Genomic DNA, 57,671 nt, shown 5'->3' on the forward strand with positions numbered 1-57,671 from the left:
CGACTACGAAAACGAGTACCGTCAGCAGTGCTCGGCAGCCACCTCCGATCGCGAGGTGGCTTGAACCAGGTCTCCATCAGATCCAGGACGGTTCAATCATTACCAATACAGCCCCCCACGCGCCCACGAAGGGGAGAGCGATCAGGGCAGCCACTGCCGCCGCAATCGACCCGAGTATGAGGAATTTTCGCCCGAACCTGGCGACCAAGCGCGTCAGCCCGAACCGGCTCACGACCGAGACGAGCGCGCGCAGTGCAAGCAACAACCCGACCATAGTGGGATTGACGTCCTGTTCGATGGCCCACAGCGGCACGAACGTGTACATGAGGTCGACCGAGACGAGAACCGCGCCACTGACCACCAGCGAACGCCACAAGTCGGGGGTTTTCAGCAGTGCCCACGTGCCAGTGGGTTGGGACTCCGATGGAGGGAGGGCTGTCAGACTGCGGTCGGTTCGATGGAGAGGGATATGGGAGGGGAGCGCGAAAGCAACGAGAACGACACAGACGATCAGCCCAGCTGTGGTGTTCGGTCCAGGCTCGTCGCTGGATGCGGTCAAGGATGCGACGGCGGTGACCAGCGGAGGGCCGACGAGTTGTCCGATCGAGGCTGCGGCTGTCAGCGTGCCGAAGGCTGCGTCACTGCTGCCTGAGGCGCTGACATTGGCGACGAAGGTTTGCTGGCCCACCATTATCAGCATGTGCCCGAGGCCGATACACGATGCCGCGGCGAGCACAGTCCATTGGTGGGCAAACGCGAAGGCTCCGAGGGTGCCGACCGCCGCGGCGATCATGCCTGCCAAAGCAACGACAGGGCCACCGATTCGGTCCGACAGCCGTCCGGCAGCGAGCGCACAGAGGAAGGCAGGCAAGGCGAAGCACGAGGCCAGCAGTCCGAGGAACAGCGGATCTGCACCGAGCGCGAGCGCGCGGTAGCCGACCATCAAACGGACTCCCGACCAGGATGCCTGCACCAGAATGGTCTGATACGACAACACGATTCGCCAGCCGGGCCCGTTCACTGAATTCTCCTGACAGATAGCGGCCGATGGCCGTGGGTTTTCGACAGACCATGCTCGGACGATCGGCTGTACACGTGCTGGGCCGCTACATGCTGCGTCTAAGGGGCGTACGTTCTCGCAGCGGCTGGATGACGGCAATTCCACCGACGACGGCGGCCAGGCCCCCGAGCAACAGGGCATACCGGGCGCCTAGAAGTTCACCTATCGCACCCACCAGCGGCGCGCCGAATGCTCCGGAACCAATCCACGCCAGGGCCCACAGCGCCATCACCCGTCCTCTCATATCGGGGCTGGCTTGCAGTTGCAGAACTGTCTTCGTATTGGAGTTGAAGCTCACCGAGCCGTAACCGACGAAGAACAGCAGGAAGTACATCACCGGCAGCGACGGCGACAACGCCGCGGCACAGATCGCGATACCCCAGGCCACTGCGGACAACCACAATGAGCGGTTGCTCGGGGGAGGTCGCGAAGCGCCCACGATTCCCGAGAGCACCGCGCCAGCTCCCATGCTGGCAGTCATGCATGCATACACTGCTGCGTCTCCTTCGAATACGTACTCGGCCATGAGCGGCAGTGTGACCGGAAACTCCAAAGTGAGTGCACCGTTCACCGCCACCAGCGACATCGGTATCACCAACAGACGCGTCCGGTACACGTGGCGGAGCGCCTGTCTGATTTGGCCGGGTTGCCGGTCGACGCTGGTCGAGTGATCTGAAGCGCTGGTTTGCATGACTGCAGTGACAACGACTACTGCTCCGAACGACATTGCGTTGAGAACGAAGCACCAACCTAGATCCCACCGTGTGATGACGACGGCCGCCAGAAGGGGACCGATGATGCGGGCGATGCTGATCAATGTGGAGTTGAGTCGCACGGCACTGTGCAGCAGCGCATCGGTGACGAGCTCGGACAACCATGCTTGACGTGCTGGATTGTCGAAGGCGTTGGCTGCACCCATGAGGGCACATATCGCCATGACAAGCGGGATGGAGACAGAGGACAGCAGGACACAGATTCCTAGGGTCGTCGCAAGCATCCCGTTGGCAGTGGATGCTGCGATGATGATGCGACGCTTAGGCAACCGATCGGCGATGACCCCACCCCAGAGGCTCAGCAGCAGCACCGGGGCATAGCGGCACGCGATGACCAGGCCCAGCCAGGCGCCGGACTCTGAGATTTGCAGTACCAGTAGCGCGATGGCCACTGTCTGCATCCAGGTCCCCGATACGGATACTGTCTGTCCGATGAAATACAACTGAAAATTGCGGACAGCCAGGACTGACCGTAGCGGTCCTCGTTCGCGTCGAGGTGGTGAGAGAGATATGTCGGCGTGTACGAGATTTCGGCGACGCCGTCTCGGCACTCGCACTCCCTTCGCAGGTCGGGCAGATGCAACGGTCCGGCGAAAGGAGCGAAGCAACGACGCCCTGCTTCACCCCTTCGCCTCCGGATGTGTTCAACCGTCACGACTGTGCGGCTCGGGCCTCATGTAGGGGCAGAAACATATCGGCGCGTGGTGTGATGCGCACGCGGGGAGACAGCAGGTATTTGTCGCTCACCTTGATCAGCGGCAGCATCGGAACCTGTTCGCTGTAGAACGTTCGCCATAGTTGCTCCAGCGCAGTGGTTCTTGCTTGGCCGGTAAGAGCTTTGGCCGCATCGAGTTGCGTTTCGAAGTCCTCGTTGCAGTACACGGAGAATCGGCCGTCGCATTCCAAAATGCTTCCCGCGGGCTGGGACAGGTCGAACAATTCCGAGGAGGTACGGGCCAGGAACAGCCATCCACGGTCCTGCGGGATGTCCTCGATGGTCTTTCCTCCGAACGTCTGGCGGTACTGGTCCAAGCCCTCGGTTTCGCTTTCGGCACCGACCGCGGCGTTCAGACCGACGGCGTTGAGGTTGGTCACGATTGTCTGAGCGATGTCATCGACATCGGGGAACATCCCGACGCGGTACTTGACAGTCAGGGGGATCGATATGTCCACGCCGTCACCGGCGGCCTGTTCGACCAGTTGAGAGGCCTTGTCTTGGTCGTGTTCGAAGCCTACATCGGTGGCATATCCGGACATTGCCGGTGGCCCGGGGTTGTCGGCAACTTCGGTCTGCTCGGTCATGAAGGTGGTGGCGATGCCTGCTCGGTCTATCGCGTAGGCGATGGCTTGTCGGATGCGCGGATCCGCGAGCATCGTCTGGTGGTGTTGATCGATGCGCAGGTAGCGAATTCCATTGGAGGTGACGTCGATGCAGGTTGCGCCGTCGACTGCGCTGGTTCGGCATTGTTGATCGCTGGTTCCCAGTGCGATGTCGGCCTCACCGGTTTGGACTTTCTGCGCCCGAACCTGGTTCTCCTGCAGGAAAACCCACTCGACTGTGTCGAACATGCCCGGTTCGGCGAGCCAGGACTCCGGGTAGAGCTCGAGTCGAACGTCCCGCCCCGGGTTCCATGAGACGAACTGGTAGGGGCCTGTGCCGATCGGCTGTGTGGCCAGCGACTCGGGCCGTTCGGCGATCTGAGTCGGTGAGGCCAGGGGCAGGACAGCCATCCGCGCCTCGAACAGCGGATCGAACTGGCCGAGTTCTACTTTCAGCGTTCGGTCGTCGAGAGCGGTGAACGTAGCGGCCCCGTCGACGTAGTTGCTCGAGTACGTCAGTTCGGGATCCCAGATGTAGGTCAAAGACCTCGCCGCGTTCTCGGCAGTGAATGGAGTGCCGTCGTGCCATGTAACGCCGTCGCGGAGGGTGAACGTCCAATGGCGGTCGTCGTCTGCGCGCCACTCGGTGGCAAGCAATGGCTCGATCTCACTGGTTTCGGTGTTTCTGGTAAGCAATGGCTGAAAGACGTTGCGCATCACCGGGATCGCGTGACTCGCAGCGCCGGCCTCACTGGGTTCGAGGCTGGTCAGCTCGGTGGTTCCTGCGATCGCGATGTTTCCTCCACCGCCGGGTGGGCCGTCAGAGGGCCAGTCGAAGCTCTGTGTTGCCGATGGAGCAATCTGGCAGCTGCTGAGGAAAGCCGCTGCGACTGTTGCCGCCAGGATTTTCGTGATGTGCGATCGCGTTGTCATCAACTACTCCACGGTGAATAGGCCCTCGGTTGCCGACAGTTGGGGTGGTTTGCCGATCACAGAACGGAACCAGTCCGCTGTGCGTGCGTTGGGCGAGTCCTCGCACGCACAGCAGACTGAACCGCTGGAACAAGCAGCAGGTGGTGTGCAGGCCGAGAAGTCGCCTGCACACCAACCTGGGGCTCAGTCGGTGAACTCGAAGGAAAACACCTTGGCGATGTGCAGATGGAACCGTAGCTGAATTGTGGTGCCCGCCAGGTCAGCCAACGTTCCTCCCTTCCACGTCACGTCGGCATCGAGTTCGTCGCCTGACAGGAGCGGTGCGTCGGCGAGCGTGAAGCCGGGCAACGCACGTCCTTTGCCGTCGAGAACTTCGATTCGGATCGACCCGGCGGAGCCTCGTGTCTTGTAGTTCAGCTTCAGCTTGGGTTGTGTCACGACCAGCGGATGAGTCGTGAACAGACCTCGGTCGTCGGCGATGACGGCCGACACGCGGTGCCTCTTCCAGGTGGCATAGCCTGGCACTCCCAGCGGGGGCCTGCCGAAGCGCGGGTACTTGTAGGGCTTCTCATACCCGACCACCGGTAGACCGATCAGATCCCCGGGCAGATCGACCAAGCCGTATCCGGCCTCGAGGTCGTCGTACTCGAACTCGCTCGTGCCGTGCTGCGGCGACACGATTCTTTCGCCGGGCGACCAGTGCCAGTACAGACCATCCGAGCTGACAGCAAGAGCGACGTCACGATTGTTGGTGTTGATGTTGAACATCGTGGCGTACATCAGGTACACGTCGTTGGTACCGGGGTATTTGAGCACCGGGCAGTGCATGATGTCGGTGGTGGGATGGTCGGTCAAGGACGCTTCCAGGACGGGGTAGGGCGTCGACCACGTCTCGAAGTCCGAGGTCTCGGTACGTCCGGCCGATCGCCTTCCTGCCCGCTGCATCCGAAAGTAGCTGACGTACTTGTTGATTCGGTCATCCCAGAAGGCGGTGTTCATCTGGTCCGAGCAGTACATCACCAGTGGTTCGGTCAAGGGCTTCCAGTGGATGCCGTCTGCCGACACAGCGCCCGCTGTCGTTGCGAAGGTTCCTTCCTTTCCCGGTTTGCCAGCGACGGATTTCGGATCCATGTCTTCGCCGAATCGCTGCTTCTGACGGGCCAGGAACGCCTCGGGGTCTTCGTATTTCTCCTCCGCGCGGTAGATGAGCTTGAACCGCTCCTCGGGCGGTGCGGTTTCGTCGATGACGACAGCACCGCTGGCGAAGTGGTTCGGGCTCAGTTCGCGTCCGTAGACCCAGTTCGTGGGCTGCCCCTTGTAGTCCTGTAGTCCGAGTTCGGGTTTCGTCCAGTTCAGGCCATCCTCGGACTCGGCATAGCACAGCACCCATCCAACGTCCCAATGCCATTTCAGGTCGGGGGTGTCGTAGTGGTCGGGCGGTACGACGGTGTACCACATCTTGTACTTGCCGTCGTGAAACAAGACGTTGTTGACGTACATCAGGTAGGCCTGCTCCCACGGCTTGTCGCGGGGGAAGATCGGCCCGATGACGTGGGCCGGTTCGGCCTGCAGACGAATACCGTAGGGGGTATCGGCCAGCGCCACCGGTTCCGGATGTGCGGGTCCCCATTGGGACATCTTCGTTGGCTTTTCGTCGGTGCCAACGGTGGCAGGATCGACCCAGCTCACGTCGCCGGTGGCGATCAGACGCCAATCGACGAACAACTGCGGTCCCTGCGGTTTGAGTGGGAGCTTCTGTTCCGGGGTGATGAGCAGCATGAGAATCCTTCGTCGGAGTTTTCAGCCAGATCAGTTGTTGTGTACTGGTTTTTCGGTGATGACGATGCCGTCGGCGTCGGCGTATATCCAGTCGCCGTCGGTGATCGAGGTGCCAAGGATGTCGATGGTGCCCCCGGTTCGTCCCGAATGTAGGTTGCGTTCGGTCTTGCGAGGCACCAACCCGAGTGCACGGAGGCCGACTGGTGTGGATGCCAGTTCAGCGGCGTCCCGTACGCATCCGTAGACGACGAGTCCTGCCCACCCGTTGTCGGCGGCACGTTTCGCGATATTGCCTCCGAGCAGCGAGGCCCGTACAGAGCCGGCACCGTCGACGGCCAACACTCGACCTTCTCCGGGGGTGACGACCAACTCTCGGATAGGAGCGTTGTCCTCGAAGACCTTGACCGTCAGAGCTGGGCCGGCGAACACAGACGTGCCGCCGAAGTCGCGCAGTGTCAACGGATCGAGTATTCGGACGTCATCGTGAGCGTCGCAGATGTCGCACGTGCTGAAGTCCACAGAACTCATAGCTTGATCCTCGGATAGATTTTGAGAGCGTTTCCGGACAAGATCTTCTCTTTGTCCTCAGCACTCAGGTTGTCGTTGGTTGTGATGAAATCGGTTGTGTCGTCGAAGGTTCGGCCAGTAAGCGGATCGATGTGCTTCGACGTACCGAACGGCTCGGTGGCGAACAGTAGATTGTCGATCGGTGCCTTGCGGATCAACATGTCCACCGAGTCGCGGTCGTAGATCGCAGTGTCGATGTAGATGTTCTTGATGGCCTCCTCGAACGGCTTCCGGTTCGTTCCGACGTGCAGCGACCGGTGACGGTTGAAGTGGAACGGCCACGAACCACCTCCGTGCGGAACGATCAGCTTCAGATCTGGGTAGCGATCGAACAGGTCCGACCACGCTAGTTCGAAGAAGACCATCGAATCGTGGTTGGTGTAGTGCGAGCCGTTGAGGTGCAGGGCCGGGTTCACGCACGAGGTAGCATGCATCAGACCGGGCACTTGCAATTCGATCATGGCTTCCCACAACGGGTTCCACCATTGGTCGCTGAGCTTCGGCGTGAAAGGTTGACCGCCGCCCGCGATGTCGGCGTTGATGTTGCAACCGACGAAACCCAGCTCGATAACCACTCGTTCGAGCTCGCCGATCCACTGGTCGGGGTCCACGCCGGGAGATTGCGGCAGTTGGGCTGCACCGATGAACTTGTCGGGGAACATCTGACAGACTCGCGCGATCAGATCGTTGTTCGTCTGAGCCCAGTACAGGCTCATCTTGAAATCGCCGACCTCGTGGCCCATCCCGGAAGCGCGGGGGGAGAAGATCATACGGTCCACCCCTTGACTTTCCATGCGGTCGAGGTGGCCTTGCAGTGAGTCGGCAAGCTGCTGATCGGAGATCTTCAGCGAGCGGCCTTTTGTCGGTCGATTCCGTTGAGACAGTTGACGTCCCCGGTAGGCATCAAGTGCCTGCGGCGCGGTCGTGAAATGCGCGTGCGACTCGATGATCATGGTCGATTTCCCTTTCGTTCGGTGGTAACGGTCGGAGTTATTCAGCCAGTTGCCATTTCGCGCCGTTGATGTCGACGAAGTTGCTCACCGTTCGCCCTGTGGGAGTGGGGTGGTGCTCGCGGCTGAACGTTCCGCCGGCCGCTTTGATCTTGGCGATCGCGGCGTCGGGGTCATCGACGCTGAACGCGATGTGATCGATCTTGCTGCCCTCGATCTTGTCGTCTTGGCGGATTTCGAACATCACCTGGTGTTCACCCGGCAGCGCCACTTCCGCTGAGCCTCGCTCTTCCATCCTGCGGAGTACTTCGAATCCCAAAGAGGTGAAGAACTCGAGGGTGGCTCCGAGGTCAGCCACTCTCAGGTCGATGTGATCAAGGCGGACCAACATGAGGAATCTCCTTCGTGGGGGTCATGAAACGCGGCGGTACGACCCGCGTGGAACGGGGCGCAGAGCGGACTTCCGTGAATCCACTGTGTATGCGTCCCCGCCGATGACTCTGGCAGAGCGTCCTGCAGGATGTCAACGTTTTTGCAAGTTCAAGGTTTTCAAAAGTTGGTAGCCATGTCGTTTCAAGTCGGCATTTATAATTTTCAAAGTGTGACGTACTTGACATTGAGATGATTAAGATTGCAGACTGACGGCCAGCCTGCAAGGTCTCGATCTTCTGGGATGTTGCATCGGCCGCGTACTCGACTTATGGAGCAAGAGATGCGATTTCGTGATGCGTTGCAGGCCAATTCTGGAAGCTTGACCGATGCGGACCGTCGCGTCGCCAACGCGATCTTGACTACCCGGATCGGCATAGCCGAGTTGACCGCTGCGCAACTGGCCTCGAACGCGAGCGTGCACGAATCCACAGTCGTGCGGTTCGCTCAGAAGGTGGGCTATGACGGCTACCCGCAGCTGCGAGTCGCGCTGACCACTGAATTCGACAATCGTCTGCGCCCGTCCATCGACACCCACCCAAGGTTGACGACGGACCGCAACCCTGCGCTGGCCGCCGTCGTCGATGCCCATGTCGAACTCATAACCGAGCTGCCGCGCATGATTCCGCAGTCGGCCATCGACGAGGCCGCGGACATCTTCGCGTCCGCCGGCCAGGTGCTGGTCATTGGTCGCGGACTGATGACAGCACCAGCCACGTTCATGGCGCGCAAGCTGACTTTGCTCGGTGTCTTGGCTGTTCATTCCGATCAGGGCGGGGACGAGGCCGTCGAACGAGCTGCCTTGCTCAGGCCGGGAGACGCGGTACTGATTTTTGCCTTCAACGACGAATACGCGGGTTTCTCATCGCTGGTCTCGACGCTGGCCGCCCGTGGTGTGCGAGGTGTTCTGGTAGCGGATCACGCAGCCCTTCTGGAACGCGTGCTTCCCGACGTGGTACTTCCCGTGCCGCGACGCAACACCGACTACGGCGTGATGGGCGCGATCATGGTGGCCTGCTACGCCATCGAGTACGCGATGACCGCCGGTATTCCCGAAGCAGCGCAGCAGGCCAGAAGTGACATCGCAGCTCTGGCCGGCCCGAGTCACGCAACTGCTCGGTACGAGCAAATTCTGGACCCCTCAATGCATTCCGTTACAACTGACAACCGGATCGGAGAGCCCCCGCAATGAAGTTGGCGAAACTCATCGGCGCCTGTGCCGTCGCATCGCTCGCGCTTACAGCATGTGGCACTGGTGGTATCGACGCTGCCGCATTCGACTGGCCTGAGGAAGGCCAGCCCGGTGGTGGCGGAAACGTGACCATCGTGAGCAACACAGAACTGTCCAGCCTCGAACCCGGCGAAGCCGGCACGGCCGGCCAAGCCTTTCCAGTTCTGAAAAATGTTGTTCAAAGCCTGCTTACGCGCAACACCGAGACCAACGAGGTCGAACCGCTTCTGGCCACTGAATGGGAGTCCGTCGACCCGCTGCACTGGACCTTCACTTTGCGGAACGATGTCACGTGGCATGACGGCACTCCGTTCGACGCAGAGAACGCAGCACGCGCGCTGACATACGTCTGGGATAAGTCAATTCCGTACGCGGGCAACTTCGTCGGCGATCCGGTCGCCTTCTCGGCGATCGATCAGTACACGCTCGGTATCGAATTGACGACCCCAGATCCACTCGTTCCGGCCAAGATGACGATGATGCCGTTGGCCTCCCCGACTCAGATCCAGAATGCGCCCCAGACACTGTCCACCACGCTGATCGGCACTGGGCCGTACAAGTTCGTCTCGTACGAACCTCGCGCCAAGCTCGAGCTCGAGCTCAACCCTGACTATTTCGATCTTCATCCGGGAATGTTCGACACGGTCTCGTGGATCTTCCGCGCGGAGAATCAGGTTCGAGCTCAGCTCGTGCAGGCCGGCGAGGCCGACATTGCAATGGATGTGACCGGCGAACAATGCCAAGCATCAGTCTCGGCCACCGCGCGATGCATCGAGAACACCCGCAATGGATTCCGCTTTCTACGACCCGACTTCTACAACCAGACAGTGCTGTCGGATCCCAGGATCAGGCAGGCCGTCGCGCATGCAGTCGACCGCAGTGGGATCACCTCAGCGTTCATCGCGAGTAGTGGGGTTCCGGTCGATAACCCGGGTCCTGAAGGGATGGTGGGCTACTCCGAGGATGTTGCCACCTACGAGTACGACGTGGACAAGGCCAAACAACTGGTCGCCGACGCGAAAGCCGACGGCATCAACACCGATCTGCCACTGACCATCAAGTACCGCACCGGATTCTTCCCCAACATCGATGACATCGCTCAATCCGTAGCCACCAATCTCAACGCCGCCGGTCTCAACGCCAAGGTCGAGGCGCTGCCTGACGCCGAGGGCCTCGCACAGTACCGCCAGAACTTCGAAGCGAACTCGATCGAGAACATCGCCCCCGATCGAGGGTGGATTTTCCTTGCCACAACATCGAACGACCTGTACGACTTCTCCCAGCTAGGGGACACCCTGCTCAGCTGCGACGGCAAGTTCTCGGTGTACTGCAACCCCGATTTCCAAGCCAAGTACGACGCAGCCAGCGCCCAGCAGGGCGAGGCCCGCCAAGATGAATTCGCGAGCCTCTGGGACGCCCAGTACGCCGCAGATGCGCCGATCGTTCCGATTGCCGCACCCACGGACTCCTGGGTGGTGTCGAACAGGGTTTCGGTGGAGTTCCGGTCCGACCTGTTCATCCCCCTGACAGAAGCCCGCGGTGCACAGGCCGGCCCGAGTTAACCAGCGCCACGAGGAACAGAGCAACGACCACTTGTCCCGGCAGACGAAAAGGACATCATGTTCGGCTACATCGTCAAACGACTCGCCTCCGCCGGCGTCGTCATCTTCCTGGTACTGACCGCCATCTTCTTCGTAACTCAACTTCTCGGCGACCCTGTCCAACTCGTGTTGGGGGACACCGCCAACACCGAACAGATCGCAGCTGTCCGGGAACGACTCGGCCTGGATCAACCGATCCTGCAACAGTATTTCAACTTCGTCTCCAACGCTTTTCACGGAACCTTCGGAGACTCGTTCTGGCAACAACAACCCGCACTCGGCCTGGTGCTCTCGCGGCTTCCGGCCACATTCCTTCTTGCACTGGCCACGATCGCCATCATCGTGCCGATCGGTATCACGCTCGGCGTGCTCGCCGCTTACAGGCAGGGCAGTGTCATCGAAAGAATCATCAACGTCTTCTCCGTGATGGGCAGCTCGTTGGTCTCGTTCTGGTTGGCGCTGATGCTGATCCTCTTGTTCGCCGTGACCTTGCGAGTGCTCCCAACCTCCGGGTCTGGATCATTCGCCCACATCATCCTTCCCGCAACGACATTGGCGATCCTACAGATCGGTACGCTCGCGCAGGTAACTCGCGTCGGTGTAGCCGAGCAGTTGACATCGAGCTACGTCTCGGCAGCCCGTGCTCGAGGATTGTCACCGAGTCGAGTGATGACGCGTTACGCCTTGCGTAATGCACTGATCCCCATCTTCACGGTCTCGTCGAGCATGGTCATCGTCTTGGTCAACGGTGCGGTGATTGCCGAAGTCGTGTTCGGTTGGCCTGGAATCGGGCTGCTGACCCTTCAGGCGATCCAGCAAGGCGACCTTCCACTGATCCAGGCAGCCGTGTTCGTCACTGCATCATCGATCGTGCTTCTGACGCTTCTGGTCGACCTGACCTATCCCTGGATCAATCCCCGAGTGAGGTTGCAATGACACCGCCCGCCACATCACCAACGCATCCCACCAAATCCCGCACGGACTCCACTGCGCGCCTACTGTTCCGCTCGGCGATTCGTGATCCCCTGGTTCTGATCAGCATCGCCTGGATAGCTGCTGTAGCGATCGCGATAGTCTTTCGCCCGTGGCTGTTGCCCGCGCAATATCAAGATGCCGTACTGGCCAATCGACTCCTCCCGCCATTGTCCGCCGATCCGAGCGGCGGGTATCACCTGCTCGGCACTGATGCCCTCGGCCGGGACTACCTGACCCAGCTCATTGCAGGAACGAGCGCGACGGTACTACCCGCTCTCACTGCAGCAGTCATAGGGCTTGCGATTGGAATCGTAATCGGTTCGGTAGCAGGCTATTTCGGTGGCCGAGTCGACGCTCTGTTGTTGCGCGTCATCGAGTTTCAGATGGCGTTTCCGAGTTTGCTTCTGGCCCTGCTGATCCTGGCCAGCATGGGCCCGAGCATCACTGTACTCGTGATCGTCCTCGCCCTCGGCGCATGGACCGGTCTGGCGCGGGTGGCCAGGGCTCTCGCTCTGGAACTACGCGAGCTCGCCTACATCGATTCGGCCAAAGTGCTCGGCGGATCGCAACTCCGCATCATCGTCAGTCACATCGCACCTAATCTGTTCACTCCCGTCATGGTGCTGGGCACACTCGAGGTTGCCTCCCTCATGCTCAGCGCCGCAGGCCTCGACTTTCTCGGACTCGGAGTCCAGCCGCCCGAAACATCCTGGGGCCAACAGGTTTCCAAGGGACGAGAAACACTGACCACAGCGTGGTGGCTGGTAGTCATTCCCGGGCTGGCAATCTTCATGACGACGTTGGCAGTCAACCTGGTCGCTGTATGGATCCGTAACTCGGTCGACCTCGACCAGCGCGCACTGCGCCTCGCACAAACCGCACCTAAGCGTCCATCGGTCGAGTTCGACCCCGATGAAGCCCCGGAAGCACCTCGACCAGGGGTGGCCCACGGTTCCAACAGCACCCCCGACGCAGTGCTCGAGGTTCGCGATCTATGGGTGGACTTCGCCACCGAACGCGGCGTGGCAAAAGCCGTTCGCGGAGTCTCCTGGGGAGTTGGTCGCGGAGAAGTGCTGGCAATCGTCGGCGAATCCGGCTCCGGGAAAAGCGTCACGGCACGAGCGATCATGGGCATCCTCGAACGCCCGCAGGCACGTGTACGTCGCGGAGCCATCGAATACGACGGTACGGACCTACTCACCCTCCCGCCGAAGCAACGACGGGCGATCTATGGCAACGACATCGCCATGGTGCAGCAGGACGCACTCGCTGCGCTGAACCCGTCGGCGACCATAGCCGTCCACCTCATCGAGGTCATCCGCGCGCATCAGCCGGAAGTCTCGAAGGCGGACGCGCGCACTCGCGCCGGTGAACTGCTGGCTCAAGTGGGGATCCCAGACCCGGCCGCCCGTCTCGACGACTTCCCACATCAATTCTCCGGGGGCATGCGGCAGCGAGTGCTCATTGCCATGGCAATCGCGAACTCACCCGCTGTCCTCATTGCCGACGAGCCCACCACCGCCTTGGACGTCACGGTGCAGGCCCAGATCGTCGAACTCCTGCTCGAGCTACGGCGAACCACAGGCATGAGCATCGTTCTGATCACTCACGATCTGTCCCTGGTGGCCGAGGCTGCGGACCGCGTTGTAGTGATGTATGCAGGGCGCGTCATGGAATGCGGCAACACCGCAGAGGTGATCGCCCATTCGGCCCACCCTTACACCAGGCAACTGCTGGCAGCCACCCCTGATGTCATGGTGGCAACAGAACACTTGCGACCCATCCCCGGAGCACCGCCGAGTCCGATCCGAGTGCCGAGCGGTTGCCCCTTTCATCCTCGCTGCACGTGGGCTCGCGACATCTGCAAAGACACTCGGCCCGAACAGATTCACCTGTCCGCCACTCGATCGAGTACCTGCCACTTCGCCGAGGAGGTCGTCGCCCCATGAGCGTCGCCACGCCAGCACGAAACGCCATCCTTCAGATACAGGATGTGAGCAAGACCTACCGCGTCAAGGCCACCAAGACCTCACGAAGCACCGAGGTCAGAGCAGTCAATGACGTATGCCTGGCAGTGCGTCCCGGCGCCGCGCTCGGAATCGTCGGTGAATCTGGTTGCGGAAAAAGCACCCTGGCGCGCTTACTTGCGGGCTTGGAGTCTCCGACCGGTGGCAGTGGCACGCTTGCCGACCGCGACGTCTTCTCGACACGGCGGGAGCAGAGACTCGCCCGAGCCCGCGAGATCCAAATGGTCTTTCAAGATCCGTACACTTCCCTCGATCCTCGCATGACCATCTTCGAACTCATCAGTGAGCCATGGGCTATTCATCGCGGATACCTCGACAAGGCCAAGTGGCGTGACCGGGTTCGCGACCTACTGGAAGTGGTGGGATTGGACCCGGCCCTCGCGGCCTCCACCGTACGGTCCCTCTCAGGAGGACAACGCCAACGAATCGGCCTCGCACGTGCCCTGGCACTCGAACCCAACATCCTCATCTTGGACGAACCGGTTTCAGCTCTCGATGTCTCCGTCCAAGCACAAGTCATCGAACTTCTGCGAACCATTCAAAGCACAACCGGAATGGCCATGATCTTCATCGCTCACGACCTCGCGGTCGTCCGATCGCTCACCTCCGAAATCGGCGTGATGTATCTCGGCCGAATCGTAGAAACCGGCCCCACCGAAGACGTCTACGGCAATCCTCAGCATCCCTACACCCAGGCACTCCTCTCGGCGGCACCCAGCTTCAACCAACCAAGCGCACGCAAGAGGCTGGTGCTCGAGGGCGAAGTACCCAGCCCGCGAAACATCCCGGTCGGCTGCCCCTTCCGGACTCGCTGCTGGAAGGCACATGACATCTGCACCGCCGAACGACCCGAATTGTCCTCGCACGGAGGGCACCCCGTTGCGTGCCACTTTCCGGGGGACACCCAGTCCCCGAAACAGAGATAAGGAGCTCGACCATGACACAAGCCCCTACCGCCAACAGCATCGACGTCCCCGAACTCATCGACCGATTCCGCAACATCCCCACGGCCAATGTCGGAGACTCCATGGACAGGCTCGGCTCGATGGCCGGCATCCGGCCGGTGTGGAACGGAGCCCGCGTGATCGGCACCGCGTACACGGTGTGGACGCGCGCTGGAGACAACATCGCAATTCACGACGCCATCAGCTCCGCGCGCGAGGGCGACGTCCTGGTGATCAACGGCGAAGGTGATACCTCCCGGGCTCTGATCGGCGAGATGATGGGCAACAAGGCCAAGAAACAGGGGATACGCGGCTTCGTGATCGACGGTATGGTTCGCGACGCGGAAGGACTCAAAGATCTCGGATTCCCCGTGTTCGCACTCGGCGTCACCCCGGCCGGTCCGTACAAGAACGGCCCCGGTCGATTGGACGAAACCATCGCGTGCGGTCGAGTTGCGGTCGCACCTGGCGACATCATCATCGGCGACGACGACGGCGTCGTCGTCATTCCGCAGGATAGGGCCGAAGAGATCCTGTTGCGCGCAGAAGCGGTCTTCGAGAAGGAAGCCAAGAAGCGAGAGGCTTTCTGATCCTGCATATATGACCTCGACTACCGTCGCCGTTCGCGTTGCCGTCACCCCTGGGCGGCGCGAACGGTGGCGCCAGAAGCAATGATTGTTGTCGTGTCGATGAACGGTCGCGTGTCTACCCTGTCCCGGGGTGGTCTTAGCTCATGAGCCCAGCGTGCTCGGCCGTATTCGTACATTCGTCGAAACCAATTGTGTTGCAGGCACACTGGAACCGCCGACAATCAGAGAGATCAGGGTCGCCGCGCAGCGCCTGCCCAACTCGTGAGGCTGCACGTCCAGCGCGGTTATCGTTCGTTCGGACTCGTTGTCCCCGGTGTCGAGACAGGCTGCTAGTAAAAGGTCAGCGCCTACCTGCCTTCCTGCGGCAGAAGCGAATTCGGCAATTGCCTTCGCGCTCCCGACGGTGGTGGTGATGATTGCGTCCAGCGTGGGATGAGTACGCAACATTTCGTGTCCCGCGGAGATCGAATAGGCCAGGCGGTTGTCGACAGGGGGGATTTCGACGATGACCTTCGTCAGGTCGTGCTGCTCCGCCCAGTGGTTGTAGGTCCGACGAACCTCGATACCCCAGCCGCTGTGGTCACCAGCTGCCAATAGACCGATCGACCGTGCTCCTCTGCTGTAGAGATGGTCGAGTATCTGAGTCAGGCCGCCTTCATGATCGGCCCTCACGGTTGCAGCAGTTTCCAGTCCCGGAGGGCATGCTTCACCGGAGACGACGGTGATGCCGGTGTCGAGCAGGGTCCTTGCTGCAGGATCAGTAGAGAACGGGTCCGCGATTATGATCCCATCTACCGATGGCGACGTCTTCAGACGTTCCGATGCTCCTGCCGCAAGGAGTACAAGGTCGTAGTCTTCTGCGTGCGCTCCCTCGGCCGCTCCACGTAGAAACTCCATCATGTATGCAGAGGACAAACTTGCGTTTCTCTGGATATGGAACCCCACGGCCCCGGTGCGGTTGAGCCGTAAGTTCCGCGCAGCACTGTTCGGCTTGTATCCGAGCATTTTCGCATTCGAGATCACGAGCGCCCTCGTTGCCGGTCGCATTCGTCCTCTTCCGGACAGGGCCTCCGACGCCGTCGCAGGCGAGACTCCTGATGCTTTGGCCACGTCCTTCAGCGAGACCACTCGTGTGCTCATGCCACTGAGGGTAAGGCACGGGTGACAGATCGGCGCAGTCCGGCGCGGTGTCCGCAGAGGAGTGAATGTGACGATCTCCGTCCGTTTGTGTCCGGCATGTAACAAGGTGCTCCACAGTTTGACGAATCGATTCGGCAAATTCTAGGTTTGGTGCATCGAACAGGGTTCGGTCACCGGATCGGTGACCTCCGCGGCACAACGGCGTGCATCTACAGCAGGTTCGACAGTCATTTTCGGATTCACGCAATCCTTCGTAGCTCTCAGGAAAGGGGCGCGTTGTGCCAATGCGACAAGACACGTACAGCGACGCAGGCACCGCCACGGCTGTGCTCACCGGTGGTGATCCGAACGGACCGAAACGATCCGGCGACAATGTCGTCGAGGTCGAAGGGCTACGGGTATCTCTCTCCAGAGGTGGCGTGCGCTCGGAGGTCCTGCACGGGATAGACCTCTCTATAGGTCGAGGCGAAATTCTCGGTCTGGTAGGACAATCCGGGTCAGGCAAGAGCGTGCTCTCGATGTCGATGCTCGGATTGCTTCCGGCGAAATCGGCTGCTCGATTCGAAGGATCTTTGACAGTCGCGGGTGTCGACATGCTTCACGGCAAAGAGTCGGTACGGCGTACGGTTCGGCGCGAGAAGCTCGGCGCTGTGTTTCAGGACCCTATGACGTCCCTGAATCCGACCATGAGAGTCGGCGATCAGGTTCGAGAGTCGTGTGGTTCGAGGAAACAAGCGCTGGAATTGCTTCGCGCTGTGGGTATTCCAGATCCGCAAGGAAGGCTTCGTGCGTTTCCTCACGAACTGTCCGGTGGGCTCAGGCAGCGAGTCATGATCGCGCTTGCGATATCGAGATCGCCTGCCCTGATCGTCGCTGACGAACCCACCACCGCGCTCGACGTCACGGTGCAGGCGCAGGTGCTGCGTTTGCTGCAGTCGTTGCGCACCGACTTCGGAGCCAGTGTGCTGCTTGTGACGCACGATCTCGGCGTGGCAGCGATGATGGCCGACCGGATAGCAGTGATGAGCGACGGCCAACTTCGCGAAGTGGGATCGACCGAGCAAGTGCTCGAGGACCCGCGCGATTCCTACACCAAGTCGCTGTTGGCTACCAGGCTGACCATCGATCTCGGGCAAGAGTCTCAACAGAAGGCTGATGTCGACTCGCAGCGGTCGCCGCTCATGTCGACCAGCGATGTAACCTGCACGTTTTCGGTCAAGGACTCCGCCGGCAAGCGTCGTTCGCTGTCCGCTTTGCGCGGCGTCGATACCCATGTCTTTCCCGGTGAAACATTGGTTATCGTCGGGGAAAGCGGCTCGGGAAAGTCGACGCTGCTTCGTGTGATCGCCAGTCTCGAAAGCAATTTCACCGGCGAAATATCCTCGCTGGCATCAGAAGACGTGCAGATGGTCTTTCAGGACGCCGGCGCATCGCTCACTCCGTGGATGACCATCGGAGAACTACTCGGCGAACGCCTGATCGGTACGCCGAAGGCGGACAGGAAGCCTCGAATCATCGCTGCGCTGAATCGAGTCGGCCTCGACGACAGTGTGCTGAACGTGCGCCCCACCGAACTGTCAGGTGGACAACGGCAACGAGTAGCACTCGCGCGTGCCATCATGATCCCACCGAAAATTCTCCTGTGCGACGAACCCACGAGTGCTCTCGACGCTTCTTTGGCAGTGTCGGTCCTGGATCTGATATCCGAACTCGCACAGTCTCTGAACATGGCGGTGGTATTCGTTACTCACGACCTGGCGGTTGCGCAACGCATCGGTACCCGAATCGCGGTCATGTATCTGGGGAAGATCGTGGAGACCGGGCCCGCGCACAGTGTGGTCGCTGATCCAAAGCATCCTTACACCCGAGCGATGCTTGCATCCGTGCCCGGAGCCGGTGTCATCACCGTTGCGCCGCGCGGCGAACCCGCGAGCCCGCTCGATCCCCCCACCGGTTGCTCGTATCACCCGAGGTGCGAAATGGCGACATCAGTCTGCAAGAGTGGCGATCTCGATCTGGGACTTCAGACCCTGGTGGGTTCTGTTCCAGGTTCGTTGCAACGCCAAGTCGCTTGTGTCAGAAGGTCGGAGCTCTGACGATGGCTATCGCAGAAACCGCCGTACGCGGTCGATTCGTCACTCGTGAACGCAACCTGTTCATCGGGCGAAACTTTCTTCCCTACGTTGTATTGGCCTTGTGCGGACTTCTCACCGTGGCTGCAGTCGCAGCCCCACTGCTCGCTCCGTTCGATCCAGTCCAACCGGTGTCGACTCCGAACATCGCTCCCGGCGATCCTGACTATTTCCTCGGTACCGATGCGATCGGACGAGACATCGCCAGCCGAGTTCTGTACGGATTACGAGCAAGTTGGCTTTCAGCGCTGTTGGTCGTCGCGATCGGTTTGCTGGTCGGCGGAGCGGTCGGTGCGCTTGCAGCAGTACGCGGCGGCTGGATCGACACAGTACTGATGCGGATCACCGACCTGTTTCTGGCACTGCCAGGCATCATCGTGTCGATAGCGGTGGTCGCAGCAATCGGTCCGAGCCTGAGGAATCTGCTGGTCTCGCTCTCGATCGTCTGGTGGCCGTACTACGCGCGGATTATTAGAGGTGAAGTACGTCGCGTCTTGGCCAAACCGCATGTCGAAGCCGCACGGTCAGCGGGAGTATCCGGGGTTCGGCTTTTCCGCCGGCATGTCTGGCCAGGAGTCATGCCCACCGCGATCGTCACCGCGAGCCTCGACGTCGGGTCGGTAGTTCTTGCCATGGCAGGTCTGTCGTTCCTGGGCCTCGGGCAAGCGGCGCCGGCACCCGAGCTGGGCGCAGATACCTCACGCGGTCTACCGATGTTGTTGTCGAACTGGTGGATTCCTCTTGTTCCAGGCCTCGCCGTTCTGGTGATCAGCCTACTCGCCAACCTCGGAGGGGACGCAGTACGTTCGCTCCTCGCCAGAAAGTAGGCACCCGATGCGAAAGTTAGTGATTTCGCGGATCGTTTCTCTGGCGGGTCTACTTCTCGCGTTGGCGACAGTAATCTTCCTGCTCAACGAGTTGTCGCCCAGTGATCCTGCCAAAGCTCGTCTGGGCCAGAACGCCACCCCCGATGCTGTAGCGGCAGAGCGTGCTCGACTCGGTCTCGACGACCCGTTCCTGAGTCGATTCGTTTCCTACATCCATGGGCTGCTGACCGGAGACTTCGGTGTGTCCTTCAGGACCGATCGACCGGTACTGTCCGACCTCGCTCAATATTTCCCAGCGACAATCGAACTCGTCGCATCTGCTGCGATCATCACTCTTGTACTCGCAGTGCTGTTTGCGGTGTCGAGCGTCCTGAATTGGCCCGGTAGTGGAATTTTTCGCTCGATTCTACTGATCGGATCCACCGCCCCAACCTTCGTACTCGGTATCGCGGGTGTGGTCGTCTTCTACCAAGTACTGGGATGGCTTCCCGCGTCCGGTCGGGGAAATATCGTCCAAGGCCCGACAGGTTTGGGGACGCTGGACGGGCTCCTGTCGGGCAACCTCGGCGCGTTTGCGGATGCGATCTTGCACATTGTCCTTCCTGCGACCGCGCTCGCTATCGGACCCGCTCTCTCGATTGGACGTGTGCTTCGCTCGGGATTGATCGAGACCATGGATGCGGACTTCATCCGGACCGCGCGGGCAAAGGGCATCCTTGAAATCCGCATCGTTGCCAAACACGTCCTACGGAACTCGATCACCGGCGCCCTCTCGATGACGGGTCTACAGGTTGGATCCATGTTCGCTGGGGCCGTCGTCGTCGAATCCATTTTCAGCTGGCCAGGTTTGGGCAGCTATCTCGCAGGAAGCATCAACGTCGCTGACTTTCCGGCGATCGCAGGAGTCACCCTCGTTTTGGGTGTCATGTACGTAACCGCAAACACGATTGTCGATATCGCACAAGGTATCGCAGATCCGAGGATCAATGTCTGAGAATTCGAACGGCTCATCCGCGTCCAACGTCGGCGACGCAACTGGACACCACCATCACGGCGACGACTTCGAGCTTCAGCCGGACCACGGTCACTCGCACGACAGTGGCCGTTCCTGGGAACAGCCCCGACGACTCGGTTCTGGCTTGGCGGGACACGGTGCGGTGGACGACTTCAACGTCGACCGCAAGCCCGGGCTGATCCACGTCAACCGTCGGTTGGAAGGCGGGTTCGCCGGCATCCAGACCTACGCGAAACTACCGGTATGTCTCACTCCGGACGATTTGCGGGCAGCCGAGATCGACGTGGCCGTGTGTGGTGTCCCGTGGGACGCAACAGCCGGGTCACGTCACGGAACGAACCACGGACCACTGGCCATCCGTCAGGTCGACTACAAGTCCGGGCGCAAACGCCAGGCACTTCATCAGACAGTGAGGATCGACCCGTTCCAGATTCTCAACGTGTGCGACTACGGTGACTCGCCGATCTACAACGGCAACACCATGGGCACGTTCGAGGCTGTGCGAAAGTTCGTCGGCACGATCCCAGACGCTGGTGCCATCCCGATCATCATGGGCGGGGACCACGGAATCACGTGGCCGACGGCTACTGCGGTGGCCGACCACTACGGATACGGCAAGGTCGGAATCGTGCATTTCGATGCCCACGTCGATGCAAGTACCGAGGCACCGGGAACTCTTGGTGGACATGGCACGCCGATGCGCAAGCTCATCGAATCGGGTGCAATTCCCGGACGAAACTTCGTGCAAGTCGGCCTCCGTGGGTTCTATCCGGATCGACCCTTGCTGGACTTCATGGACGAGCACGAGATGCGGGCGCACTTCATGGCCGAGATCGACCACCGGGGCTTCGACTCGGTACTCGAACGTGCAGTGGACGAGGCGCTGGACCACGCGGACTATCTGTACATTTCGCTCGATGTGGACGTGGCGGACCCAGCCTTCGCACCGGGCACCGGAACACCGGAGCCCGGAGGCCTGACAAGTTCGAACGTCCTCAGAGCCATACGCCGCCTCAGCGCGGAGGTGGGAATCGTCGGCATGGACGTCGTGGAGGTCAGCCCGGCGTACGACGGACCCGGGCAGATCACTTCGTTGATGGCCAATGCCGCGATTCGCGAGGCGATCACGGGAATTGCGATGAGGAGGGTCGGGATCACCTCACCCGACTACGTGGATCCAGGTGCACTGGGCCCGGACTACTCCCGAGCCCGTCGCAACAAGGACGTCGATACGGACCTGCCGGTGTCGGAGGATGCTCGATGAGGTCGACTTCACGGGTCGTCGTGACGGCCCTCGCGACTGCCGCGACGATGGTGTTGATCGGTGCGTGCAGCGGCGGGACGAATACAATCTCGTCTTCTCCCCCCGCGGACAATGTGTTGGAACTGCCACTGAACGGAGACATCGGGCAGCCTCCGGACCCTGACGTCTTCTACGGGGGCGCCGGCCTGATGATCACGACGAACGTCTACGAAGGACTCGTCGAATATCAGTCGGGCGTCGACGAGCCGGTAATTGTGCCGCGACTTGCAACGGAATGGCAAGTCTCGCCGGACTTCACGACGTTCTCCTTCACCCTTCGACCAGGTGTCACATTTCACGACGGCACGCCTCTCACCTCCGACGCCGTCCGCAAATCGATCGAGCGTCGAGCAGCGGTCGGCAGGGGGCCCGCCTACATGGTGGAAGGCATCACGTCGGTTCGGACGCCGAGCGACCTGGCCGTCGAGATCGTGCTCGATGGCCCGAATTCAGCCTTCCTCGATTTTCTAGCCTCGCCCTACGGTCTCAAGATCATGAGCCCGGCATTGATGCAAGCCAACGCAGGTGACGATTTCGGTCAGACGTTCCTTCGCACCAACGACGCAGGCAGCGGTCCGTACCGGATGGTGACCGCTGAAGTGGGCGAGCGCTACGCTCTCGAAGAGTACGACGGCTATTGGGGAGACAAGCCCACGTTCTCGGGTGTGAATCTGTCGGTGTACTCGGATGTGTCAGCCATGCAGCTGGCATTCAACAACGGTGATCTCGCGGCTCTCGTGGGCTCGGTCCCATCTGCGGCGCAAGGCGATTACGCCGAACGTGACGATGTCGCGTCCTACAGGTTGCCGACGTATCAGACCGGTTTCATCCACACCAACATGAATCGGCCTTTTTTCGCGGATCGAGAAACTCGCATGGCTTTCAAGAAACTGTTGGAGCCGCAGGTCTACATAGATCAATTCATGTCCGAGAAGGCAGAGATAGCAACCGGACTGTATGGAAAGGGAATACTCCCGGACGCAGACGACTCGATCACGCGAGAATACGATCCGGCTCCGATGCAGGCGATCATCGATGGCCTACCCGCCGACCAGAAGTCGATTGTCCTCGGACACAACAGCGCCAGCGTCGACGACGCGCAGATCGCGAACCTGATCGCCGCCAAATTGATCTCGATGGGTCTCCAAGCGACGGTGCAGGCGTACCCCTCGTCTCAGATCAACAGTTTCGCGGACGATCCGAGTACGGGTCCTGACGTGCTGTTCACCAGTCAAACCTGGCCCGACGCAGGCAACCCGTACATGTGGGGTCACGTGTTCTGGGACCTCGACGGGGGCTTGAACACGCTGCAATGCGGTGACAATGCTGCAGCGGCTCTGCTGAAGAACGCCGTGGCGACGAACGACTCGGACGAGTACGCCCGAGCTGCACGGGCATACGAGGACACCGGTTGCACAACAACCGTCTCCTATGTTCAGGACTTCGTCGTCGCGCAAACGTGGCTGGGTGGAGTAGCGGAGGCCCATGCCATCGCCGAGCCGTACACGTTGGACCTGGAAAAGCTGACGGTGAAGTGAGCAAACCCTCGGACGAGGAATCAACCGACCAGTAAACACAACGGTGATGGCCGGGCACCGACGCCCGGCCATCACCTCATTCGGAGAGTGTAAATGATTGGTAGAAGGAGTTCGAAAACTGGATTTCTAGATCTTCCCGCACGCTACTGGGGTTTGTGGATATCCATCCTGGTGATGTGGATCGGCCGATTCGTCATTCCGTTCATGACGATCTACTTAACGCAAGAACGCGGGTTGAGTGAAGTGCAGGCAGGCACCTTCGTCGGCGCGTTCGGATTCGGCTTGGTCGGATCGACCTTCATGGGCGGCATCCTGGCCGACATGTTCGGCAGAAAAAAGGTATTGATCGCCAGCAAAGGGACTGCGGCTACCGTGATGGTCGCGATCCCGCTGGTGGACGGGTACGTGTCCCTCGCGATACTTCTCACACTGTTCGGCCTGGCGAACGGAGCTGCGCAACCCGCAATGAACACCATGGTTGTCGAAATAGTTCCGAGGGAAAAATGGCATCTCGCTATTTCCTATCAGCAATGGGCAGTGAACCTCGGGTACGCTTTAGGGCCAATCTTCGGTGGTCTGCTTGCGCAGCACAACTTTTCGCTGTTGTTCTGGGCCGAAGCAGCTATGCTCGTCGGTGCAATCGCGCTCATCGCCACGTTGGTCAAAGACGAGCACACACCCAACAAGCCGTTCGGTAAGAAATCAGCACCCACTGCCTCTTCTTCAGGATCGATTCTGACGGTCTTCAAGGACCGGGTCTTTGTCGGCATGGTCGGAATCAACTTCCTATACGCGATGGTCTACATTCAGTCCACGACGAGCTTGCCTGTTGCGATGACCGCGCAGGGTTACAGCAACCAGCAGTTCGCCCTGTTGCTGACCATCAACGGACTGATGCTGTGCGCCCTACAGGTTCCCGCAGCTCGCTATCTACGAAAGCTTCCGAGAGAAGGTGTCCTTGCCGTATCCATCGTCGTGATCGGCATCGGAGTCGGCCTGCAGGGCTTCGCACAATTCTGGTGGATGTATGCCGCAGCAGTCAGCATCTGGACGCTCGGAGAGATGGGAGCAGCACCCAGCAGACAAAGAAGTGCAGCCGAGCTCTCCCGACCCGACATGCGGGGTCGTTACCTCGGTGTGTTCGCTCTGAGCGTCAGTTGTGCAACGCTTCTGGGACCAGTCGTAGGCGGCTTCATTCTCGGCAAGTTCGGCGCACAGATTCTGTGGTTCTGCTGTGCCGGGGTGTGCTTCGCCTTGGCACTGATCGCGGTCTCGTCACGGCGCCAACGAAACATCCGCGTCAAGGAATTGGCCGACAGCGAACTCGCAACGCCGGCGGCATGAAGAAGCGGACACCGGTGTGAAATCAAAGTGTTGACAACACGACTCGGTTCCGCCGAATCTTGTCCGACGGTCACAGACAACAGAGAACCGAGCCGCGGTTCCTGCCCACTGCCGGGCAGGAACCGCGGCTCGTTCGTTCCGAAACAAGATGTCTGCCGAATCTAGATGGGATCCGAGGCGGCATCGAGCAATTCTTGAACGCGATCGCGCGTATGCCGTGAGTCGTCGGATCTCTTCAGCAGCACTGAATAATTCAGCGCGTAACACAGGGCAGTCATCGACACGATGACCCCGTGGCGAGCGCGATCCCGCGGGATGGCCAACACATGTTCGGGGAGGTTTCCGCCGAGCAAAGTGTCTTCTTCGGTCAGCAGAACAATCGACGTTCCCTGCCGCTCGATGAGTTTGACCTGCTCACTGACACGGTGATACTCCTCGGAGAACGCCAGCACGACCAGTAGGTCGTCGGCGCCCACTGCCGCCAATCGCTGCGCCCGCTCACGCCCGGTCTGCGTGATGACGTCGATATGCAGTCCGGTCGCAGACAACTTCGCACGAAGAAATTCCACCGTGGGAAGCAAGAGCCCGTGCCCCATCACGTGGACCCTTCGAGCGTCCATGAGAGCGAGAACCACGGAGTCGATCCGCTCCTGCGGAATCTTCTCTGGAAGACTTCTGAGCACCTCGATTTGCGAGTTGATGACCACAGCCAGGGAAAACTTCTCGCCTTCGGCCCGCATGGCGATCGTGCGGTCCATCGTGTCCCGGCTGTCGTCTCGCAGCGCCGCTCTCATCTCGATGTAGCCGGCATAGCCGATCTTTTGTGCAAACCGTACGACCGTCGACTCGTGAACGCCGGCCTTCTGGGCCAGTTCCGATGCACGCAGGAAAGGCGCGCCGGCGCGGTCGGAGAGCAAGATGCTGCCGATGCGCCGCTCCGCCGCGGTCAGCGAGTGCGTGTTGGTCTCCAGAGAGTCGTAGAAGCTCATTGCGGGCAATACTAACCCGATAGTCCGAGGTCAACGCGATGTCCGCAGGAAAAATTGCGAAGTGTTTGACTTGTTGCAAGTTTGCTTCTAGTGTCAGCAATCACACCGAGGTCCGACTGGTGATGTCAGTCCCAGTTCGCACCGGGTGAGCCAACCGACCGTTCCTATCGCAGGAGAAACAGCGTTGATCATCGATACGCATGCCCACTACACGACGGCGCCGCCTCAGCTCGACGCGTACCGTGCACGCCAACTGGGCTCGTTGAACCGTCCCACGGCCGGGAAAACGCCGAAGATCTCCGACGATGAAATTCTCGCGTCGCTGCAAGCCAACCTGAAGCGCATGGACGATTTCGGCATCGACCGCATGATCTTCTCCCCCCGAGCCTCCGGCATGGGACACGAAATCGGCGACGCACGTGTGAGCCTTTACTGGACGAAAACGAACAACGACCTCGTCAAGCGTGTCTGTGATCTGTTGCCGGACAGGTTCATTCCCGCGGCGCAGCTTCCTCAGTCACCTGGAGTGAGCCCGGAGAACTGCCTCGACGAGCTTCGTCGATGCGTCGAGGAGATGGGCTTCGTCGGCTGCAACGTCAACCCTGACGTCTCGGGCGGCGGGCAACCGTTCACTCCAGCAATCAGCGATGCATGGTGGAACCCACTGTGGGAGGGACTGATCGAGTACGACGTCCCGGCACTGGTACACGCCTCGAGTACCGTGAATCCTGCGCTGCATCTGAACGGCTCGCACTACACCAGCGCCGACGCCGCAGTGACGTTCGAACTCTGCTGGAGCGACATCTACGACCGCTTCCCGGGTCTGAAGTTGATCATTCCGCACGGCGGCGGATCGTTGCCGTTCAACTGGAACCGCCACCGCGCCTTGCATGTTCTGCAGGGTAAGCCCTCGTTCGAAGAGCGCGTCAAGAATGTCTACTTCGACACCGCACTCTACGACCGCGATTCGATGGAGATGCTGATCCGCAAGGTCGGTGCCGACAACATCGTCTACGCGGCAGAGCCGTTCGGAACTGCCAAAGCCGTCGACCCCGAGACCGGGACGTTGTTCGACGACACCGTGTCCTTCGTCGACGACATCGAGTGGTTGAGCCAGGAAGACAAGGACAAGATCTTCTCCGGCAACGCCCGCAAGCTCTACACCCGCGCCACGATCTGACGCAACAACTCAAAGCCTTCGGTGCGCCCCGAAATGGGGCGCACCGAAACCCACCGCAATGCCTCGACCCGGCGTTGACTGGGTCCAACGACATGTAGGGAGCCTTCACATGACACTCGGATTCGAAGTCCACCAGCGAGAGCGCGCAGTCGGCGCCGACGTCGCGAAATTGTTCGTCGATATTCCGGTCGCAAACGTCAGCGACTGCATGAACCGGATGGCTGCCGGGGGTGCGGACGTCACGATGCTCAACAACGATCTGGCCACCAAGATGATCGGACCTGCCCTCACCGTCCGGACTCGACCGGGCGACAATCTGTTGGTCCACAAGGCACTGTCGATGATCGAACCGGGCGATGTGCTCGTCATCGACGCCGGGGGTGACCTCACCAACGCCATCATCGGTGAAATCATGGTCACGGCAGCAGTCGCAAAGGGACTCGCTGGTCTGGTGGTGTACGGCGCAGTGCGTGATGCGGCCGCTCTGCGCGCAGGCTCGCTCCCGGTATTTGCTCGTGGCGTCACTCATCGCGGACCGTACAAGGACGGCCCCGGTGAAGTGAACGTTCCCATCAACCTGGGAGGAATGATCATCGAACCGGGCGACCTCGTTCTTGGGGACGCAGACGGTGTCGTCAGCGTGCCTTACGGATCGGTCACCGAGATCCATGCGGCGGCAGCTAAAAAGCTGGCTGCTGAGGAGATTTCGATCGCCAAGGCGCTGTCCGGCGAACGCGACGACTCCTGGGTCGACAAGAAGCTAGTCTCACGTGGCTACACAGCACCCGAAGCATCGGCATAGGTATCGGCATGACTACCGATCTCTCTGACGCAGGCACCTCTCAGCGGCATCGCCGGGACGTCTGGGGTAGCGCTGGCACCATCGTTCTCTCCGCTCTGGCGCTTGAACGGTCGGTCACCTACGGGCTGGAGGGTTCCAACCAGCCCGTAGGGCCGGGGTTGTTTCCCGCCGTCATTTCGGCGGCGATGCTGGTGCTGGGACTGCTGTGGGCGTTGCAGACGTGGCGCCGGTCCGTACCGGAGCCGGAGGAGCCGATCGAGTGGCCGGACCGAAGTGGTTACCGTCGCATCCTCATCACGGTTGCAACGTTGGCTGTTCCGGCGTTCTTGATGGAGTACATCGACTTCCGCATCACGATTTTCGCAATTACGTTCGTCATTCTGAAATTCGTTTTCGCGCAATCGCTGAGACTCAGCGTGATCGCCGGAATCGTCATAGCGGCCGTGTGCTATTTCGGCCTCGCCATCGGCCTGGGCATGGTTTTGCCCCTCAGCTTCTAACACGAGTGAAAGGTATTCAGTCGTGAATTCAGTCGACCAGTTCATCTCAGGGCTGGGCAATGTGCTCGCTCCCGAGATGCTGCTCTACGCATTGATCGGATGTCTCGTCGGCATGATCGTCGGCATCCTTCCCGGGTTCGGGCCCGCCGCGGCCACAGCTCTGTTGTTTCCGCTCACATTTCAGCTCGGCGCTACAGCGTCGTTGGTGATGATGGCTGCGGTGCTCTACGGCGCCACCTACGGTGGTTCCATCACTGCGGTCTTGCTGAAGGTCCCAGGTGAAGCATCCTCTGTAGCAACAACACTTGATGGCCATGCCATGGCCAAGATCGGCCGAGCGGGGCCGGCACTGGTTATCTCCGCTGTAGGTGGGTTCATTGCTTGCATCGTCGCTGTAGTCGGATTCGTTTTTGCTACTCCGTTGACACGCTTCGCAGTCACACTCGGGCCGGTGGAGATGTTCGCCCTCACCGTCTTGGCGCTCCTTATTGCTGCAGGACTTGTCGGTCGGTCGATGACCAAAGGAATGATCGCCGTCGCACTCGGGTTGCTGATGGCCACCGTCGGCCGCGATCCGCTATCGGGTGCCGAACGTTTCACTTTTGGCACGGACGGGCTGATCGACGGACTCGATATCATTCCTGTGATCATGGGTCTATTCGGCCTGACCGAATTGTTCGCCAGCGTGGAGCGACATCTGCAGGAACGCAAGGCTATGAAAGTCGGCAAGCTCATGCCGTCGAAGCAGGACTTTCAACGCTCGGCAGGACCGATCGCCCGAGGATCGATCATCGGATTCTTTCTCGGTCTTGTTCCCGGATCACCCGGCGCCACCACCGCCTTCGCCTCCTACTCGCTCGAGAAGAAGCTGTCGAAGAATCCCACCCCATTCGGCAAGGGCGCGATCGAAGGCGTAGCTGGACCGGAATCGGCCAACAACGCACTCAGCGTGGCGGGCATGATTCCATTGTTCACTCTCGGAATCCCCTCGTCGGCGACGATGGCGATCATGTTCGGTGTATTCACCTCGAACGGACTCATCCCAGGTCCGACTCTGTTCGCGGACAACCCAGAAGTCCCGTGGACGATCATCGCGAGCATCGTCGTCGGCAACGTCATTCTCCTGATCCTCAACGTCCCTCTCGTCCGAATCTGGACGCAGGTGTTGAAGACCCCGTACCCGGTCCTCTACGCCGTTGTGGTCGTGTTTCTTGTCGTCGGCGCGTACAGCCTCCGGAACAGCACATTCGACATTCTGGTCCTTCTCGCATCAGGACTCCTCGGATTCCTGTTGTCGAAACTGGACATACCGGCCACGCCTATCGCTCTGACGCTCGTTCTCGGCGATTTGATGGAGACATCCTTCCGTCAGTCGATGGCCCTGTCTCAGGGAAGCCCCACGGTGTTCTTCAGCAGTACAACCGCTGTGGTCGTTTACACCATCACTGCCCTTGCGCTTGCCGCGATCCCGATCTCCCGCACCTTTCGCAAAAGGTCGCAGAACGCGAACCTAGTCACCTCCGAATCACCGGCCGGCCCCGTGCGAAGCTCTCGAGGACGATCATGAGAAGAACAGCTGTCGCTACCGCGATGTGCAGCGTGCTGCTTCTGGCCGCGTGCGCCACGACGAATTCTGCCTCCGGCGACGACCCCTACCCCGACAACCTCAATGCCCTCACCGTGGTTGTCCCCTTCGCCCCCGGTGGAACCTCCGACACCATCGCAAGGCTGGTCGCTCCACGACTCGAGGACGAGTTGGGCGTACCTGTTCAGATCCTCAACAGACCCGAACGTGATGGCCAAGCAGGCATGGAAGAACTGGCTGAAGCCGGATCCGATGGTGCAACGATCGGATTCACCAATCTTCCCTCTGCTATCACCTCCTACCTCGGCACGGGCGAGGTTGGATTCGACCGAGAATCGTTCACTCCGATCGGTGGGGTGACCTCGCTCAATACTGTCATCGCAGTCCACGACGACAGTAGGTTCGCAAACCTCACGGACCTTGTCGACGCCGCACGCGAGGACCCCGGCAGCGTGACGCTTGCCGCGGGGGCGCTCGACGACCGCGTCCAGGTCTCGGAGATACAACGTGTCACAGGGGCCGAGTTCAATACCATCCCCTTCGCCGGTGGTAGTTCTGGAGAGGTCACCGCCTTGTTGGGGCAGAAGGTCGACGCCATCATCGGAGCCCCCGTAGCAATGATCCCGGGTGTGAAGTCCGGCGACTTCCGAGTCGTTGCGGTCTTCGGCCCCGATCCAGTCCCCGGACTTCCCGACACGGCCAGCGCGCAGTCCCAAGGCGTCGACTTGGTGCTCGCATCCCGAATCGGGCTATCCGCACCCGCTGGAACCGATCCGGAAGCACTCGTCGTGCTTTCCGATGCACTCGAAAAAATCAGCGTAGAACCGAAATTCATCGACGAAGTCGAAGCATTGGGATACAGCGGCGGTTTCGTCGACCCAGCACGGTACGGCCAGGAATGGATGGAAGCGGAGTCCCTCGTCGAAAGAGTGATCGAACAGGAGGGGCAGTGATGTCCGCGCCATCGAGCAGGAAAGCAGGCGAACTCGTGCAGCCTGCCCGAGACCACCGTCGGGTGCACCCCCCACGCCGAGTCGGCGGTGCACCTGTACTGGACACCGCGCTCGGGCGACGCGGTGTCGTCGAGGCAATCGCCAGCGGGCTTGCGCGTCCGCGGGTGAAACTCGACCTCCACGATATACAGCCTCTGCCGAAGGCCTTTCGAATGATGGTCGAAGAACGCACATTTCACTTCGCTGAAATGCCGCTGAACACCCTCGCCATGGCCATCGAACACGGGCGGCCCCTGATCGGATTGCCGATCGTCTTGAACCGGGATTTCCACTACCGCTCGATTGTGGTCGGGGCGAAGTCCACCATCCGCGATCCGCGCGACCTGATCGGTCGGCGCGTCGGCGTGCGGGCCTACTCGCAAACTACCGGAGTGTGGGCACGAGGACTTCTCTCCGACGAATTCGGAGTCGCACACAGCGACATCCGATGGGTCACTACAGAAGGCGCACATGTGTCCGACTACGTGGACCCGGATTTCGTCGAGCGGGCACCAGCCGGCAGTACGCTTCCTGCCCTGCTGGCATCGGGCGATATCGACGCTGCCGTCATCATGGATCCCAAACTCGAATCAAAGGTGGCAAGACCACTGTTTCCCGACGCCTTCGAGCGCGCTGCCACTGCCTATGGGCAGACGGGAATCTTCCCGGTCAATCACGTCGTCGCACTCGACACCGACATCGCCGAACAGTTTCCGTGGTTGGCAGACGAACTGTATGCGCTGTTCTCGGACAGCAAGAACGCGTACCGCGCACGTCTGAGCGCCGAGGGACCTCGCGACGACGCCGATCGGTACGCGCTCGATTTACAAAACTATGTCGTGAAGGGTGATTTCAACCCCTACGGTCTGGACGCGAACCGAGCGTCGATCGAACAACTTGTGCGCTACGCACGGACTCAAGGGCTCATCACCCGAGAGCTCGACGTCGAGCGACTCTTTCTCCCCGTCAACGATATTCATTCCTCCCTCGCCCCGACAAAGGACCGATCATGAAGCTCCGCCGCGCGGCCGTCCTCGCCGCGATCCCACTGTTCGCAATCTCCTGTGCCACCACCACCGGCGGCAATTCGGGGGAGTCCTTTCCCGACAACGTCAGCTCGATCCGCATGATCATTCCCTTCAGCGCGGGCGGGAGTACGGACACCGTGGCGCGACTGGTCGCACCACGGCTCGAAGAGAAACTGGGAACCTCGGTGCAGGTACTCAACCGTCCCGAACGAGGCGGGCAGGCCGGGCTCGAAGAAATTGCCTCGGCACCAGCGGACGGTAGCGTCATCGGCAGCGTCAACTTCCCCTCCGCGGTCACCAGCTATCTCGATCCCGCGACCGATGTCGACTACGACCGAACCAGTTTCGATCCGGTGGGCGCTGTGACCACGTTCGGCAGCTTGATCGTCGTCAATTCGGCCAGTCCCTATCAGACCCTTGGTGACCTCGCCGCCACGTCGACCCAGGGTGGTAAAGCACTCAACATCGCAGCCGGGGCCGTGGACGACCTTCTCCCATTGACCGGTGTGCAGGACGCCACGGGTGTGAAGTTCAATCTGATTCCTTTCGAGGGTGGAAGTTCGGGCAAAGTCACGGCTCTGCTCGGGAACAAGGTCGATGTCATCATCGCTGCGCCGAGTGCAGTGCTGGCCAGCGTGACTTCGGGTGATTTCCGGGTACTCGCAACAATCGGATCCGAACGTACCCCGACGTTCCCGGACGTTCCCACGACATCCGAGCTCGGCTACGACCTCGCGCAGGACACCATCAACGGCTTCGGCGTCGCTGCAGGTGCGCCGTCACAGGTTATCGACGCGTACTCCGCCGCCCTCGAAGAAGTAGTCGCGGATCCCGAGTTCGTGAAAGCCGTGGAGGGGCTTGGATTCGCAGCGTCGTTCCTCGATCCAGAGCAGCAGTCCGACGCCTGGGCCGAGCAGGAAGAGATCGCGAAGCCCATCCTCGACGCAAACAACTGACCTATACATCCATCTTGAACACCAGGAGATTTTATGCCTACCAACGTCGATCATATCGACGTCCGTACACCCGATCTGGACGGAACACTCGCGTTCTTGACCAAGCTCGGGTTCAAAGAACTGCGCCGCCTCGACGGTGCACGAGGTTCGGTCGAAGTTGCGTTGCCAGGGGAAGGTCAGGTGGTGTTCGAGGTTCGGCCAGAACCGTCCGCTGCCCAGGCATATGTCCACCACGTGGCATTCAAGATCGGCGGACCAGGCGACATCTCGACCCTGGAACAAGCTGGCGTGCCGTTCACCAAAACCAACCACTTCGTGGAAGCCACCGGGCGAACGGTCAGCAACAGTGTCGATCCGGGCGGCATGACATGGCAGTTCACCGACTGAGCAGCACAGCACAATTCCCCTGTGCACTCACAACATCCGAAGCCGATCTCTGAAGGAAGCAATGAATGACCATATTGGCCGCTTACGTTCCGTCCTCGGCAGGCGAAGCCGCACTCGCCTTCGCCATCGATGAGGCAGCAGTAAGACGAGAAGACTTGCTTGTCGTGAACTCCGCACGCGGCGAGTCCCTCACCGACGATCGAGTTGCAACAGATGATGACTTGGCTCGCGTCCGATTGTCGGCCGAGAAGGCCGGAGTCTCACTGGCGATCCGCCAGATTCGCCGGGGACAGTCGGCTGCCGCAGACATTCTCGACGTCGCCGGGGATGTGTCGATCAGCATGATTGTGGTCGGTAGCCGCGGACGCTCGCCAGTAGGAAAATTACTGCTCGGCAGTGCAGCACTGGAAATCTTGAGCCACGCACGACAGCCCGTCGTCGCCGTCAAGTCTTCGTGAGTGGTCTGGATTCCGCAACCGAGACACGCTCGTCTGCATGCCAGCTAGGGGACTCTGCACCAGGGCATTCCGCGCTTGACAGTGATCACAACGCAGTGAAGGCTTCGTGACATCGCCCCGGCCCCGTCATTGGACGCGCCTGCTCGTGGACCCGGTCTTCGGACCGGTGTTCTTCGGCAAACTGCTGACAACGACGGGTCAATGGATACTCAACGTGTCGAACGCGATCGTGACCTATAGCTTGACCGGGGACGCGTTCTTGGTCGGTCTGGTGAGCGTGGCTCAGTTCACCCCGCAGCTCCTCCTTGCCCCGCTCAGTGGCCGTCTCGCAGACCAGGGAAATCCGGTCAGGCAAATCATTGCTGGCCGAGTTATCACCGCCCTCGGAGGTTTCGGGACGGCTCTGAGTATCTGGGCGGTCGGCGGCGCGGAGAATCTTCCGGGGGCGTGGGTGTTGATCGTGACGGCATTCGTCGTCGGACTTGGCACCGTGCTCGGCGGCCCCGCCATGCAATCTATCGTGCCGACTCTGGTGCGCCCGAACGAGATCGGCGCTGCTGTCACATTGAACAGCACTCCCATGACGATCGCGCGAGCAGTTGGCCCGGCAGCTGCTGCAGCCATCATCGTCGGAGCTGGACCTGGTGCAGCTTTTGTCACGGGCGCGGTGACAAACCTGGTGCTCGCTGGGATCCTGTTGATCGTCCGAATACCAGCCAGACCCCGTCGTGTAGGCACTGACTTCAGTATTCGTGCGGGGTTAGCATACGTTGTGCGGGATCGGCCGATCAGGCTGCTGATGGTATGCACGGCAGCAGCTGCGCTGGCCGCAGAGCCTGCTCTGACGCTGGCTCCCGCGCTTGCAGATCAGCTCCAGGCATCCCCGGGTTATGTGGGTTTGATCGCGTCCTCATTCGGGATCGGCTGCGGAGTCGGCATTGCGTTGACTGGACTGCTACGTAGGGCCGTCGGTTCAGCAGTCATCGCAACTAGCGGATTGTTGGCCACGGCAGCGGCCCTCACCGCGGCTGCTTTCGCGACCTCGCAAGTACTGACCCTGGTTGTGTTCGGGGTGTGCGGTGCCGGAATGACGTGCGCGTTCACCTCGGCGTCGGTCATGATTCAGCAACGCGTTCTTCCCGAATTGCGCGGTCGAGTGATGGCGACGTGGTCCATGGCGTTCCTTGGCACGCGGCCCATCTCCGCCGCTCTCAACGGCTCTGTCGCCGAAATCGTGTCCGTCCGAGCCGCCCTGATAGTGACAGCCGGGCTGATCGTCGCTGCCGCAATTGCAAGTAGGCCAGCGGCCACCGATCCACCATCGACCACCACTCATTGACGGATGCGACATCTCGAAGAAGGTGACAAGGATGCGTAACCAATTCAAGGCGATTCAGCTACCGAATCCCGTTGCAGAGAACTGGGACTGGCAGCTGAACGCATCGTGTCGAGACGTAGGGGTCGAGGCCTACTTTCCGCCGGTTGGTTTGAGGGGATCGTCTCTCCTTCGGTTCGAGCTCGACGCGAAAGCACCATGCAACGGCTGCCCAGTACTCGCACGTTGTCGCCAATATGCACTTCAAGGCGGTGAGCCGTACGGGATCTGGGGTGGGCTTACCGCACGAGAACGATCGGAAATACTTCGACAACCTGCTTCTCGATCCGGGGAGTCCCGTTCGCTGCCTGAGAAGACCTCACACCATCGGATAGGGCCACCGAAGCGCTTTTACATCAAGCGAATACGTGAGCACCACACATGACAACACCGCCCACTGGCGCGATGCAACCCGAGCTCTAATCCGACTCGACGACGTTCGATCACCTGAGCGCAGCGCAGTCGAAGTGCACGATGTCGACGACGATCAGAACAGGAGCCGGCTGATGGCGACTGTGGTCCACGCTGTAGTCGAGGCCGGACGGCGGGGCCGACGGTGACCACGCGACACCCAATCAGCGCCTGCGGCTCTGAGCTTCTGTTCATCCACGTCGCGAATGTCCACCGGATCGCTACTGCTCGTATCGATTTGGCACTTCGTGTTCACGGCCTTCGTAACCAGACCTACGGCTTGCTGGCAGTGACGTGCTCCAGCAAAGGAGGAATCGACCAACGCAGGGCCGCATGCGAACTCGGTCTCGACTTACGCCAGATCAACTCTCTCGCCGATGAGCTCGAGGAAGCAGGCTTGGTGACGCGATCACGGGGTGCACATGATCGTCGGTGCCGAACCATCATCTCGACGCCGCGGGGTCAAGACCGGCGTTTGTTGGCTGAAGAACTGGTGCGCACGACTACCGCGGACATCTTCGAGCATTGCTCGCCCGAGGCCATGGCCACTCGTGGATCAGCGTTTGCCGGGGGCGACTCGGACAAGGTCCGACGTGACCCGCGTGATCACGGTTTGACCTGACGCCACACGGTTTCGTAGGCAACACCTTTTAGTTCGTATCGAGAAAGTGTCGGTGTGAGCTGCGACGTGGAAACGGCGTACAGCCGCTTCGTACGAATCGATGACGAAGCGACGGGATAGGGGTCGAGGCAACGCTTCGTGTCATGACCTTCGCTCCCACCCACGACCTACTGAACGTGGCGTTCCTCAGTAAGGATTGAGCCAATCGATATCGGCCTCACTCGAGCTCGGTAACGAACCAAACGAGATCGACTCTTTCAGCGACGAATTCGACAGTCCACTTCGGTCGCATCGCTTCATTCTGGGAGAAACCCGCAATCGTCATCATCAACACGCCGACACTGCGGGCTCGAGGCCGACTCTGCTAGCTGAACAACCTATTCGGTGCATTCACGTTGGACATGCTTCGAGCATCGATTGCTAGAGCTCCTGCCAACACTTTCTCTGCGTGAAGCGGGGCCGCGCCGACACCGCGTTTAGCTGATCCTGCCGAGCATTGCTATCCTCGACCCGACGATGTACAGCGCGACTGATTCGGTGGCGAACCGACCGCAGCAGGAAGCGCTGGAAGCGGTGTGACTGGTGGCGAGCATCGTCGCGAAAGCACTCCCCACTCGGATGCGGAAACCAGCTACCCAAGGATGCGCTGCCGCACCCGGCTCTTGGGGCAACCGCGGGTCGCGCCATCGCGGCGAGGGGCGCAAATCGCTGTGGCAGTTGAGGTCTGAGCCCTGCCTGGGTTGACAGTCCTCGACGGACGACCGGGCGGTACTCGGTTGTCGCGCTGCCGTTCGGCGTGAAGTGTGGGAATATTCGTTCATCTGAACAAGTGCTCAGATGAACGAAGGAGGGTCGATGGTTCGGTCAGGACTGGCTGTGGGCGCTGCATCCGCGTGTGTTCTCGCGCTGGCGGCGTGCAGCGCGCCGACGAGCTCGTCGGGCTCGTCGGGCTCGTCGCCCCAGGACGGTCTCGTTCTCGCGGACGGTTACGAACTCGGTGGCTACAACCCGATCGCCGGCTACGGTGCCGCAGGCGAAGCCAAGATGTACGACGGTCTGCTGAAACTCGACGGAGGCGAGGGCCTGCCCGGGTTCGAACCATCCCTCGCGGCGGAACTTCCGAACGCGAACGCCGGCGCGACGGTGTGGACGGTTCCGCTTCGTACGGGCGTCACGTTCTCCGACGGGTCCGAGTTCGACGCCGCGGATGTCGTCGCCACGTACGACGCCATCCTCGACCCGGCGTCGGCATCGGAGGCGCGGTCGTCGTTCGACATGATCACCGATGTCACTGCGCTCGACCCGCAGACGGTCGAGTTCCGACTTGCCTACCCGTATTCGGCCTTTCCGACCAAGCTGCTGATCGGGATCGTGCCGTCGGAATCGGTTGCCGCGCCTGGCCTCGCTGCCGAATCCAGCCTGAACACAGCGCCGATCGGGACAGGTCCGTACACGCTCGTCGACCTGTCGCCGGAACGAGCAGTGTTCGAGGCCAACGAGAACTACTTCGGTGGAGCACCGGAAGTGAAGAAACTGACGTTGCTGTACGTGCCGGACGACAACACTCGCGCACAACGGATGGCAGCCGGGGAGCTCGACGGAACGAACCTTCCGCCGCTGCTCGCCGAGACTCTCGACGGAAACAGCGGAATGTCGTTGACGGCCAACACGTCTGCGGATTGGCGAGGGGTGTCCCTGCCGACGAACAATCCCGTCGCCGGTGACAAGACCGTACGAATGGCACTGAACTTCGCCGCGAACCGGCAATCGATGGTCGACAACATACTCGGCGGACACGGCCGGGCCGCGGCGACGCCGATTCCCGAGGTGTACGGCGATGCGTACGAGCCGACAGCGGTGTTTCCCTACGATCCGGCCGAGGCGAAGCGGCTCCTGACCGAGGCCGGGTGGGTCGACGGGCCCGACGGCATTCGCGTCAAGGACGGTGTGCGTGCGGAGTTCTCGATCATGTACAACGCGTCGGACACGGTGCGACGAGATCTGGCGCAAGCATTCGCATCCGATGCATTGGCCGTCGGCGTCGAGGTGAATCTCGAGGCTCTCTCCTGGGATCGGATCGACCCGCGCATTTCGTACGACGCGACGCTCCTGGGCGGCGGATCCGAACCGTACGACCCGGACACGCAGGCGTACAACGCACTCGACTCCGAATTCCTGAAGCCGGGCGTCGGAAGTCTCTACGACAACGCGAGCGACTACTCGAACCCGGCTGTCGACGCGGCCCTCGAGACGGGACGCCGTAGCCTCGACCCGGCCGAACGCGACGCCGCCTACCGGGCCATGCAGCGCTCCTACGTCGACGATCCCGGTTATGTCTACCTGGTGTTCCTCGACCACACGTACGTGTCCAAGGACTCGGAGTGGACGCAGTCCGGACCGATCCTCGAACCGCACGCGCACGGTGTGACATGGGGACCCTGGTGGTCGCTGCAGACGTGGACGAGGCAGTCGTGACGGCCACGATCGCGCGGCCCGACGCGACGGCAACTGCGCGGCACGATCCGAACACGCGTCGTCGCGGAATTCTCGCGATGATCGGACGGCGGCTGTTGTTCGTCGTTCCGGTATGTGCGGCTGTCTCCGCCGGGTTGTTCGCAGCCGCGTCGGTATCGCCGTTCGACCCCCTCGTCTCCTACCTCGGAGTTCGGTACACGACGACGTCGGATGCCGACAAGCAGTTGATCGCCGAGCAACTCGGCTTGGATCAGCCCTGGTACACGACATATTGGCAGTGGTTGCATGGCGTGTTCACCGGCGACTTGGGAATGTCGCGGTCGTTCGGGCAGTCCGTCGCCGAGATGCTGACCGAACGCGCACCCTGGACGTTGCTGCTCGCCGGCGTCGGATTGGCACTTGCGGTGACGGTGGCGTTGGTGCTGGGCGTCGTCGCCGGGATTCGTAGCGGGGGACTGCTCGACCGGACGATCACTGCTCTGTGCATCACGATTCAGGGCCTGCCGCCGTTCGTGCTCTCGCTCGGTGCGATCGCCTTGTTCGCACTCGGCCTCGGCTGGCTGCCCGTCGCAGGGCTGACGGACGCGGGCGCTGACCCCACGGTCGGCGGGGTGCTTCGGCACCTGGCTCTTCCGGTGGCGGTGCTCGCTCTGTCGCAGTCGCCGTGGTTGCTGCTGGCAGTTCGTGAATCCGTGTCGGTCTCACGCGGAGAGGATTTCGTCGCCGGAGCCGTCTCGCGTGGGATTCCGGCAGCGACGATCACGCGGCGGCACATCGTGCCGACGTCGCTTGCCCCGTTCGTCAACGTCGTCGGCGTGCGGTTGCCGGAACTCGTCGTCGGGGCCGTCCTCGTCGAGGAAGTGTTCTCGTGGCCAGGAATCGCCGGGGCCATAGTGCAATCCGCGCGAGATCTGGACATGGCACTACTCGCGTTCTTGACCGTGGGTACGACACTGGCGGTGCTTCTCGGCTCGCTTCTCGCCGATGTGGTCGTCGCGCTTCTGGATCCGCGGGTGAAGACCGATGGATAGACGCAGGCTCGTTATCGCCGGTACGGTTCTGGCCGCTCTTGCGCTGTACGCGATCCTCGTGCCGTGGCTGTCGGGAGTCGACGATCGCGTCACGGATTTCGCGGCAGCCAGGCAAGGACCGTCGATGTCGCATTGGTTCGGTACCGACTCGGCAGGCCGAGATCTGTTCGTACGCAGCGCCGCAGCCATCCGAACGTCATTGCTGATCGCGGCCGCGTGCGCGCTGCTGGCGACGGTGATCGGAGCCGCGGTCGGCACGATCGCAGGGCTGTGGGGAGGCTGGGTCGACCGCATCGTCATGCGCAGTACGGACGCGATCAACGCGCTGCCACACCTGCTGCTCGGGATCGTCATCGTCGCGATGTTTCGCGGTAGCCTCGTCGCGATCGTACTGTCGATCGCGCTGACCCACTGGACGCAGGTCGCGCGCATCGTGCGCTCGGAAATATTGGGACTGCGCGGACGACCCTACGTCGACGCCGCGATACTCGCGGGGGCACGGCGCACGCACGTCGTCACCACGCACATGGTCCCCGCGATCCTTCCGCAAGCCCTCATCGCTGTCGTTCTGCTTCTGCCGCACGCGATCTGGCACGAGTCGACCCTGTCCTTCCTCGGCTTCGGACTGCCGCCGCACGAGCCGAGCCTCGGAACCCTGTTGTCCGAAGCGCGAAGCTCGCTGCTTCTCGGCGGTTGGTGGACCCTTGTCTTCCCCGCCGGAATTCTCGTTCTGGCAACGGTGTCGGTGGCCGTCGCCGGCTCGTCGCTGCGTGCCGCGATCGTGCCGCCCAAGCCCTCGGAGCTACGACTGTGACTGCATTGACGATCGACGACTTGACTGTCCGAATCCCACTGGGCGACGGCACGACCGTACACGCCGCGACCGGCGTGAATCTGGAAGTCCCGGCGGGGACGGTCACGGCGTTGGTCGGTGAATCCGGTTGCGGGAAATCGATTCTCGCGGCGGCAGTGATGGCGATGTTGCCCGCGGAGGCGACGGTGTCGGGCTCGATCACGGTCGAGACCGAGGATCGAACCGTCGATGTCTTCTCCGACACCGGCTTCCGAGGCCGCGACGTCGCGTTGATCCCACAGTCCGCGTCGTCCTACCTGACGCCGGTGCGTACGGCACGGTCACAGATCGACGAGACCATCCGAGTGCTGGGGTCGTGTCGACGGTGCGACGACCTCGCGCGCACTGTCGGTCTCGACCCGCACGACCTCGATCTGTATCCACACGAACTGTCCGGAGGTATGGCGCAGCGTGTCGCGATCGCGGGTGCGCTCGTCGGTGATCCCGCAGTGATCGTCGCCGACGAGCCGACGGCGAACCTCGACGGCGAGTCGACGGACCGGATCCTGCATCTGCTGCGGCGATGCGCCGACGACGGGGCAGCCGTCCTGCTGATCACGCACGATCTGTCATCGCTCATGCGGACGGCCGTCGCGGATCGAGTCGCCGTGATGTACGCGTCGCGCATCATGGAAACCGGCCCTGCGGCACTGGTTCTGGACGAGCCCCTGCACGACTACACCCAGGATCTGGTGAATGCCTTGCCGTCGCGTGGTCTGAATCCCATGCCGGGTACGCCGCCACAGCTGACCGATCTACCGGACGAGTGCGTCTACCACCTACGTAGACCGGGCACGCTCATGTCCGGTGGACCGACCGAACTGGTGACCGTCGGAAACAGGTCGTACCGAACGAGACTGAGCGCATGAGTCTCGACGCAATCGGAATCACCGCGGGATATCCCGGCACGTCGCACGTACTGCAGGACGCGTCCCTGTCGGTGCCGGCAGGGGAATTGGTGGGGCTCGCCGGGCCGTCGGGATCCGGAAAGTCGACGATGGCACGGGTACTGTCGTTGCTTCTTGCGCCGCAGGCCGGAACCGTGACCATCGACGGAAGTTCCGTGCGAGGCAGCGGCTTCGGCGTGCCGTCGGACGTTCGTCGACAGGTCGCGATGCTCTTCCAGTCGCCCCGATCCGCGACGGATCCGCGAATGACGTTGCAGGCCATCATCGAACAGCCCGCCGCGATCGCCGGCAGAGAGATCGTGGCTCGGGAACTCGCCGCTCGTGTCGGCCTGACTCCCGACCTGCTGACGCGTCGTCCGCACCAGGTCAGCGACGGCCAATTGCAGCGCGCCTGTGTGGCTCGCGCGCTCGCGCAGGAGCCGAAATACCTGATCTGCGACGAGGCGACGGCGATGCTCGACGCGGCCACGACGGCGTCGATCATGCAGTTGATCCGGAACGAGGCAGAAGAGTCGGGAATGGGTGTTCTGCTCATCAGCCACGACACCGAACTGCTGAATGCGCTGTGCGCCCGTGTGGACGATGGCGTCCACACGGGCACAAAGTGTTCTACACCGTGACGGTCTCGGTGCAGACGGTGAACCCGCCGTAACTGTGATCAGTAGCTGTGAGCGCCGACTATGCCCTCATAGCAACGAGAACTGGTCCGGACCACCGGCGCACACCCTTCCGAAGGGTCACGCCACCTACCTCTGGTTCTCGGGTCGAGACGCATACGTCCGGTGCGAGTCCAGATCGGTCGGCGACGTGCTTCGGATACACAACTCCTCCAGGAGTGCGGCGTACTCGGTGAAGCGGGAGTTCGACTGCGGTCCTTGGTCGCCTCGCCAAATGATCGAGATTCCACCCTCGACGAGACCGGAGGGTCCGTGCCAAGCCCGTGCGACTGCCGAACGATCAGAGTGTGACTCGCCTCTCTCTAACGCGATGCCGCTCAGGACAATTGAGTCCAACTCCGGGACAAGTGTCGTGGGGACGACGTGCGTATGTCGTGTGAGCCGTTCGAAGCTCACCGTGGCAATGAGTTCGCGCCGAAACGCCAGCAAAAGCTTCCCCAATGCATTCGCGTGCAACTGTCGGGGCAGTTCGGTGATGTTGCTGACCGTATGGACGGGATCGGGATCTATCAGTACGAGGCGCCCGTAGACGAACAATGCACCGACAACGGCGGCGTCTACCTGCAGGCGCGCTGCATTCGCTATGTGCCGCAAGGCTGCCACGCGCGTGTTGTTCTCGTTTGCCGCGACGATCTCCGTAACACGGCTTCCTAGAGCAAATCCAGTCAGATCGTGTACCCGTACCAGGTATCCGTCGGAAACCAACATACTCAGCATTCGGTACATGGTCGGTGTCGGGACGTCAGTCATGGACACTAGCTCTTTGGCTGTGACGCCTGGCCCGCTGTGCGCGACCGCTTCGAGGACGGTCAGTATCCGTTGAGCTGCGGCCGGCTGGCGGCCGTTGAAGACACCCGTTGGTCCACCGTCGAATACATCGGTCATTTCGGCTCGCGGTGCGGCGAATCCGACTGGATCTGTGCGAGATTCATCGTCGTGGGTAAAACGTCCGAAAGGTCAGCACGGCAGGTACTGGATGTAGAGACGTTCTCGGCGGCGGACGGTTTTCCGGCGAGCAAGGACACCAACACTGCTACAACGCTCGCGATCGTGATGCTGGGAAGGAACGCAGATAACCGTTCGGCGGACGAAGCCTCGATCGCGTACCAGATGGATGCGATCGCGAGAGACACCAAAGCGAACGTGCCACATACCCGTACGATCACAGACAACTCGTGAATTCGTCGCAGTACCCGCATCGCGCATACCACGGTGATTACTGCTATGACGATCTTCGTCATCTGTGCAAGCAGAATTTCGTTCCCGCTCAACCCGCTTCGGGAGGTATCGAGCGTGTTGGTTATCAGACCGGTGCTGAACACCACGGTGGTCACCGCGATGATCGCTACGAACGGCGTCCGAAACCGTCTCGACACAGCAGCACCTCTGGACGGGAGGTTGCCGTCGAGACTCATCGCGTGGATCAGCCGTGACGCGGCGTTCAAGACCCCCAATGCGATTGCAGCCCAGGTGATCGAGAGACACATCGCCATCAGTGTACCGAGCGCCCGCGGTACCGCTGGATCGCTGGGGTTTGCATACGCGACGAACACCAGGTCGGCCTGGCCGGTGGCGCCGAGAATCGCTGCCAGGATGTAGAGCGGTAATGTGATGCACAACGACATTCGAATTGCCCATGTTGTGGAGGTAAGCGGCCGTTCGGCTTCTGCCCCGAAGAAGGCAACTGTTTCGTACCCGCTAATCGCACGGATACCGAAAAATACTGCGGCTAGAAGGATGCCGATGAAATCGCTTCCCGCTGATTGCATTGTCGGTGCAACCATCGCTACGTCGATTGGGCCGATGTCGTGGAAGGCCGAGTACAGAAGCATCCCGACGATGCCAGACAGTGCGACGACTTCGGCAGCGATGAGCACACGGAATGCCCTCCGCACTCCGATGATCAGAGTGGCGATAATGCACAGTCCGACGCAAGCCGACAGTATTAGACCAGTCGATCTGTCGTAGTCCTTGAAGTCGATGGAGTCGCCCATCACAGCAAGGCTTTGTCCGCTTTTGTAGGTTGTGCTGATTGCAACCAGCGCGTAGCTGATCAGGAGTGCGGCGCCTGCAGTAAGCGCGGCACGGCGCCCGAAGGCCTCGAACGCGTAGCTGTAGATCGAACCCGATGCTGCTATTCGTGACGTGAGTGCACCGAGGCATAGTGCGACTCCTACCGTGATCATCACGGCAACTATGAACCCGATTACGAAACTCGCCGGAGAGCCGGATCTCGTCGATGTGCTGACGACGCTGACCGTGACGGCGGCGGGCCCCATCGATGCGAGAGCCTGGCCGAGGAGGTCGAAGCGTGTGACCTGACTTCGGCCGAGTCTGCGCCCTGCGTGGGGAGGTGATCGATGCGGAGCCGACGTGTGCAGCGATTCGACGACTGCACGTGTTAGGTGTTGCATTAAAAGCTCCGCTCGGTCCCTGTTCGATAGTGCAGACGGAGTCTACGCAAAGTCGGTCAACGAGCTGCAACGCTTGTATTACGCGCGGAACATTCCAAATGAGAATGCGGCGGGGGTCTGTTGGGGAGACTGCACGCGGCGGCGTGTGCAGTCTCGTTTCGAACATCTCCCGAGTTACTTCAGGGACACGAAACGGAGATGCGTGGTTCGTAGCCTGATCGTGTCGCTGACTTGGCGGCTTGACCGAATTTTTCTTTCAGTCGCGTTCATGCACGTTCGTGTCTCGAACGCGGGATTCACATGGGAGTGCCACGACATTGAATGCTCGACGAGCCCGACAATCGACGGCGAAAGGGGTTCTGATCACAGCGGTTGCGGTGGCTTTGGTCGTCGGATGTTCGACGATCGAAACCGAACCCGAGGCGAATTCATCGGGGACTGAGTCGGAATTCTTCGACATCAACGAGGCGACAATCGCGTCCCTCACCGATGCAATGGAGTCAGGGACGCTGACTAGCGTGGAGCTGACTGCGATTTACCTGAATCGGATCGCGACGTACGACGCGGGGGGGATCAACCTGAACTCGGTCAACGTAATGAACGAGCAGGCACTCGACGATGCCGCGCGAATGGATGAACTCCGCGCTGAGGGAACGATTCTGGGCCCGATGCACGGAATTCCCTTCACCGTCAAGGACAGTTACAAAGTCGACGGTCTCACTGTTGCTTCCGGTTCTCCTGCTTTCGCGGGGTTGCGGGCCGACGAGGACGCTTTCACCGTCGAGAAGATTCGCGAGGCGGGCGGGATCGTTCTCGGCAAGACCAACATGCCTCCGATGGCGAACGGCGGTATGCAGCGAGGGGAATACGGTCGAGCCGAAAGTCCCTACAGTAGCGAATATCTGACAGCAGCGTGGGGCTCAGGTTCGTCGAACGGGTCGGGAACGTCCACGGCTGCCAACTTCGCGACGTTCGGCATGGGAGAGGAAACGGTCTCGTCGGGAAGGTCACCGGCCTCGAACAACGGTTTGGTCGCCTACACGCCCTCCCGCGGTGTCGTGTCGATCAGGGGTAACTGGCCGTTGTGGCCGACGAGGGACGTCGTTGTCCCGCATACCCGCAGTGTCGAAGACACCCTGGCGGTCCTCGATGTCGTCGCCTCTCGTGACGAGCGTCCTGAAGGTGATTTTTGGCTGACGCAGCCCTTCATCGAGATCCCGGACATCGACGACGTGCGGCCGGAGTCGTACGACGATCTGAAACAAACCGATTCGCTCGAGGGCAAGCGAATCGGCGTACCTCGGATGTATCTGAACAAAGACGACGAAAGCGAGACCCCGATCGCAACTCGTCAGTCGGTCATCGACCTGTGGGACAACACGGCGCAGGAGTTGTCGGAACTCGGAGCAGAAGTCGTCGAAGTCGATTTCCCGTTGGTAGAGAACTTTTTCGAGGATCGGCCCGGTGCCGAGAGTATGTATACGCGAGGTTACGTCGCGGAGGAGTGGGAAGCGCTGGAGCGAGGCGATCTCGCGTCGTTCTGGATGGAGCAATTCCTGGCGAGCAACGAGGATCCCAGTTACACATCATTCGGTGATGTCGATCCGGCCACGATCTTCCCCAATCCCTCACGCCTTCCAGCCGATCCCGCAGCCACCACGAAGTCGTGGCAGACGCGGATCGACGCGATCGTTGACCGGATGCCGGAAGACATCTTTACGATGGATGGATTGGGGGATGCGCTCGCCGGATACGACAGGACCAGGGAAGAGGACTTCGACTCGTGGTTGGCGGCCAACGACCTCGATCTACTCGCTTTTCCCGCCGTGGCCGATATCGCGGCGCAAGACTCCGACATCAATATCGAGGCAAACGAGCATGCCCAGTCTTACGGCGTGGGCCGTTCGGCGACCGATCATGTGATGCGCCAGTTCGGAATTCCAAGCGTGTCCGTTCCTATGGGGCTCGTGGACGACATTGACATGCCGATGAACGTGACGTTTGCGGGGCTGCCATACTCGGACAACGAACTGCTCTCGTATGCATTCGCGTACGAGCAGGCTACTCACCACCGTCCCTTGCCTGTGAGGACGCCTGCACTGGATACAGACCGAGTCGAGATCGTCGACGACGAAACTCGACGACCGGAGACGCGGCAGGACACCGATGCTCCGGAACTGTCTGTGGTAACCCGTGACGTCGACAGAGGCGGGCTGACGCCTCGCGTCGAGGTCACGGTGACCAGTAGTGACCCGTCGGGAATTGCCGATCTCTGGCTCACCGCGAATGGTGATCGAATTTCACTGGTTGAGGCGAACCAGGGAACGTACGAGGCGACTGTCCTGTTAGATCGCTACACCTCCGCCGGTGATGCCGGCCCGGTAGACGGAATTCGGTTGGTCACGTTGTCCAAGGATCGTGCGGGCAATGCGTCGGCCGACACCAGAGTGTTGCCTACCCGATAGATTTCCGCCGTCCGTGTACGTAGTTCGGCGCGGAACCCGACGGCGGAAGGTGCCCAATCTGCCACCCCAAGTTTCTTCGACGCGATCGGAATGAACGGGTTTTTTCCGGCCCTGTCGAGGAGTGGGTACGGAGCTTTCTGCAACATGCTCCTAGTGTCAGTAACCGAACTCACCGGCGGACGTACTCAGTTTGCATGTATGTCCCGCCGGTGAGTATTCGGTGCAGACACAACGATGCCCAGCGGGTGTCGGTTCGCTCCACTGTTCATCGGCGTCGCTATGGTCCGACCTAGACGAGCATTGCACCGTTCGACGCCGAGCCGACGAGCTTCGAGTACTTCGCCAACACCCCGCGCGTGTAGCGCGGAGGCAGCGGAGCCCAACCCTCTTTGCGCGCGTCGAGTTCCGCGTCGTCGACGAGTACGACGAAGGTGCCCTCGGCTACGTCGAGGCGAATCCGGTCACCGTCCCGAACGAACGCGATAGGCCCAGCGTCGACGACTTCCGGCGCTACATGCCCGACGCACAGTCCCGTTGTTCCACCCGAGAATCGGCCGTCGGTCAGGAGCAGAACATCCTTGCCGAGTCCCGCGCCCTTGGTCACGCCAGTGATGGCAAGCATCTCACGCATTCCCGGCCCGCCCTTGGGTCCTTCGTACCGGATGACGACGACGTCGCTCGCGGAGATGGTGCCGTACGTCCATCGCGGTACGTCCGATCTCGAAAACCCCTGCGGTGCAGGTGAACACGTCCGAACCGAATCCGACCGACTTGACGACGGCGATGGCGTTCTCGAATGCTTCCTTCGTCAGGATGTCGCGCACGGTGATACCGCGTCGGAGCATCTCGACGACGGCCTCGCCGCTCGCATGTGCGAACTGGTCGCGTCGGAAATCAGGGTCGGGTGGAGATGCGCTGCAGAGCAACGACATTCCGATGGCTTCGGCCGCACTCGCCATCGTGGTGGCGGTGTACATGCCGCCGCACGCGCGTTCGCCGGGGCAGATGGCGCGTTCGATGGTGTCGACGTCGCCTGATCAAGGGCGCCGATGATGCGGCCGCGGAGTTCGAGGGCGCCGTCGATGGTCTTCATTACGGGCGGCGTAATCGGCGAAGTGGTCGTTGCCGAAGTACGACCGAACTGCGCCTGCGGCGACGATGAGGCTGTCGTGGGCGGTTTCAGTGATGCGTTCACGAAATGGCTCGTCACGGTCTTGTTCGGAAGGTTGATGCTGCCGACCGTACCGAAGATGACCGAGGCGTTGGCTCAGTCCAGGAGGATCATTCGCGTCGAAGGCGCGATTTCTCCTTCGGAGAGAATGCCGGCGGCCACCTGGTAGAACAGTGGATGGAAGAGGTGGTGGGTGGTGGTATTCGCGATCAGGGTGACGTCAACGTTGGCCGTGCGGGGCTGTTCGCGGCGAACAGGAATCCGAACCCGGAGCCGATGACGACGACGTGATGCGGGTGCACCCGTTGCGCGAGTGCCGTGGTGAGTTCTTGGATATTGGCCAGGGAACCCTCCATTAGAAAGTAGCGGTCGACGGACCCGTCTTTCAGACACCATCGAGCGAGCATCCAGCGTCAACACACCGGACTCATTGGTTACCGGAGGTTTTCCAGGCTGTCTCCCGTTGAGCTCTGTGATAATCGGCTCGTTCTGACTGGGTCATTCCACCCCACACGCCGTACGGCTCAAGGGTTTTGAGTGCGTAGGCGCGACACTGCGTAAGGACGGGGCATCCTCTGCAAATTGCTTTGGCTACTTGTTCCCTGCGGATCCGGGCGTGGCCGCGTTCGTCGGAGGGGTGAAAAAACTGAGAGGAACTGTGGCCGCGGCACTTTCCATGCAGTTGCCAGTCCCACTCTTCTGCTACGGCAGGAGGTAGCCAGGCGGTTTTCATCGGAACGTCTCGGACTCTCACTTGTTTTCCGTTCGGGTGTAGGTCAGGCCAGACCGGCTGCAGTCGTGGTGAGCGCGGACACGACCGCCAGTCCACGCGGTTCACCGGTGATCGGAGCGACACGGAAGCCGTAGTCCTGCAGCACACCGAGCGCCGTGGTCCGCATGTGTAGTTCGGGCATGCCATCCGCATTCGACGCTGGTTACGCAGGAGGGTGCCAAAGCCGTAAGAAGTGAACTTCCCCCAACCGACAGTAGGTGGCTATCGGTTGGGGGAAGTTCAATAGCCACCTACTGTCATGTACAGCTGACGCCGCTCAGTCGCCGCTGCTTTCCCCCGCTTTCAGGATCGAGGGTTCGGCAGTTCGAACCGGCGATTGGGCTTTACCGGCCTTCCAGATCGTCAGGACCGCCAGCAATCCGATAACACTCGTCGTCAACACGAAGAAGTAAGGGGACCGGAGGTTGTCGGTCTGGTCGACGAGCCAGGTTGCGATGAACGGGGCGGTGCCGCCTGCGATCACCACTGAAATGTTCGTCGCTAGGGCGGTACCGGTGTAACGCACCTCGTCGTCGAACAGCTGCGGAGTGATGGTGTACGACGCAACCTGCAGGAACGCCATGTTGACCATGATCAGTCCGTACCCGACAGCAGCGATAGCCAAGTTGTGCAGATCCATCAGCACGAGGGCGGGGTACGTGGTGATCGCGTAGCCCGCGAGACCGATCGTGGCGACCTTCGTCGTGCCGATCCGGTCGGCCAAGCGCCCTGTGAACGGCATCAGTAGAACAGCGAAGACTGTGACTCCGGCAGTGATCCAGTAAATCGGAGCTCGTGGGTAGCCGAGGTTCGTCACCAGGTAGATCGCGATGAACGTCGAGCCGATGTAGGCCGCACCCTGGACCCCGATGCCCAGCGAAATCGCCTGCATAAGCGGTTTCGGGTAGGACTTGAGTGCCGAGACAAGCGGGAAGCCCTCGCTCGACTTGGACACGTTGTGGTCGATGTCGGGCAGGCTGCGTCGTGCGAAGTAGCACATGACGGTCAAGGGCAGTGCGATCAGGAACGGGATACGCCATCCCCAGTCGCTGAGCTGATCCGCGGCGAGCACTCCGGAGACGATACCGACCGTTGCCGACGCGATGGCGAATCCACCGTTGGTTCCCATCGGAACGAACGCTGCGTAACGCGACTTCTGCCCGCGCGGTGCTGCTTCGGCGATGACCGTTGCTGCACCACCGACTTCGCCGCCGGCGAAGAAGCCTTGTGCCACGCGGACGATGAACAACAGAATCGGCGCGAATACACCGACGGTCGCATACGTCGGTAGTAGACCGATGGCGGTACTGGCGATGCCGATTCCGATAATGGTGACCATCAGAGCGCGACGTCGTCCGTACTTGTCGCCCATCCAACCGAAGTAGATGCCGCCGAGTGGACGGATCACGTAGGACAGTGCGAACAGGGCCAACGTGTACAGGAGTGCCGCGACGGGATCCTCGTCGGGGAAGAACAACGGCGCGATGATCGATGCGACATAGCCGTACAGGGCGTAGTCGTAGTACTCGATCAAGGTGCCGAGGCCGCCGGCGACGACGACACGGCGCATGCCGGCCTTGTCCTTCACCGTCGGTTCGATGTCACGAATACTCATCGGATCGTCCTCCTGTTCTGGTGTTCGTGCGTGGACATATGTACTCCTCGGTGCTGTTCGGGGTGAGCGGATCTCGGGGTGCCGGGTTCATCGGTCAGTCGACGAAGTCGGCGATGTACTCGCGAACGATGCCTTCGAACGACTGCTCGGCTTCGAGCCCGAGCGCGCTGGCACGTGGGGTGACGAAGCGGGAAGGCCACTTTCCAACGATGTCGGTGACGGCAGAGTCCTCGCCCCACGCGATGAGGTCGCTCGTGGCCTTGCCGGTGACCAGATCGAGTGCCTTCGCCATCTCTGCGGGCGTGGTGGTGAGGGCAGGAAGGTTCATCGCGGTGCGGCTGCCCCACGCGTCGTCGTCTACGCTCGCGGCGCGAACGAGCCCGTCGACGGTGCGACGTGGCGACGACAGTGCGATGGGGAAGTCGGGCGGAATCGGGCAGGTGGCCTTCTCTCCCGCGATCGGCTCCCTGATGATTCCCGACATGAAGCTCGACGCCGCGGCATTCGGCTTGCCGGGACGAACCGACACCGTCATCAGCCGAACGGTGCGACCTCTCGCGTAGCCCTTACGCGTGTAGTCGGCGACCAACTGCTCACCGATGAACTTCTGGATGCCGTAGCTGGACTGCGGGCGCGGCAACGTGTCGTCGTCGACCGTGCCGATGGCGCCGACGTACGGGTCGATACCGAACACAGCGAGCGAACTCGAGAACACCACAACGGGCGGAACCTGTTGTCCACGTGCGTGATCGAGAAGCTTTCGTGTGCCGTCCAGGTTGGTGCGCATGCCAAGATCGAAATCGGCTTCGGCAGCGCCGCTGACGACGCCGGCGAGGTGGAAGATCGCGTCGCAGTCGCCGAGGTCGGCGATGCCGGTGTCGAGATCGCCGACGATGACGCTTACGCGCGGGTCGCTCTTCAGTGATTCGAGGGGCTCGACGAGATCGACGAGGACGAGTTCGGTTACGTCGGCTGGGGCCGCTCCGCCCACGGAGATCGGGGCTGCGAGCAGACGTTGTGCGAGCAGTGTGCCGAGAAAGCCTGCGCCGCCGGTGATTGCGATACGGGTGGTCATGAGAGCTCCAGTCTGTCGACGACGTCGGCGAGAGAGTTGTCGTCGCCGACGTTGCCGGCGAAGACGATGTACGGAAGCCCGGCTGCGTTGCCGCCGACCGGTTCCCACAGCGAGACGATTCCGGGAAGCAGTGAGCCTCGAATCCAGGAACGAGTGATTCCGAGTCCCTTGGTCGCGGTATCGGCGGAGGTGATGCCGCCCTTCGCGATCACGTACGACGGTCGGTTCAGCTCGACCACCCGGTTGACTACGTGCGACAGTGCGGCACTCACCGTGCGGGCGATGTCGAGGCTCGCGTCCCGGTCTGCACCGGTCACGAGCGTCCGAGATGTGCTGACCACCACGAGCGAATCCTTCAGCGCCGCAGCCGCATCAGCGACCGTGGCGTCGAGGTGCGCGGTGTTACGGGTTGGATCGAGAACTGCTTCGACATCCAGTTCGACGCGGACCAACTCGCGACGGTCGGAGAGTGCGGCGAGCTGTCGGCTCGTGAGGCCGACGTGTGAGCCGACGACGATGAGTCCGTGTGTGTCCCGTGACACCAGCGACTCGAGGGTCGCGTCGTCGATCGGTTGTGCCGCTTCCTGACCGACGCGTGCGCGCACGAAGGATGGTCCGATGCGGTAGACGAACGAAGAACCGGCTTTTTCGGCGGCGACGACGGCCAGAGATACGGCACGAAGGTCGTCGTCGGTGACCGCGTCGAGTACGACGATCTGGCCGTTCCGTGCCTCGGCAACACGAGAGGCGATCGATTCGGTTGTTCCGCTCCGGATTTCGTCGATACCCAATTCGAGTACGTCTTCGGCGGAGATCGCGCCCTGGCTCTTCTCTACGGCCCAGTCACGCAGTCGGGACGACGAGTATCCGAACGTTGCGTCGCGTGCGAACTCGGTGTCCGCCACCGGAATCAAACCGTCGGCGGACGTGACCACGTGTGTGCCGTCGATCGTGTATCGGCCGACATCGATGTAGGCGGGCGAGAGCAGAACGCCGTCGATCGCCTTGCCTGCGTCTGCGACGACCCGTCCGATGACATCGGTTTCGAGGGGAAAGTGTCCACGAAGAGTGGAGTCGCTGCGGCTCGCGAAAGCCAAGTCGACATTTTCGTGTGCGGCGGCTTCGAGGGACGCACGCACGATCTCTTCGTTGAGCTGGGCAGCCTCGGACGGGTCGAGGCTACGGCTGTTGGTGAGGACGAAGAAACCGGGAGTGTTCTGCTGGAGGGCCCAGCGGATGTCGTCGACAGCCCACGTTGTGAGGACGGGGAGGTCCCGCACCGTCTGGGTGCCGGTCGGATCGTCATCGAGGACGACGACCCGACGGCCACCCACCGAGGCGTCCCGGACATCGCTGCCGGACACCGAGCGGACCGGCGGCAACGTCCGAGGGGAGAAGGACGTTGTCACCGAACACCATCCATGGACAGCAGCAGCTGCATACGGTGCGCAGCGAGCTCCGGGTCCGGGAACAGGCCCAGCTCGTCGGTGAGGCGGAACAGATTACTCAGGTGCTGGAGCGAACGCAGGCCTTCGCGTCCGGTGACCATGCGGAAGTGATTCTGGTGTCCGGACAGCCACGCCACGAAGACGCAGCCGACTTTGTAGCGGTCCGCGGGGCGCTCGAACATCTTCACGGCCATGGGGATCGAGCGGTTCATGATCTCTTCGAAGCTCTCCTTGTCGCCGGCGTCGAGTGCTGCGAATCCGCTGGAGGCGATCGGTGCGATCGGGTCGAGCACGCCCAGCAGGCCGTGGCTGTGGTGGGTGTCGTCACCGAGCAGGAGGTCGGTGTATCCGTAGTCGTCACCCGTGAACACCTTCACGGACTCGGGCAGGCGACGGCGGAATTCCTTCTCCAGCTCGTGGTCGAGGAGGCTGAACTTGATGCCTTCGAGGTGATCGGCGTTCTCGCGAGCCATCTGCACGACGACGTCCATGGCAGCCATCACGTCGTCGTGGCCCCAGTAGCCTGCCAGCGACGGATCGAAGCCCGTGCCGAGCCAGTGCACGATCGCGGGGCGGGAGGCTTTCGACAGCACCTGGCCGTAGACGGAGAGGTAGTCCTCGGACGACGTCGCGGCTGCCGCGAGTGCGTGGCTGGCGCGGATTACGGCGGCGCTTCCGTGCTGCTCGACGAATTCGAGCTGCTCGAGGTATGCGTCGACGACGGCGCCCAGTTCTGGCTTCGCCGTGGTCAATTGATCGGTGCCGGCGCCGGCTACCACGGCCGCTCCCGCTTCCTTGGCCGCTGCGACGCCGAGACGGATGAGTTCCTGTGCCTGCGTCCAGTTCAGACCGCCAGGGCCACGCTCGGTGGTGTCCATGGCCTCGGCGATGCCGATTCCGTAGCTGAAGAGGTGCTTGCGGAACGCGATGGTCGCTTCCCAGTCGATCGGGGGGACCTCACCGGGAGTGTAGTTTCCGCGCGTGTCCGCAACGACGTGCGCGGCAGCGAGGACTCGGCGAGAAGTGAAGGGCGCCGGGTGCTTCGGGTAGTCGATCGGCTCGTGCATCGTGTGCGGAGCCTGTCCGCCATCGACGGTGGGCAGGCTGACTTTCAATGCGGTGGGGGTGCTCATTCGTCCTTCTTCGTTGTTCGTGTTCGAGGTGGTCGGGTGTCAGGACCAAGCACCGGGGCCGCCCGCGCGTTCGCGGTCGTTCTCGGAGCCGATGACGTTGGCGGCCTTGAGTTCTGCGATGGCATCCTCGGAAATTCCTGCGGCCGTGAGGACTTCTTCGTTGTGCTGTCCCACCTTCGGCGGCACATGGCGCAGACGTCCCGGTGTGTCGGACAACTTGATCGGCATGCCGACGAACTTGACGGGACCGATCCCGTCTATGTCGGTTTCGAGGACGAGTCCGTTGTGAGCGACCTGCGGATCGACGAATACGTCGTCGTAGTCGTTGACGGGTGCGACCAGCACATCCTCGTCTTCGAACCGCTTCATGATCTCGTCCCGCGGGAAGGTGCGGATCGCGGCCTCGAGCAGCTGATGTGTTTCGGTGGTGTGTTCGCGCAGTCCCTCGATGGTCTGAAAGCGACTGTCTTCCACAATGTCCTGCGACAGACGGCAGGCGCGCGCCGCGCGCTGCCATTGCTGGTCGACGTAGAACTCGCCGATCAGAGTGAACCACAAGCCGTCGGACGCCTCGTAGTACCCGTAGAGCGCGGTGTTGTGCGCGTGGGCAATTCCCTTGGTGGGTTGTGGGTACTGCTGTCCGGTGTTGAGGTACGTCGTGCCTTCTTGCAGGTGGCTGGTGATGGCTGCGTTCATCAGGTTGGAGTCGACGACCTGTCCACGGCCGGTCTTCTCGCGAGCGGCGAGCGCGATCATCATGCCCTGTGCGAATTGCATGGAGGCGAGGTAGTCGATCATGAACGTGCCGGTAGGAACAGGCCCCGTCTCACTGGTGCCGGTCAGCGCCATCAGTCCGCTGATCGCCTGCGCTGCAAGATCCTGACCACGACGGTGCACGTATGGCCCCGAGATGCCGTACCCGGATGCGTACGCAACGATGATGCGTGGATTGATCTCGGACAGTTGATCCCAACCGAAACCGAGGCGGTCCATCACTCCGGGGCGGAAGTTGCTGGCCACGATGTCGGCGTCTCGCACGAGGTCGTAGATCAGTTGTTTACCGCGATCGGACTTGAGGTCGACGCTGATGCTTTTCTTGTTTCGATTCGTCGCCGACCAGTGCGGGCTGTAATTACCGCCGATGAAGGGCGGCTGATCTCGGCCGATTTCGCCGACATCGATACGCTCGACCTTGATGACTTCCGCACCGAAGTCGCCCAGTACCTGAGTGGCCGACGGTCCTTGCTCGAGTTGGGTGAAGTCGAGAATACGTACCCCTGCGAATGCATCTGTCATGCGCGGAGCATCCTTTCTTGCTGCTGGCGGCGTCCCGTCGATCGCGGAGGAAGGGGAGAAATTCCCACGACTCCGGGTTCGAAGATCCGCCGGTCCATGATTTTCGGTGAGCGCATGATCGGTTCGAAAGCCATGCGGCTCAGAATGTCTCGTTCGATATCGACGCCGGGAGCTACCTCGATCAGTTCGACACCATCCTCGACCAACTGGAAGACTGCTCGGTCGGTGATGTACAGAACTCGTTGCCCGGTGCGACGTGCACGCTCTGCGTTGAAGCTGACGTGGCTGACCGTGTCGACGAACTTGGAGTAACGGCCTTCCTGGTCGATCCGCACCTCGCCGCCCTCGATGTGTTCGACGAGCCCGCCGCCACACAGTGTTCCGCAGAAGACGAGATTTCTTGCCTTCTGGCTGATGTCGATGAACCCGCCAGGGCCGATCGGCGTCGTCCCGACGACCGCGACGTTGACGTTGCCTCGCTTGTCGATCTCGGCGAATGCAAGTCCGGCCAGATCCAATGCGCCGCCGTCGTAGATGTCGAACTGACTCGGCATATCCACGATCGACGACGGGTTGATCGCAGTGCCGGAATCGAGTCCGACTCCAGGTAGGCCGCCGTAGATGCCTTGCTCGACGGTCAAGGTGAACCTGTCGAGGAAGCCTTCTTCCAGTGCGACGTAACTGATCCCGTTGGCCATCCCGACGCCGAGGTTCGCGAGGTCGCTCTCGGCGACCTCCATTGCCGCGCGTCGCGCGACGACCTTGCGGTGGTCGAACGGGAGTGCGTCGACGACCGTCGGTGCATTGGGCACCGCTCCGGTTCGGCGAGCGTCGGAGACGGTGATCGGCGTCTGGTTGGGGAAGTCGGTGACGACCACGTGATCGACGAACGGTGCTGGAATACGCACTTGCCCAGCGGGTATAGCACCTCGCTCGACCAACCGTTTGACCTCGACGAGGACGATGCCGCCGCAGTTGTGGACGGCTTGCGCGATGGCGAAGTTGTCGCCGACGGCTGCTTCGTCCTCCATGGCGATGTTGCCGTCTGCGTCGGCAGACGTCGCGCGCAGCAGTGCTACGTCCAGATCGAAGCGTGGGTAGAAGAGCCATTCCTCGTCGCCGATGGTGACGACCTCGCTGAGTCCGGTGGTCGTCTGCTCGTTCATCCGCCCCCACTGGTGGCGCGGATCGACGAATGTGTCGAGTCCGATGTCGGTGAACAGACCGGGCCTGCGGGCGGCGATCTCGCGATACATCAGCGAAATCGTGCCTGCGGGAAGGCCGATCGCCTCGACGGAACCGTCGGCGATGACCTTCTGTTGCCGCGGGGACAGCACGAAATGCGATCCGATGAAACGTGTGACGAGGCCCGGGATGGAGATGTGGTCGATGCCGCGGCCTTCGTGGTCGCCGAGTCCCATGACGTGGACGACGGTCAGGTCACGGGGAGCAGCGTCTGCTTCCCATCGCTGTTCGACTGCGGTCAGTAGTGTCTCGGGTACCTGGAGCAGCGATCCGGTGCCGCCTACGACCACTGTCGAGCCCGCCGGAACGAGCGCCGCCGCGTCCTCGGGCGACAGGACGAGGCCATGGGCCCGGAGTCCGGACGGGGCCGATCCCAGTTCGATGCGGGTCACAACATCACGTCCCCTCCGCACACGTTGATGCATTCGCCAGTAATGTAGGACGCGTCGTCAGATGCGAGAAACGCTACGGCTGCGGCAACTTCGTCGGCCGTGCCCGTTCGACCCAGCGGGTTCGTGGAGATACGACGCTGAAGGGTCTCGTCGGCATCTTCGCCGGTGATCTTGCCGACCTCGACACTGGCGTACTCCGACAGGTCGGTGTCGATGCGTCCCGGTGCGACTGCGTTGACTCGAATACCCTGCGGTGCAAGCGCAGTCGCGAATGTTCGAGTCAAACTCAGAACGGCGGCTTTCGATGCCGCGTAGTGCGCTGACAGCGGATTCGGAAGATGGGCTTGGATCGACGCGACAGTCACGATCGATCCACCGTCGACAAGGCACTTCGCCGCCAACTGGAGGGTGAGCAGCACGCCTCGCGCGTTGATATCGAGCACGCGGTTCCACTCGTCGACGGTCAATGCTGCGGCGGGAGCGAAGGTTTGAATGCCTGCGTTGGCAACGACGATGTCAAGAGCGCCTATTTTCGCCGCAAGCTCGACTATTCGGACATCGCTGACGTCCAACGTCAATGCTTCCGCGGACAGCCCTCGATCCAAAAGGCGCTTCACGACCTTGGTGGATCGCACGTGGTCGATGTCGGCAATCAGAACATGTGCGCCGTCGGCGGCGAGACGTTCGGCGATCGCCTGGCCGATGCCCCGTCCTGCGCCGGTGACCAAAGCGCAGTTGCCGGTGAACTTGGAGTGAGTTGTCATTCGTTGTGCGCTCCGCTGGCCGTAACGCCGTCGAGGGGCACTTTCGAGAGCAGTTCCACTTTCTGACCGCGCTGGCAGAGCCGTCCGTCCTGATCTACGACTTGGACGTCGAATGTGACGATCGCCTGCTCGGGATTGGACTTGCTGTCGCGCATCGCGGCAACGGAGTATTCG

Annotated in this window: 50 protein-coding genes and 2 pseudogenes (1 of these 52 running past the window's edge); 29 read left to right on the top strand and 23 right to left on the bottom strand. The window is 61.4% G+C overall.

Translation table 11 applies throughout. The features are described 5' to 3' along the window. Window positions 1-76: 76 nt before the first annotated feature. From CHB96_RS27080 to CHB96_RS27110, 7 genes are all read right to left on the bottom strand, one after another. Window positions 77-1,021 (bottom strand): MFS transporter, encoded by a 945-nt coding sequence (locus CHB96_RS27080; protein WP_176444524.1) that lies wholly within the window; start codon window positions 1,019-1,021, stop codon window positions 77-79. An 85-nt stretch (window positions 1,022-1,106) separates the two neighbouring features. Next, entirely contained in the window at window positions 1,107-2,390 is a 1,284-nt protein-coding gene (locus CHB96_RS27085; RefSeq protein WP_342746284.1) for an MFS transporter, read from the bottom strand. Window positions 2,391-2,484: 94 nt separating this feature from the next. Then, complete coding sequence (locus tag CHB96_RS27090; protein WP_089252199.1) at window positions 2,485-4,086, bottom strand: ABC transporter substrate-binding protein; 1,602 nt, start codon at window positions 4,084-4,086, stop codon at window positions 2,485-2,487. A 183-nt stretch (window positions 4,087-4,269) separates the two neighbouring features. Then, on the bottom strand, window positions 4,270-5,865 hold the full coding sequence (locus CHB96_RS27095) for a glycoside hydrolase family protein (protein ID WP_089252201.1): 1,596 nt from the start codon (window positions 5,863-5,865) through the stop codon (window positions 4,270-4,272). A gap of 30 nt (window positions 5,866-5,895) precedes the next feature. After that, complete coding sequence (gene rraA, locus CHB96_RS27100; protein ID WP_089252203.1) at window positions 5,896-6,393, bottom strand: ribonuclease E activity regulator RraA; 498 nt, start codon at window positions 6,391-6,393, stop codon at window positions 5,896-5,898. After that, entirely contained in the window at window positions 6,390-7,385 is a 996-nt protein-coding gene (locus CHB96_RS27105; protein WP_089252205.1) for an amidohydrolase family protein, read from the bottom strand. The genes rraA and CHB96_RS27105 overlap by 4 nt, the downstream gene beginning before the upstream one ends. A 37-nt stretch (window positions 7,386-7,422) precedes the next feature. After that, a complete protein-coding gene (locus tag CHB96_RS27110; protein WP_089252207.1) occupies window positions 7,423-7,773 on the bottom strand; it encodes a VOC family protein in 351 nt (116 codons plus the stop codon). 282 nt (window positions 7,774-8,055) lie between these two features. On the opposite strand from CHB96_RS27110, the gene CHB96_RS27115 reads away from it, so the two are divergent. The 6 genes from CHB96_RS27115 to CHB96_RS27140 are packed head-to-tail and all read left to right on the top strand — an operon-like array spanning window position 8,056 to window position 15,179. Then, window positions 8,056-9,003, top strand: a complete 948-nt coding sequence (locus CHB96_RS27115) for a MurR/RpiR family transcriptional regulator (protein WP_089252209.1) — start codon at window positions 8,056-8,058, stop codon at window positions 9,001-9,003. After that, window positions 9,000-10,604 (top strand): ABC transporter substrate-binding protein, encoded by a 1,605-nt coding sequence (locus CHB96_RS27120; protein ID WP_089252211.1) that lies wholly within the window; start codon window positions 9,000-9,002, stop codon window positions 10,602-10,604. The genes CHB96_RS27115 and CHB96_RS27120 overlap by 4 nt, the downstream gene beginning before the upstream one ends. Before the next feature lie 57 nt (window positions 10,605-10,661). Next, window positions 10,662-11,579, top strand: coding sequence for an ABC transporter permease (locus CHB96_RS27125; RefSeq protein ID WP_089252213.1), 918 nt, complete (start codon window positions 10,662-10,664; stop codon window positions 11,577-11,579). Further along, complete coding sequence (locus CHB96_RS30260) at window positions 11,576-13,567, top strand: dipeptide/oligopeptide/nickel ABC transporter permease/ATP-binding protein (protein WP_089252215.1); 1,992 nt, start codon at window positions 11,576-11,578, stop codon at window positions 13,565-13,567. The genes CHB96_RS27125 and CHB96_RS30260 overlap by 4 nt, the downstream gene beginning before the upstream one ends. Next, complete coding sequence (locus CHB96_RS27135) at window positions 13,564-14,571, top strand: ABC transporter ATP-binding protein (protein ID WP_089252217.1); 1,008 nt, start codon at window positions 13,564-13,566, stop codon at window positions 14,569-14,571. The genes CHB96_RS30260 and CHB96_RS27135 overlap by 4 nt, the downstream gene beginning before the upstream one ends. Window positions 14,572-14,582: 11 nt before the next feature. Further along, a complete protein-coding gene (locus CHB96_RS27140) occupies window positions 14,583-15,179 on the top strand; it encodes an RraA family protein (protein WP_089252219.1) in 597 nt (198 codons plus the stop codon). A 141-nt stretch (window positions 15,180-15,320) separates the two neighbouring features. On the opposite strand, the gene CHB96_RS27145 is transcribed toward CHB96_RS27140, so the two are convergent. Next, window positions 15,321-16,319 (bottom strand): LacI family DNA-binding transcriptional regulator, encoded by a 999-nt coding sequence (locus CHB96_RS27145; RefSeq protein WP_089252221.1) that lies wholly within the window; start codon window positions 16,317-16,319, stop codon window positions 15,321-15,323. A 284-nt stretch (window positions 16,320-16,603) separates the two neighbouring features. Between CHB96_RS27145 and CHB96_RS27150 the strand changes: the two genes are divergently transcribed. The 6 genes from CHB96_RS27150 (at window position 16,604) to CHB96_RS27175 (ending at window position 24,478) form a co-directional block, all read left to right on the top strand. Next, window positions 16,604-18,415 carry an oligopeptide/dipeptide ABC transporter ATP-binding protein gene (locus CHB96_RS27150; protein WP_089252223.1) on the top strand — a complete coding sequence of 604 codons (1,812 nt, stop codon included), beginning with the start codon at window positions 16,604-16,606 and terminating at the stop codon, window positions 18,413-18,415. A 2-nt stretch (window positions 18,416-18,417) separates the two neighbouring features. Next, window positions 18,418-19,278, top strand: coding sequence for an ABC transporter permease (locus tag CHB96_RS27155; RefSeq protein WP_089252225.1), 861 nt, complete (start codon window positions 18,418-18,420; stop codon window positions 19,276-19,278). A gap of 7 nt (window positions 19,279-19,285) precedes the next feature. Beyond that, window positions 19,286-20,272, top strand: coding sequence for an ABC transporter permease (locus CHB96_RS27160; protein WP_089252227.1), 987 nt, complete (start codon window positions 19,286-19,288; stop codon window positions 20,270-20,272). Further along, window positions 20,265-21,557 carry an agmatinase gene (gene speB / locus CHB96_RS27165; protein WP_089252229.1) on the top strand — a complete coding sequence of 431 codons (1,293 nt, stop codon included), beginning with the start codon at window positions 20,265-20,267 and terminating at the stop codon, window positions 21,555-21,557. The genes CHB96_RS27160 and speB overlap by 8 nt, the downstream gene beginning before the upstream one ends. Beyond that, window positions 21,554-23,134 (top strand): ABC transporter substrate-binding protein, encoded by a 1,581-nt coding sequence (locus tag CHB96_RS27170; protein WP_089252231.1) that lies wholly within the window; start codon window positions 21,554-21,556, stop codon window positions 23,132-23,134. Before speB ends, CHB96_RS27170 begins: the two co-directional genes overlap by 4 nt. A 93-nt stretch (window positions 23,135-23,227) precedes the next feature. Then, window positions 23,228-24,478 (top strand): MDR family MFS transporter, encoded by a 1,251-nt coding sequence (locus tag CHB96_RS27175; protein WP_089252233.1) that lies wholly within the window; start codon window positions 23,228-23,230, stop codon window positions 24,476-24,478. 161 nt (window positions 24,479-24,639) lie between these two features. On the opposite strand, the gene CHB96_RS27180 is transcribed toward CHB96_RS27175, so the two are convergent. Beyond that, window positions 24,640-25,467 carry a MurR/RpiR family transcriptional regulator gene (locus tag CHB96_RS27180; RefSeq protein ID WP_089252235.1) on the bottom strand — a complete coding sequence of 276 codons (828 nt, stop codon included), beginning with the start codon at window positions 25,465-25,467 and terminating at the stop codon, window positions 24,640-24,642. Window positions 25,468-25,651: 184 nt separating this feature from the next. On the opposite strand from CHB96_RS27180, the gene CHB96_RS27185 reads away from it, so the two are divergent. The 16 genes from CHB96_RS27185 to CHB96_RS27265 all read left to right on the top strand — a co-directional run bounded on the left by CHB96_RS27185 (window position 25,652) and on the right by CHB96_RS27265 (window position 41,650). Beyond that, window positions 25,652-26,647, top strand: coding sequence for an amidohydrolase family protein (locus CHB96_RS27185; protein WP_176444527.1), 996 nt, complete (start codon window positions 25,652-25,654; stop codon window positions 26,645-26,647). A 109-nt stretch (window positions 26,648-26,756) separates the two neighbouring features. Further along, window positions 26,757-27,449: an RraA family protein gene (locus tag CHB96_RS27190; protein WP_089252239.1), complete on the top strand. Its 693-nt coding sequence runs from the start codon at window positions 26,757-26,759 to the stop codon at window positions 27,447-27,449. Between the two features lie 8 nt (window positions 27,450-27,457). After that, window positions 27,458-27,949, top strand: coding sequence for a tripartite tricarboxylate transporter TctB family protein (locus CHB96_RS27195; protein WP_089252241.1), 492 nt, complete (start codon window positions 27,458-27,460; stop codon window positions 27,947-27,949). A 22-nt stretch (window positions 27,950-27,971) separates the two neighbouring features. After that, complete coding sequence (locus tag CHB96_RS27200) at window positions 27,972-29,516, top strand: tripartite tricarboxylate transporter permease (RefSeq protein ID WP_089252243.1); 1,545 nt, start codon at window positions 27,972-27,974, stop codon at window positions 29,514-29,516. Continuing rightward, on the top strand, window positions 29,513-30,487 hold the full coding sequence (locus tag CHB96_RS27205) for a Bug family tripartite tricarboxylate transporter substrate binding protein (protein WP_089252245.1): 975 nt from the start codon (window positions 29,513-29,515) through the stop codon (window positions 30,485-30,487). The genes CHB96_RS27200 and CHB96_RS27205 overlap by 4 nt, the downstream gene beginning before the upstream one ends. Continuing rightward, window positions 30,487-31,539, top strand: a complete 1,053-nt coding sequence (locus CHB96_RS27210; protein WP_089252247.1) for a substrate-binding domain-containing protein — start codon at window positions 30,487-30,489, stop codon at window positions 31,537-31,539. Before CHB96_RS27205 ends, CHB96_RS27210 begins: the two co-directional genes overlap by 1 nt. After that, window positions 31,536-32,510, top strand: coding sequence for a tripartite tricarboxylate transporter substrate binding protein (locus CHB96_RS27215; RefSeq protein ID WP_089252249.1), 975 nt, complete (start codon window positions 31,536-31,538; stop codon window positions 32,508-32,510). The genes CHB96_RS27210 and CHB96_RS27215 overlap by 4 nt, the downstream gene beginning before the upstream one ends. Window positions 32,511-32,543: 33 nt before the next feature. Beyond that, window positions 32,544-32,897, top strand: coding sequence for a VOC family protein (locus CHB96_RS27220; protein ID WP_089252251.1), 354 nt, complete (start codon window positions 32,544-32,546; stop codon window positions 32,895-32,897). Between the two features lie 65 nt (window positions 32,898-32,962). Then, a complete protein-coding gene (locus CHB96_RS27225; RefSeq protein ID WP_089252253.1) occupies window positions 32,963-33,355 on the top strand; it encodes a universal stress protein in 393 nt (130 codons plus the stop codon). A 106-nt stretch (window positions 33,356-33,461) separates the two neighbouring features. Next, window positions 33,462-34,694 (top strand): MFS transporter, encoded by a 1,233-nt coding sequence (locus CHB96_RS27230; RefSeq protein ID WP_089252255.1) that lies wholly within the window; start codon window positions 33,462-33,464, stop codon window positions 34,692-34,694. 31 nt (window positions 34,695-34,725) lie between these two features. Then, complete coding sequence (locus CHB96_RS27235) at window positions 34,726-35,115, top strand: WhiB family transcriptional regulator (RefSeq protein ID WP_089252257.1); 390 nt, start codon at window positions 34,726-34,728, stop codon at window positions 35,113-35,115. A gap of 1,503 nt (window positions 35,116-36,618) precedes the next feature. Then, complete coding sequence (locus CHB96_RS27245; RefSeq protein ID WP_089252297.1) at window positions 36,619-38,238, top strand: ABC transporter substrate-binding protein; 1,620 nt, start codon at window positions 36,619-36,621, stop codon at window positions 38,236-38,238. Beyond that, window positions 38,193-39,269 (top strand): ABC transporter permease, encoded by a 1,077-nt coding sequence (locus CHB96_RS27250; RefSeq protein WP_089252261.1) that lies wholly within the window; start codon window positions 38,193-38,195, stop codon window positions 39,267-39,269. The genes CHB96_RS27245 and CHB96_RS27250 overlap by 46 nt, the downstream gene beginning before the upstream one ends. After that, a complete protein-coding gene (locus CHB96_RS27255) occupies window positions 39,262-40,083 on the top strand; it encodes an ABC transporter permease (protein WP_089252263.1) in 822 nt (273 codons plus the stop codon). The genes CHB96_RS27250 and CHB96_RS27255 overlap by 8 nt, the downstream gene beginning before the upstream one ends. Then, complete coding sequence (locus CHB96_RS27260; RefSeq protein WP_089252265.1) at window positions 40,080-40,991, top strand: ABC transporter ATP-binding protein; 912 nt, start codon at window positions 40,080-40,082, stop codon at window positions 40,989-40,991. Before CHB96_RS27255 ends, CHB96_RS27260 begins: the two co-directional genes overlap by 4 nt. Further along, the gene (locus tag CHB96_RS27265; protein WP_089252267.1) at window positions 40,988-41,650 is read left to right on the top strand and encodes an ABC transporter ATP-binding protein; all 663 of its coding nucleotides are present in this window, start codon (window positions 40,988-40,990) and stop codon (window positions 41,648-41,650) included. Before CHB96_RS27260 ends, CHB96_RS27265 begins: the two co-directional genes overlap by 4 nt. Before the next feature lie 126 nt (window positions 41,651-41,776). Here CHB96_RS27265 and CHB96_RS30475 read toward each other — a convergent pair whose 3' ends face one another. Next, a complete protein-coding gene (locus CHB96_RS30475) occupies window positions 41,777-42,592 on the bottom strand; it encodes an IclR family transcriptional regulator (protein WP_089252269.1) in 816 nt (271 codons plus the stop codon). Next, window positions 42,589-44,121: an APC family permease gene (locus CHB96_RS27275; RefSeq protein ID WP_089252271.1), complete on the bottom strand. Its 1,533-nt coding sequence runs from the start codon at window positions 44,119-44,121 to the stop codon at window positions 42,589-42,591. The genes CHB96_RS30475 and CHB96_RS27275 overlap by 4 nt, the downstream gene beginning before the upstream one ends. A gap of 377 nt (window positions 44,122-44,498) precedes the next feature. Between CHB96_RS27275 and CHB96_RS27280 the strand changes: the two genes are divergently transcribed. Further along, the gene (locus tag CHB96_RS27280; RefSeq protein ID WP_089252273.1) at window positions 44,499-46,586 is read left to right on the top strand and encodes an amidase; all 2,088 of its coding nucleotides are present in this window, start codon (window positions 44,499-44,501) and stop codon (window positions 46,584-46,586) included. 289 nt (window positions 46,587-46,875) lie between these two features. On the opposite strand, the pseudogene CHB96_RS27285 reads toward CHB96_RS27280, so the two are convergent. The 12 genes and pseudogenes from CHB96_RS27285 to CHB96_RS27335 all read right to left on the bottom strand — a co-directional run. Beyond that, a pseudogene (locus CHB96_RS27285) lies at window positions 46,876-47,617 on the bottom strand (dihydroxy-acid dehydratase domain-containing protein); the annotation flags it as partial. Next, window positions 47,617-48,113: pseudogene (locus CHB96_RS27290) on the bottom strand (FAD-dependent oxidoreductase); the annotation flags it as partial. The pseudogenes CHB96_RS27285 and CHB96_RS27290, both read right to left, overlap by 1 nt. A gap of 71 nt (window positions 48,114-48,184) precedes the next feature. Then, complete coding sequence (locus CHB96_RS27295) at window positions 48,185-48,490, bottom strand: WhiB family transcriptional regulator (protein ID WP_089252275.1); 306 nt, start codon at window positions 48,488-48,490, stop codon at window positions 48,185-48,187. Between the two features lie 43 nt (window positions 48,491-48,533). Beyond that, window positions 48,534-48,671 carry a hypothetical protein gene (locus tag CHB96_RS29875; RefSeq protein WP_176444528.1) on the bottom strand — a complete coding sequence of 46 codons (138 nt, stop codon included), beginning with the start codon at window positions 48,669-48,671 and terminating at the stop codon, window positions 48,534-48,536. Window positions 48,672-48,806: 135 nt separating this feature from the next. Beyond that, entirely contained in the window at window positions 48,807-50,144 is a 1,338-nt protein-coding gene (locus CHB96_RS27300; protein WP_089252277.1) for an MFS transporter, read from the bottom strand. A 94-nt stretch (window positions 50,145-50,238) separates the two neighbouring features. Then, window positions 50,239-51,219 (bottom strand): D-erythronate dehydrogenase, encoded by a 981-nt coding sequence (gene denD / locus CHB96_RS27305; protein WP_089252279.1) that lies wholly within the window; start codon window positions 51,217-51,219, stop codon window positions 50,239-50,241. Then, entirely contained in the window at window positions 51,216-52,628 is a 1,413-nt protein-coding gene (locus CHB96_RS27310) for a four-carbon acid sugar kinase family protein (RefSeq protein ID WP_089252281.1), read from the bottom strand. The genes denD and CHB96_RS27310 overlap by 4 nt, the downstream gene beginning before the upstream one ends. Next, a complete protein-coding gene (locus CHB96_RS27315; protein ID WP_089252283.1) occupies window positions 52,625-53,800 on the bottom strand; it encodes a DUF993 family protein in 1,176 nt (391 codons plus the stop codon). The genes CHB96_RS27310 and CHB96_RS27315 overlap by 4 nt, the downstream gene beginning before the upstream one ends. A gap of 39 nt (window positions 53,801-53,839) precedes the next feature. Continuing rightward, window positions 53,840-55,096 carry a CaiB/BaiF CoA transferase family protein gene (locus CHB96_RS27320; RefSeq protein WP_089252285.1) on the bottom strand — a complete coding sequence of 419 codons (1,257 nt, stop codon included), beginning with the start codon at window positions 55,094-55,096 and terminating at the stop codon, window positions 53,840-53,842. Then, on the bottom strand, window positions 55,093-56,733 hold the full coding sequence (locus CHB96_RS27325; protein WP_176444529.1) for an acyl CoA:acetate/3-ketoacid CoA transferase: 1,641 nt from the start codon (window positions 56,731-56,733) through the stop codon (window positions 55,093-55,095). Before CHB96_RS27325 ends, CHB96_RS27320 begins: the two co-directional genes overlap by 4 nt. Then, on the bottom strand, window positions 56,730-57,497 hold the full coding sequence (locus CHB96_RS27330; protein ID WP_089252289.1) for an SDR family NAD(P)-dependent oxidoreductase: 768 nt from the start codon (window positions 57,495-57,497) through the stop codon (window positions 56,730-56,732). The genes CHB96_RS27325 and CHB96_RS27330 overlap by 4 nt, the downstream gene beginning before the upstream one ends. Next, window positions 57,494-57,671 carry the final stretch of a MaoC/PaaZ C-terminal domain-containing protein gene (locus CHB96_RS27335; protein ID WP_089252291.1) on the bottom strand. Its footprint extends 329 nt past the window's final position, so 178 of the gene's 507 nt are visible here — the last part of the coding sequence; the start codon falls outside the window, past its right edge; it ends in the stop codon at window positions 57,494-57,496. Before CHB96_RS27335 ends, CHB96_RS27330 begins: the two co-directional genes overlap by 4 nt.

The sequence above is a fragment of the Rhodococcoides kyotonense genome, assembly GCF_900188125.1.
Classification (GTDB): domain Bacteria; phylum Actinomycetota; class Actinomycetes; order Mycobacteriales; family Mycobacteriaceae; genus Rhodococcoides; species Rhodococcoides kyotonense.

Bases quoted from the DNA above. Each gene is read 5' to 3' on its own strand.
- CHB96_RS27090 (WP_089252199.1), bottom strand. From the start codon at position 4,086: ATGACAACGCGATCGCACATCACGAAAATCCTGGCGGCAACAGTCGCA.
- CHB96_RS27095 (WP_089252201.1), bottom strand. From the start codon at position 5,865: ATGCTGCTCATCACCCCGGAACAGAAGCTCCCACTCAAACCGCAGGGA.
- rraA (WP_089252203.1), bottom strand. From the start codon at position 6,393: ATGAGTTCTGTGGACTTCAGCACGTGCGACATCTGCGACGCTCACGAT.
- CHB96_RS27105 (WP_089252205.1), bottom strand. From the start codon at position 7,385: ATGATCATCGAGTCGCACGCGCATTTCACGACCGCGCCGCAGGCACTT.
- CHB96_RS27110 (WP_089252207.1), bottom strand. From the start codon at position 7,773: ATGTTGGTCCGCCTTGATCACATCGACCTGAGAGTGGCTGACCTCGGA.
- CHB96_RS27115 (WP_089252209.1), top strand. From the start codon at position 8,056: ATGTTGCATCGGCCGCGTACTCGACTTATGGAGCAAGAGATGCGATTT.
- CHB96_RS27120 (WP_089252211.1), top strand. From the start codon at position 9,000: ATGAAGTTGGCGAAACTCATCGGCGCCTGTGCCGTCGCATCGCTCGCG.
- CHB96_RS27125 (WP_089252213.1), top strand. From the start codon at position 10,662: ATGTTCGGCTACATCGTCAAACGACTCGCCTCCGCCGGCGTCGTCATC.
- CHB96_RS30260 (WP_089252215.1), top strand. From the start codon at position 11,576: ATGACACCGCCCGCCACATCACCAACGCATCCCACCAAATCCCGCACG.
- CHB96_RS27135 (WP_089252217.1), top strand. From the start codon at position 13,564: ATGAGCGTCGCCACGCCAGCACGAAACGCCATCCTTCAGATACAGGAT.
- CHB96_RS27140 (WP_089252219.1), top strand. From the start codon at position 14,583: ATGACACAAGCCCCTACCGCCAACAGCATCGACGTCCCCGAACTCATC.
- CHB96_RS27145 (WP_089252221.1), bottom strand. From the start codon at position 16,319: ATGAGCACACGAGTGGTCTCGCTGAAGGACGTGGCCAAAGCATCAGGA.
- CHB96_RS27150 (WP_089252223.1), top strand. From the start codon at position 16,604: ATGCGACAAGACACGTACAGCGACGCAGGCACCGCCACGGCTGTGCTC.
- CHB96_RS27155 (WP_089252225.1), top strand. From the start codon at position 18,418: ATGGCTATCGCAGAAACCGCCGTACGCGGTCGATTCGTCACTCGTGAA.
- CHB96_RS27160 (WP_089252227.1), top strand. From the start codon at position 19,286: ATGCGAAAGTTAGTGATTTCGCGGATCGTTTCTCTGGCGGGTCTACTT.
- speB (WP_089252229.1), top strand. From the start codon at position 20,265: ATGTCTGAGAATTCGAACGGCTCATCCGCGTCCAACGTCGGCGACGCA.
- CHB96_RS27170 (WP_089252231.1), top strand. From the start codon at position 21,554: ATGAGGTCGACTTCACGGGTCGTCGTGACGGCCCTCGCGACTGCCGCG.
- CHB96_RS27175 (WP_089252233.1), top strand. From the start codon at position 23,228: ATGATTGGTAGAAGGAGTTCGAAAACTGGATTTCTAGATCTTCCCGCA.
- CHB96_RS27180 (WP_089252235.1), bottom strand. From the start codon at position 25,467: ATGAGCTTCTACGACTCTCTGGAGACCAACACGCACTCGCTGACCGCG.
- CHB96_RS27190 (WP_089252239.1), top strand. From the start codon at position 26,757: ATGACACTCGGATTCGAAGTCCACCAGCGAGAGCGCGCAGTCGGCGCC.
- CHB96_RS27195 (WP_089252241.1), top strand. From the start codon at position 27,458: ATGACTACCGATCTCTCTGACGCAGGCACCTCTCAGCGGCATCGCCGG.
- CHB96_RS27205 (WP_089252245.1), top strand. From the start codon at position 29,513: ATGAGAAGAACAGCTGTCGCTACCGCGATGTGCAGCGTGCTGCTTCTG.
- CHB96_RS27210 (WP_089252247.1), top strand. From the start codon at position 30,487: ATGTCCGCGCCATCGAGCAGGAAAGCAGGCGAACTCGTGCAGCCTGCC.
- CHB96_RS27215 (WP_089252249.1), top strand. From the start codon at position 31,536: ATGAAGCTCCGCCGCGCGGCCGTCCTCGCCGCGATCCCACTGTTCGCA.
- CHB96_RS27220 (WP_089252251.1), top strand. From the start codon at position 32,544: ATGCCTACCAACGTCGATCATATCGACGTCCGTACACCCGATCTGGAC.
- CHB96_RS27225 (WP_089252253.1), top strand. From the start codon at position 32,963: ATGACCATATTGGCCGCTTACGTTCCGTCCTCGGCAGGCGAAGCCGCA.
- CHB96_RS27235 (WP_089252257.1), top strand. From the start codon at position 34,726: ATGCGTAACCAATTCAAGGCGATTCAGCTACCGAATCCCGTTGCAGAG.
- CHB96_RS27245 (WP_089252297.1), top strand. From the start codon at position 36,619: ATGGTTCGGTCAGGACTGGCTGTGGGCGCTGCATCCGCGTGTGTTCTC.
- CHB96_RS27250 (WP_089252261.1), top strand. From the start codon at position 38,193: ATGGGGACCCTGGTGGTCGCTGCAGACGTGGACGAGGCAGTCGTGACG.
- CHB96_RS27255 (WP_089252263.1), top strand. From the start codon at position 39,262: ATGGATAGACGCAGGCTCGTTATCGCCGGTACGGTTCTGGCCGCTCTT.
- CHB96_RS27265 (WP_089252267.1), top strand. From the start codon at position 40,988: ATGAGTCTCGACGCAATCGGAATCACCGCGGGATATCCCGGCACGTCG.
- CHB96_RS30475 (WP_089252269.1), bottom strand. From the start codon at position 42,592: ATGACCGATGTATTCGACGGTGGACCAACGGGTGTCTTCAACGGCCGC.
- CHB96_RS27275 (WP_089252271.1), bottom strand. From the start codon at position 44,121: ATGCAACACCTAACACGTGCAGTCGTCGAATCGCTGCACACGTCGGCT.
- CHB96_RS27295 (WP_089252275.1), bottom strand. From the start codon at position 48,490: ATGAAAACCGCCTGGCTACCTCCTGCCGTAGCAGAAGAGTGGGACTGG.
- CHB96_RS29875 (WP_176444528.1), bottom strand. From the start codon at position 48,671: ATGCCCGAACTACACATGCGGACCACGGCGCTCGGTGTGCTGCAGGAC.
- CHB96_RS27300 (WP_089252277.1), bottom strand. From the start codon at position 50,144: ATGAGTATTCGTGACATCGAACCGACGGTGAAGGACAAGGCCGGCATG.
- denD (WP_089252279.1), bottom strand. From the start codon at position 51,219: ATGACCACCCGTATCGCAATCACCGGCGGCGCAGGCTTTCTCGGCACA.
- CHB96_RS27315 (WP_089252283.1), bottom strand. From the start codon at position 53,800: ATGAGCACCCCCACCGCATTGAAAGTCAGCCTGCCCACCGTCGATGGC.
- CHB96_RS27320 (WP_089252285.1), bottom strand. From the start codon at position 55,096: ATGACAGATGCATTCGCAGGGGTACGTATTCTCGACTTCACCCAACTC.
- CHB96_RS27330 (WP_089252289.1), bottom strand. From the start codon at position 57,497: ATGACAACTCACTCCAAGTTCACCGGCAACTGCGCTTTGGTCACCGGC.